A 43825-nucleotide genomic window follows, 5' to 3' on the forward strand; every position below is an offset into this window, starting at 1 on the left:
CCGATGCGATGAACAAAAGATCACCGAACAGGACATCCTTCACGCCGCTGCCGGGGCGCACCGGCGCGATGAAAAGGATCAGCCCGGCGATGATGGCGGCGACGCCGATGGTTCGCTGGCGCGAGGCTTTATCAGTCGTAGCCATGTGCGACAGCAAGAACGAGAAGAACACGATCGAGGCAGGGCAAAGTGCAGCGCCATGCGCGGCGGGCGCATAGGTCAGGCCCCAATTGATGATGATCGGGTAGGGCAGTCCGGCCAGCGCCGCCAGCGTCAAGGCACGTCTCCAGCCCAATGCCTTGATAGTCGCCAGGCCGCTTCTCCAGACGACCGGGAGCATGACCATGCCGGCGCCGATAAAGCGCAAGGTCGCGAGATCGGTCGCCGTCAGATGCTCCCGCAGGCTGAACCGGGCGGCGACGAACTGCAAGGCGTAAATGCCGATCATGGCCAGGCCGGCAAGAATTGCAGGCTTCGTGTTTCGGTCCTCTACCGCGCGCATTCTCATCCCGTTGGATCCTGCCGGCGGAGGTTTCTTCCTCTAGCGGCTCTCGTTTAAAGCGCAGCCTATTGTTGAAAATGGTGCGACAAAATATGCTGTTTTCGCAATCGGGAAGTGAAAATCACACAACAGGGGCACTACGAACGTGAATCATGAATCCGGTCAGCTTGATGCCATCGACCGCAGCCTGCTGCGGTTGCTGCAGGAGGACGGTCGCCGCACCACGCTCGATCTCGCAGCCCGAGTCGGCCTGTCGCCGACTGGCGCCAGCCAGCGGGTGAAGCGCCTGTTTCGTGACGGGTTCATCACTGCCGTCCGGGCCGTGCTCAATCCGCAAAAGATCGGCCGGGGCACGCTCGTCTTCATCGAAGTCAGGCTCGACCAGGCAGCGCCGCATGTGTTCGACCGTTTCGCCGAGGCAGTGGTGAAAGCCCCCGAAGTGCTGGAGTGCCACATGGTCGTCGGCGGCTTCGACTATCTGGTGAAGGCGCGCATTTCCGAGATGGCCGCCTATCAGGATTTTTTGAAGCGCGTGATCCTGCCCCTGCCGGGTGTGCGGGAAACCCACACCTATGCGTCGATATCGGACGTGAAGCCGGACGCGCTGCTGCCGGTGTGAGACGACACTTGGCAGCCCTCAGCCCCGCAGGAAAGCGGCGATGTCGCTGAAAACCTTGACGAACATCGCCTCTGTCAAAACACCGGTGTTGGTGTTGTAGCGCGAGCAGTGATAGCTGGAAAACAGTGTAACAGCGCCGGCCTCGAGCCGGCCGCCATGTTTGAATGGATAGGCGGCGACGCGCTGGCCCAGCGCCCTGACCGTCGACTGGTGAGCGATCGCACCCAGCGCCAGCACTGCACGCAGCCTGGGGAAGCGCGCAATCGTCGGCACCAAAAAACTGCGGCAGGTAGCGATCTCGGCGCCGACCGGCTTGTTCTCTGGCGGCACGCAGCGCACCGCATTGGTGATCGCGGTGCCGACCAGCAGCAAGCCGTCGTCGGGCCGCGCCTTGAACTCGCCGCGCGCGAAGCCGTGCGCAATCAGTGTGGAGTAGAGCAGGTCGCCGGCATAGTCGCCTGTGAACGGCCGCCCCGTGCGGTTGGCGCCGCGCAGGCCGGGCGCCAGTCCGACGATCAGCAGCTCGACGGCGCCGTCGCCCTCTGGCGGCAGGAAGGTCGGCACAGGCGCATTGAACCAGGACGGCTCGCGCTGCCGCCAGTCTGCGATGAAATCATGCAGGCGCGGGCAGAGTGGGCAGTCGCGGTCGGGTTCGGAAGCGGCGTTCAAGGCGACCGCTTCTCAATAGTCTTCCTCGTCGACCTCGGCCGGCTCGGGCCGGCGCACCGGCCGCTCGGATGGATCGCGGCCGACCTCGTTCTTCAGCGATGTCAGGTCGATGAAGTGGTCGGCCTGGCGGCGCAGATCGTCCGAGATCATCGGCGGCTGCGAGGCCATGGTGGAGACGATCGAGACCTTGCGGCCGCGCCGCTGCAGCGCCTCGACCAGTGTGCGGAAATCGCCGTCGCCGGAGAAGATGACATAGTGGTCAACGACATCGGCAAGCTCCAGCGCATCGACGGTCAGCTCGATGTCCATGTTGCCCTTGATCTTGCGGCGGCCGGTCGAGTCGGTGAATTCCTTGGCTGGCTTGGTCACCACCTTGAAGCCATTATAGTCGAGCCAGTCGATCAGCGGCCGTATCGAAGAGTATTCCTGATCCTCGACCAATGCGGTGTAGTAGTAAGCACGCAGCAGATAGCCGCGCTTTTGAAAGCTCGACAGCAGTTTGCGGTAGTCTATGTCGAAGCCGAGTGCCCGCGAGGTGGCGTAAAGATTGGCGCCGTCGATGAAAAGAGCGATTTTTTCACGGGGGTCGAACATGGCAATATTCCTTTTTCGAAATAGGTGGCGGACTAATCGAAATGGGTCTGATATATCGGTCGGCTCGTAAATAAACCGGCTGACCTTTCGTCAACCGAGATAGCGCCAGTTTTACGGCAATCCAAGGGTGCCTGGGCCGACTGCAAGCAATTGTGATCGGGGCCGTATCGTCGCCGGTGGGCAGGCTTCGCCGGCAAGCCATTCATCGGCGCCCGAAACCGGTATTGGTCGGCCCATGAGGTCACAGTGCCATAATGCTTGTATTTTGGCGGCGTTCGGGTTATGGACCGCGCCTGTTTTCCATCAAATCCAGGCATGAAAGGGGCAATCAATGGCCCGCGTAACCGTTGAAGACTGCATCGACAAGGTCGACAACCGCTTCGAGCTCGTGCTGCTCGCCGGCCATCGCGCCCGCCAGATCAGCCAGGGCGCGCCGATCACCGTGCCGCGCGACAACGACAAGAATCCGGTCGTAGCGCTGCGCGAGATCGCCGATGAGACGCTGTCGCCCGACGACCTCAAGGAAGATCTGATCCACTCGCTGCAGAAGCATGTCGAGGTCGACGAGCCCGAAGCCGACGGCGAGGCGATCGCCGATCAGACCGGCGGCGCAGTCGCGGCAACCGATGCTGACGACGCCGAAGAAAACGTCACCTTCGATCGCATGACCGAGGAAGACTTGCTGGCCGGCATCGAAGGCCTGGTACCGCCAGAAAAGAGCGACGATTACTAAGCGGCGCTCTGGACCTGCCGGGAATATGGTTCCGGCACTTCCGTCCCGTCAGTTTCGTGGCTATCTATGAGATGCGCCGTACGCTAGTGCGGCGCATCAATCATTTCAGCACCGCGAGAACCCGCCCATGATGCGTCAGTATGAGCTTGTCGAGCGCGTCGCGCGCTACAAGCCTGACGTCAACGAGGCGTTGCTCAACAAGGCCTATGTCTACGCCATGCAGAAGCATGGCCACCAGAAGCGCGCGTCCGGCGATCCCTATTTCTCCCATCCGCTCGAAGTCGCCGCCATCCTCACCGAAATGCACATGGACGAGGCGACGATCGCCGTCGCTCTGCTGCACGACACGATCGAGGACACCACCGCGACGCGGGCCGAGATTGACGATCTGTTCGGCCCCGAAATGGGCAAACTGGTCGAGGGTCTGACCAAGCTGAAGAAGCTCGATCTCGTCTCCAAGAAGGCCGAGCAGGCGGAGAACCTGCGCAAGCTGCTGCTGGCCATCTCGGAGGATGTGCGCGTCCTTCTGGTCAAGCTCGCCGACCGTTTGCACAACATGCGCACCCTCGACCACATGCCCGAGGCCAAGCGCCTGCGCATCGCCGAGGAGACGATGGATATCTATGCGCCGCTCGCTGGGCGCATGGGCATGCAAGGCATGCGCGAGGAGCTGGAGGAGATCGCCTTCCGCTTCATCAATCCGGAAGCCTACCGCGCCGTCACCGCGCGGCTTGCCGAGATCTTCGAGCGCAACAAAGGGGTGCTGACCGACATTGAGAAGGCGCTGTCGGCGCTGTTCGAGAAGCACGCGATCAACGCGGGCGTGAAGAGCCGGCAGAAGAAGCCGTGGTCGGTGTTTCGCAAGATGGAGGCCAAGGCGCTGTCCTTCGAGCAGCTCTCCGACATTTTCGGTTTCCGCGTCGTCGTCGACAGCGTCGAAGATTGTTACCGCGCGCTCGGCGCCATCCACACGACATGGTCGATGGTGCCCGGCCGCTTCAAGGATTACATCTCGACGCCGAAGCAGAACGATTACCGCTCGATCCACACCACAATCGTCGGCCCCTCGCGCCAGCGCGTCGAACTGCAGATCCGCACCCGCGAGATGAACAAGATCGCCGAATACGGCGTCGCCGCCCATTCGATCTACAAGGACACCGGCGGCAAGACCAACGGTGCGGCCCATACGATCTCGAAAGAGACCAACGCCTATGCCTGGCTGCGGCGCACCATCGAGCAACTGGCCGAAGGCGACAACCCGGAAGATTTCCTCGAAAACACCAAGCTGGAGCTGTTCCAGGACCAGGTGTTCTGCTTCACGCCGAAAGGCATGCTGATCGCGCTGCCACGCGGCGCCACCCCCATCGATTTCGCCTATGCCGTGCACACCGATGTCGGCGACACCTGCGTCGGCGCCAAGGTCAACGGCCGCATCATGCCGCTGATGACCGAGCTCAAGAACGGCGACGAGGTCGAGATCATCCGCTCCAAGGCGCAGGTGCCGCCCGCTGCCTGGGAATCGGTTGTTGTCACCGGCAAGGCGCGCTCGGCCATCCGCCGCGCCACCAAGAACGCCATCCGCAAGCAATATTCCGGTCTCGGCGCCCGCATCCTCGAGCGCGCTTTCGAACGCGCCGGCAAGACCTTCACCAAGGAAAACCTGAAGCCGGTGCTGCACCGGCTGGCGCGCAAGGACATCGAGGATGTGCTGGCCTCCGTCGGGCGCGGCGAGCTTGCCTCGACCGACGTCATGAAGGCGGTCTTTCCCGACTACAAGGACGAGCGCGTCACCGTCAGTGCCCCCAAGCAGCGCGAGGAGGGCTGGTCGAAGATCCGCAACGCCGCCGGCATGCTGTTCCAGATGCCCGGTACGCGAGCCGCGCGCAAGGATAAGGACCAGCCGCGCGATGGCGCTGTGCCGATCCGCGGCGTGCGAGGCGACCTGCCGGTGCGCTTCGCGCCGGAAGGAGCCGTGCCCGGCGACCGCATCGTCGGCATCGTCCAGCCCGGCACCGGCATCACCATCTATCCCATCCAGTCGCCGGCGCTGCAGGCCTTCGACGACCAGCCGGAGCGCTGGATCGACGTGCGCTGGGACATTGACGAGCAGACCAAGGAGCGCTTTCCGGCGCGCGTCTCGGTCACCGCCATCAACGCGCCAGGGTCGTTGGCCGACATCGCCCAGGTGGTTGCCTCGAACGACGCCAACATCCATACGCTGTCGATGGTGCGCACCGCGCCCGACTTCACCGAAATGCTGATCGATCTCGAAGTCTGGGATCTGAAGCACCTCAACCGGCTGCTGTCGCAGCTCAAGGACAATTCGAGCGTCAGCGATGCGCGGCGCGTCAACGGCTAACCACTGATTTCGGGGCAGGGCAGGATGAATACGGACGAAGTGCTGGGCATATTCCGCGAGGCGGGCGCTGTTCTGGAGGGACATTTCATCCTGACATCAGGCCTGCGCAGTCCGGTCTTCCTGCAGAAGGCGCGGGTCTTCATGCATGCCGACAAGACCGAGCGCCTGTGCAAGGCGCTGGCCGAAAAGATCCGCAAGGCGGTGCCGGGCAAGATAGACTATGTCGTCGGCCCGGCGATCGGCGGTCTGATCCCGGCCTACGAGACGTCGCGCCATCTCGGCGTCCCTGCAATCTGGGTCGAGCGCGAAGGCGGCGAGTTCAGGCTGCGCCGCTTCGGGATCGCGCCGGGCTCGCGCGTCGTCATCGTCGAGGACATCGTCACCACCGGCCTCTCGATCCGCGAGACCATCGACTGCCTGCGCGCGCTTGGCGCTGAGGTCGTGGCGGCGGCCTGCATCATCGACCGCTCGGCCGGCAAGACCAATGTCGGCGTGCCGCTGATCGCGCTCGCCGAATATGAAGTGCCGGCCTATCCGGCCGACCGCCTGCCGCCGGAACTGGCCGCCATCCCGGCGATCAAGCCCGGCAGCCGCAACATCTAACCGGGAGGGTCGTCGCGTGATCGCCGGTATCGATCATTTCGTGCTGACGGTCCGCTCGGTGGAGGCCACCTGCGCGTTCTATCAGCGCGTGCTAGGCCTGAAACGTCTCGACGAGCCGAACCGGCCGACGGCGTTGCTGTTCGGGTCGCAGAAGATCAACCTGCATGAAGTCGGTCGCACTTTTGAGCCGAAAGCCAGGACGCCGACCGCCGGGTCCGGCGATTTCTGTCTGGTCGCCGCCAGGCCGCTCGCCGAGATCTGTGGCAGCCTGGAGGTCAATGGCGTGGCAATAGAAGTCGGTCCGGTCGAACGTACCGGCGCTCGCGGCCCAATGATGTCGGTCTATTTTCGCGATCCGGACGGCAATCTGGTCGAAGTCAGCGAATATCGGGAATAGTCTATCCGCCTCGGCATGGTCTTCGCGGCCGGGCCTTATCGTCGTCATCTAACCTCTCACCTGAGGTTGTCCTCAGTTTCGCCCCAATGGCGCTCCTTTACAGGACTGCGGCAGACCAGCGCGGCGGCGTTTCGTTGTTCCGCGGCAAGGCAGTCGCTATATTAAAGTCGTTGTTGCCTTTCTGCGCCCTCGAAGCGCAAGATAGACCTATCGCCTCCGGCCTTGGATGGTTGGGGCGTTGCTGAACGGGAATTGAAACAGAGTGCTTTTTCGACGCCGCAAGCCTGATGGCCTGTTGGAGCGGGTGCGTACCTATCTATGGCCGCGCCGCTCGTTTTCCCGCTCGTTGCAGTATTTCTCCAAGCGCATCCTCAGGCTGAAGGCGACGCCGCACGCAGTGGCGGCCGGCGTCGCGGCCGGCGTGTTCGCCTCCTTCTTTCCACTCGGCTTCCATTTCGCCGTCGCCGCCGTGCTCTGCTGGGTAATTGCCGGCAATCTGGTGGCCGCCGCCCTCGGCGCGGTATTCTTCGGCAATCCGCTGACTTTCCCGCTGCTGTGGGGGGCGTCCTGGGAAGTCGGCAAGCTGATCCTGCATGAACGCCTGCCCAAGAACGGACCGCCTGCGCATCTTGGTGAGATGATGCACACGCTGTCGTTTGCCAAACTGTGGCACCCGGTGCTGGAGCCGATGCTGATCGGCGCGGTGCCGCTTGGGCTGGTCTTCGGGCTCATCTTCTACGGCATCACCCGCTGGGGCATGACCGCCTTTCGCGAGCAGCGCCGCAAGCGCATGGCCGAACGGGTACACAAAGCCGGCCACGGCGGACGAGAAGTTCCGGCGGAATGATCATCGGCATCGGCAGCGACCTGATCGACATCAGACGCATCGAAAAGTCGCTGGAACGGCATGGCCAGCGTTTCATCCAGCGCATCTACACCGAGGTCGAGCAAGCCCGATCCGAGGGCCGGGCCGGGCGTGCCGCCTCCTATGCCAAGCGCTTCGCCGCCAAGGAGGCCTGCGCCAAGGCGCTCGGCACCGGCCTGGCGCAGGGCGTGTTCTGGCGCGACATGGGTGTCGTCAACCTGCCCAGCGGCAAGCCGACCATGGCGCTGACCGGCGGGGCGGCTGCGCGACTGGCCGGAATCCTGCCGCAAGGACACAAAGCGGCGATCCACCTCACAATCACCGATGATTTCCCGCTCGCTCAAGCCTTTGTGATCATCGAGGCGTTGCCCGCCGAACAAGCGCCACATTGATTGCGTCTGACGACCGGCGATTATATCTAACGCCGGCATGACGTTGCCCAGCGCGCGCCGAGACTCTATACCATCCAAGCACAATCGAGGACGACATGAGCGTGGTTGAAAAATCCGAGAAGAAATCCGGCGGGCTTGGCGAAATCGTCAGCGTCATCATCCAGGCTTTGCTGCTGGCCATGGTCATCCGCACGCTCCTGTTCCAGCCCTTCTCGATCCCGTCGGGGTCGATGCGGCCGACCTTGCTCGAAGGCGACTATCTCTTCGTCACCAAATGGTCCTATGGCTTCTCGCGCTATTCGCTGCCGTTCGGCCCCGACATCTTTTCGGGCCGCATCTGGGGTTCCGACCCGAAGCGTGGCGACGTGGTGGTGTTCAAGTTCCCGCCGGATCCGTCGCTCGATTACATCAAGCGCGTCGTCGGCCTCCCCGGCGACCGTATCCAGATGAAGGACGGCCAGCTGTTCATCAATGGCCAGGGTGTTCCGCGCGTGAAGACCGGCCAGATCCAAAATCCTGACATCACCGAAGTGCCTGAGCCGGTCGATGTCTATCGCGAGACCCTGCCCAACGGCGTCAGCTACGACACGCTCGACCTGACACCGAATTCGATCACCGACAACACCCGCGAGTTCGTTGTGCCGCCCGGCAATTACTTCATGATGGGCGACAACCGGGACAATTCTTCCGACAGCCGCCTAAGCGTCGGCTACGTCCCGGCGGAAAATCTGGTCGGCCGCGCCAACATCGTCTTCTTCTCGATTGCCGGGAAGGCGAGTCCGCTCGAGATCTGGAAATGGCCGTCGCTGGTGCGCCTGTCGCGCATGTTCCATTTCGTAAATTGATGGCTTTGAAGCGCCCGACTGGTGGAACCCTGGCCGATTTGGTGAAAGCCAGAACCGGCCATTCCTTCCGGGATGTCCGTTTGCTCGAGACCGCGCTGACCCATTCCAGTGCGGTCAGGGCCAACAGCAACAACCAGCGCCTCGAATTCCTCGGCGACCGCGTGCTCGGCCTGATCGTTGCCGACCTGCTTTTCGAAAAATTTCCCGAAGCGCCGGAAGGTGAAATCGCCCCTCGCTTCAATGCCCTGGTCGATGCGCGGACATGTTCCGAGATCGGCATTGAAATGCAGCTGGAAGATCTGGTGCGGGCCGACGCTGCCTTGAAGGCGCGCTCGCGCGGCTCGGGCGGAAACTATCTGGCGGATGCGGTCGAGGCGCTGATCGCGGCGGTCTATATCGATGGCGGCCTCGATGCGGCCAGGCAATTCGTCCTGCGATACTGGGAGCCGCGCTCGCAAAAGGTCGTGGCAAAGCCGCCCAATCCGAAATCCGACCTGCAGGAATGGATCGCCAAGAGCAGCGATGTCAGGCCCGAATACGCGATCGAAAAACGCGAAGGACCTGAACACCAACCGGTCTTCACGGTGTCCGTGAAGGTCAGTGGTTTTGCCCCGGCAAGCGGCATGGGCGGCTCTCGCCGTGCAGCCGAAGAAGCGGCGGCATCGGCATTTCTGTTACGCGAAGGCATCTGGGCCAACCAAGGGAGTGCGGCATGACCGCCAGCGAAGACCTCCCTCCGGCAGCGGAGACGCCTACAACGCATTCCGGCTTCGTCGCCCTGATCGGCGCGCCCAATGCCGGTAAGTCGACTTTGGTCAACCAGCTGGTCGGCGCCAAAGTGTCGATCGTCACCCACAAGGTGCAGACCACCCGCGCTATCGTGCGCGGCATCGCCACGCACGACAATGCGCAGATTGTCTTCGTCGACACACCCGGCATCTTCAAGCCGAAGCGCCGGCTCGACACCGCGATGGTGACCACCGCCTGGGGCGGCGCCAAGGACGCCGATATCGTGCTGCTCTTGATCGATGCCGAGCGCGGCATCAGGGGTGACGCCGATGCCATCCTCGAGCGGCTGAAAGACGTCCGCCAGCCGATGGTGCTGATCCTCAACAAGGTCGACCGGGTCAAGCACGAGGCGCTGCTGGCCTTGGCCGCGGCAGCAAACGAAAAAGTGCCGTTCAAGCGCACCTTCATGGTCTCGGCGTTGACCGGCTCCGGCTGCAAGGATTTGCTCGATTACCTCGCGCAGGCGCTGCCAGTCGGCCCCTGGTACTATCCGGAGGATCAGATCTCCGACCTACCGATGCGCCAGCTGGCAGCCGAGATCACGCGCGAAAAGCTGTATTTGCGGCTGCATCAGGAGTTGCCCTATTCCTCCCATATCGAGACCGAGAAATGGGAAGAGAAGCCGGACGGCTCGGTGCGTATCGACCAGACCATCTATGTCGAGCGCGACAGCCAGAAGAAGATCGTGCTAGGCCACAAGGGCGAGACGATCCGCGCCATCGGGCAGGCCGCGCGGATGGAGATCGCCGGCATTTTGGAACAGAAGGTGCACCTGTTCCTGTTCGTCAAGGTGCGCGAGAACTGGGGCGACGACCCTGAGCGCTACCGCGAGATGGGGCTTGAGTTTCCCCATTGAGCTTCGTCGTCTAGAACTGCCGCCCCGGCAGTTTGAGATGACGATATGAGTGACACAAAACTGACCATCGATACCGATCTCGTGCGCCGGTTGAAAGCCGGGAGACGTTTCGCGAACATATCGACGTCGATGAAGCGACCTGGACACGCGGCCGCGGCTGGACGCTGTGGAAGGCGCTGATCACCGTTGCCGGACACGACGCTAACCAGGCCGAGGCCGAAAGATCCCGGCGCGTGATCGATGAGGTGCTGGCTGATCATGCGAACTTCACGCGATAGTAGCATTTCGACGGTGTGTCGGCGGTCCAATGTCAGCACAGATCGCACGCGGCGCGCCAAAATCTTGATTTCGCCACGCATCCGGTGACAAGCTCCCGGCATGGAATGGCGCGACGAGGGAATCATTCTCGGCACCCGCAAGCATGGCGAAACCAGCGCCATCCTCGAGGTGATGACGCGCGCGCATGGCCGCCATCTCGGCCTGGTGCGCGGCGGCCGCTCGCGCAAGCAGCAGCCGGTGCTGCAGCCCGGCAATCGCGTCGACCTGTTGTGGCGGGCCCGCCTCGACGAGCATCTCGGCATCTTTCAGGCCGAGGCGATCGAGATGAATGCCGCCCGGCTGATGGACAGCGCGGTGGCCGTCTACGGCCTGCAGACCATGGCCGCGCATCTGAGGCTGCTGCCGGAGCGCGACGCCCATGGCGGCCTCTACGAGACGCTGGCCGTGATGATCGCCCATCTCGACGATCCAGATGCCGCCGGTGAATTGGTGGCGCGCTTCGAACTGCTCATCCTCGACGAGCTCGGCTTCGGCCTCGATCTCAGCCAGTGCGCGGCGACGGGCGCCCGGCAGGATCTGGCCTATGTCTCGCCGAAATCCGGCCGCGCCGTGTCGCGCCAGGCCGGCGCGCCATGGCGCGACAAGATGCTGGTGCTGCCGGCCTTCCTGCAGCGCGGCTCTGGTCTGCGCGCCGATCAGGCGGCACTCGAGGATGCGTTCCGGCTGACCGGTTTCTTCTTCACCCGCCATGTCTATGAGCCGCGCGGCATCGAACAGCCCGACGCGCGTGCCGGCTTCCTCGCCGCCTTGCGCAAGCACCATTCGGGCGGCAAGGCCGCCGCAACAACACACGCTGCCCCAGAAATCCCAACCTGAGCATCATCATATGAGCGAAGTCGAACTTTATCCCGGCCGGGTGTCGCCGCTTGGCCTCGGCACCATTCCGCTTGGCGACCTGCACGAATACAGCGGCCTCGAACTTTTGCAGCGCATCATCGACGGCAAATATCCGGCGCCGCCGATTTCCTTCCGGCTGAATTTTACCCTGACCGAAGTGTCGGAGGGGCGGGCGGTATTTCGCGGCATGCCGAGCGAGCGCCATCTCAACCCGCTGGGCGGCGTGCATGGCGGCTGGGCGGCGACGCTGCTGGATTCGGCGCTGGCCTGCGCAGTGCAGACGCTGCTCGAGAAGGGCGAGGCCTACACGACGGCGGAGTTCAAGGTGAATTTTACGCGGCCGATCACTCCAAAGACCGGCGAAGTGGTCTGCGAGGGCAAGATCGTCCACAAAGGCCGCACGCTGGCGGTGTCGGAAGCAACGCTGAAGGACGCGCAGGGCAAATTGCTCGCCTTCGGCACCGAGACATGCTCGATCTTCCCAGCCGCCAATCTGGCGGCGCGCTGAGGAAGGCGGCTTTGGCTCAGCCGGCTTTGCGCCGTTCCATGAAATCATCGAGGATGGCGCGTTGACCGCTGAGGATTTTGAGGCTGGCTTCAGGCAATGAAAACCAGCCGGCTCTGTCAACTTCGGGGAATTCCTTCATCGAGCCCGACCTTGGCGGCCATTCGAGGGTGAACATGTCGCTTTTGATGGCATCGGTATCGATATCGACTTCGACGCTCCAGGCGATGACGATCTTGCCGCCCGGTTGCCGATAGCTGCCAACGGGCTCGAAATCGCCATCGATGGCGACGCCGAGTTCCTCTCCGGCCTCGCGCCGGGCGGCCGCCAGCTCATCCTCGTTCTCTTCGATGAGACCCTTGGGGATAGACCACGCGCCTTCGTCCTTCCTTGCCCAGAAGGGACCACCGGGATGGACCAGCAGAAACTCGAGAATGCCGGCCCTTGTCCGGTGGATCAGCAGTCCCGCGCTTCTTCTAGGCATTCGATTGTCCTCGTAGCTCATTTGAGGATAGCATGGGTCCCTGGCAAGTAGCGGCAGCGCCATTCCTGACCATCCGGGATGATGGGTGAGGATAACGACTGTAGACCGCTGGAATTTGCCGGCGAAACATGCTCGATGATTTCTCTCCGCTCACCATTGCGGTGGCGTGACTTGAATAGCCGTCTGGGGTGGCCGTGTGGCCGCCGCAATTGTCAGTGAAAACTGGCCTGGTTTGGGGGAACCGCCATGTTTGAAAGCCTGATTGGCGCTGTCGTCGTTGTCGTGCTGTTCGTCCTCGTCTTGCGCCAGCAGGGCCGCATCAGCCTGATCGAGCGCGAACTCGGCGCGCTGCGCAGCCTGGTTCTGTCCGGCGTGAATGTTGCTGCGCCCGCTGCCAAGGCGGTTGAGGCAGCCGTAAATGACAGCGTGCCGGCGGATGCCGCTCAGGCCACCACAGCGATTGCCGACATAGCTTCGCCAACAGTAGCCGAAGTGGCACAAGCAGCGCCCGCGGCGCCCGAAGCGGCCACCAGCGAGCCCATGCCGGAACTGTCAGCAGCGGCCAAGGCGGCGTTGACCGGATCCGCGCCGGCTGCCACCGCGAAAGCGGCCCGGCAGTCCGAAGTCGAAACCGCGCTCGGCACACGATGGGCGGTCTGGGTCGGCGGCATCGCGCTGGCCTTGGGCGGCCTGTTCCTGATCCGCTACACCATCGAGGCCGGCATTTTCGGCCCGGAAGTGCGGCTGGCCCTGGCGGCATTGCTCGGTCTGGTGCTGATCGGCGGCGGCGAGTTCATCCGCCGCACGGGCTTCAAGGTCCCAGTGGAAGGAGTGGCTGGCGCCTACATCCCGGCGATCCTGACGGCCGCCGGCGCCTTCATCCTGTTCGGCACGGTCTATGCCGCCCATGCCGTTTACGGCTTCGTCGGCCCGGCCTTCGCCTTCACCGTGCTCGGCGCCATCGGCGTGGCAACGATTGTCGCCGCTCTCGTCCACGGCCAGGCACTGGCCGGCATCGGCCTTGTCGGTTCAATGGCAACGCCGGCGCTTGTGTCCTCGCAGGCACCCAACCCATGGGCGCTGTTCATCTATCTCGCCATCGTGCTTGCCGCCACCGCGGTGATCGCCCGCATGCGCGACTGGAAATTCCTGATCGCGGCGGCCTTCTTCGGCACCGGCGCCTGGACCATCGCCTACATGATGGCTGCGCCCGGAACTGACCTTGCTGTCATCCTGTTTATCGACGCGGTGACGCTGGCTGTGCTTGCTTTTGTCTGGCTGGGCAGTCGTGGCGGCGAAGCGGAAACGGCAAAGAACGGTTTCGACTGGCCCTCGATCGTGCCTGGCGTCTTCGTTGCGTTTTCGGCGCTCGGCCTGTCCGTCGACACGACACTGGTCGCCGCCGGCGGCGCCTTGCCGGGCGCAACCGTCCTCGTTGCCCTTGTCGCCACCGCACTCTACCGGCCGCGCGCTTTGCCCCTGCTTCATGCCGCCGGTGTGGTGAGCGTGATGATCTATCTCGGCATTATTCCGCCCGCCACCATCGGCTCGGACATATCCCAGGGAAACATAGGCTTTGACGGCATGCCGGTGGCCGCCGGAAACCCGTGGACGCTGCACATCGGCATCGGTCTCGGCTTGGTCTTCATCGGCGCCGGCTTCTGGGCCGCACGCCGCTTCGCCGCCACCGCGCAGGTTCGCGCGGCATGCTGGACGGCATGGGGCGTCGCCGCGCCGCTGGTCATCCTGCTGGCGCTTTGGTTCGCCTACGGCAATCTCGACCGCGATCTTGCTTACACCGCAGTCGCTGCCCTTCTGGTTGTCGCCTTCGCCGCAGGCGGCGAATGGATCGCGCGCGCCGAACAGCCGCCGCTCAAGGGCGACATCGCCGTCTCCTTCGCGCTTTGCGGATCGGCTCTGGCCGGCCTCCTGATGCTGCATATGGCCTTCGGTTCCGGTTGGACCACGCTGCTTGCCGGCGTGGCCGCCGTCGTGCCGGCGCTGGCGACGCGCTGGCGCTCCTATCCGGTGCTCGGCTGGATTTCGGTCGGCGCGGTCGTCGCCGTGCTTGGTCGCGTTGCCTTCGATCCGACCATCATCGGCGCCGGATCGCTGACGACGACGCCGGTGTTCAACTGGCTGCTGCCGGGATACGGCGTGCCGGCGCTGGCCTTCGGCTTCGCCGCCTGGCAACTCGCCCGCACCACCAATGGCCGGCCGCGCCTTGCCATGGAGGCGGGGGCAGCCCTGTTCGCGCTGCTCACCGTCGCCATGCTGGTGCGCCACGCCATGCATGGCGGCATCATCGACACCGGCACCGTCACGCTCGCCGAACAGGCGATCTATACGCTGATCGCCATCGGCGCCGGCGCCATATTGGTCGCCATCGACATGCGCTCGCCAAGCTCGGTGCTCCGCTACGGCTCGATGGTCGCCGGCGTGGTCTCGGTCGCCTTCATCGTCTTCCAGCATTTCCTGGTGCTGAACCCGCTGTTCACAGACGAGTCGACCGGTCAGATCCCGGTGTTCAACCTGTTGTTCCTGGCCTACCTCCTGCCGGCCATCGCCGCCGGCGGGCTGGCGCTCTATGCCAGGTACAAGCGGCCGCCATGGTATGCGCAGATGCTGGCGGTGGTCGCGGCACTGCTTGTCTTCGCCTACGCCACACTGTCGGTCAGGCGCGTGTTCAAGGGCGAGTTCATCGGCCTGTGGAGCGGTCTCGGCCAGCTCGAGACCTACACCTATTCGGCGCTCTGGCTGGTCATCGGCGTCGTGCTGCTGACCGCCGGCGTCTGGCTGAAATCGCAGGTGCTGCGCATTGCCTCGGCGGCGCTGATCGCGATAGCCGTGGTGAAAGTCTTCCTCTTCGACATGTCGGAGCTGGAAGGCGTGCTCAGGGCGCTGTCCTTCATCGGCCTGGGTGCGGTGCTGATCGGCATCGGGCTGTTCTACCAGCGGCTGCTGACGCGGGCGGCGAGGGAGGACATTCCGGAATCTTGATGGAATATCCAGGATGGGATATGTAGATATCCATCGTAGGATATTCCATGCCGCTCTATATACGTGACGACGAAGTGGATGCGCTGGCTACCAGATTACAGCGCGAGACGAACGCTCCAACCAAAACGGAAGCTGTTCGGATTGCGCTCGTCCACGAACTCGAACGCAACCGCGCTGCTGTGCCGCTACGGGACCGGATCGCCAGTCTTCAGGACAAGGCCAAGAAGCTTGGTCTGCCCAATCCCGATTTCGATATGAAGAAATTTAGCGACGAGATGTGGGAAGACTGATGTTTGTCGACGCATCAGTGATCGTCGCAATTCTCAACCAAGAGGCGGGGTGGGAGGAATTGCTGAAGCGGCTTTCCGGTTTTTCCGGGCAGGTCTGTGTTTCTCCGTTGGTGCACTTCGAAGCAACACAGGCGCTGGCACGCGCCGGCGCCGGGTCACGCAAACCCAGCGCTGACGCCCTTCTCCATGCTCGCGATCTGGTCGATGAGTTCATTGTGGAGGTCATGGGAGAGAGTCTGGCCATCGACGACGACATCGGCTCTCGGGCCATTGACGCGAGTGCCCGTTACGGCAAAGCCGTTGGACACAAGGCGGATCTGAATCTCGGGGACTGTTTCGCCTATGCGTGTGCGAAAAGCCGCGATCTTCCGCTGCTCTACAAGGGCAATGATTTCGCACTGACCGATTTGGGATAATTCGGCTTTCTTGTTGATTGCCGGGAATAATTTGGCCGATCACGTCGTTATCTCATTGCTTGGGTGACCGGGGCGGCGGACCGCTTCGCGCTGGACGCTTGCGCCGCGCCGGGAAGGCGCGTTCAATCGGGTTAAACAAGGGCGACCTAAGAACCAGCGGTCATGGACGAAAAGAAGGCAGCAATCCTTGGTGAAATACCGCGCCTGCGCCGCTACGCACGCTCGCTTCTGCGCGACCGCGATTCCGCCGACGATCTCGTCCAGGATTGCCTCGAACGGGCGCTCTTGCGGCTCGAGAGCTGGCAGACAGGAGAAAGCCCCCGGAGGTGGCTGTTTACGATCATGCATCATTTGTTCATCGATCAGATGCGCAAGGTGAACCGGCGCGGTGAGGCGGCGATCCTGCCGCTCGACGCAAACGAGGCACAGGCAGTTCCCGCCGAGCAGGCGGAGAATGCCGCCTCGCGCGAGATCATCGACGCTCTGCAGGCGATCAGCCCCGACCGCCGCGCCGCTCTCGTCATGGTTGCCATCGAAGGATTTTCCTATGCCGAGGCTGCCAACATTCTCGGCGTGCCCGCCGGCACGCTGATGTCGCGCATAGCGCGCGGGCGAGAGGAGCTGCGCAGCCTGCTCGACGACACGGTGCGCCGCCGCTCGATAAGGATCGTCGAGAAATGACCCGCCGCGATTTTTCCGAACGCGATATCCACATGGCCCTCGACGGCGAACTGCCGGGCGACGAGCGCGCCGCCTATGACGCCTGGATCGACGCCAATCCCGAAATGAAGGCGAAAAGCGCCCGCTACACCGCCGACCGCGCCGCACTGCGCGCCGCCTTTGCCGGCGTGCTCGACGAGCCCGTGCCGGTGCTGTTGAAGCAGATCGTGCGCGGTGAAGGCGCGACCAAAGTGGCGGCGCGGCAGTCGCGCTGGTGGCTTGCGGCCGCGGCGGCCGCGGTGCTCGTCGTCGGCGGTCTTGGCGGCTATTTTGCCGGCATCGACGGTATCGGCAGGGATGACGGGGCAGACGACCAGCTGGCCGAGGAGGCTATCGCCGCCCATGTCATCTATGCCGCCGAACAACGCCATGCGGTGGAAGTGCCGGCCAGCGACAAGGATCATCTGCAGACCTGGCTGTCCAACCGTGTCGGCCTGAAGCTGGTGGCGCCCGATCTGGTGGCGGAGGGCTTCCAGCTGGTTGGCGGCCGGCTGCTGCCCGCCGGCCAGGGCAAGGCCGCCATGCTGCTTTACGAGGACGCCAAGGGCCAGCGCATCTCCCTATTCGTTACCGCTGATTCCTCAGCCAAGTCCAAGGGTACCTACATGGCCGACGCCGATGGTCCCGAGGCGGTCTACTGGCTGGACAAGGGCTATGCCTGTGCAGTCGTCGGTTCGCTGCCGCGCGAGCAGCTGGCGGCAGTGGCCAAGCGCGCCTATGGCCAGCTAGTGGCCGGCCTCGCCAGTTGAGCGCATTCCGTTTTCGCAGCCGTGCAAAGGGGGCGGCGGCGCACTTCGCGGTGCCGCTCCCATCGCCCGCCGCTCGCGGCGGAACTGTCACAATTCGGCCCTATTCAAGGTGCGATAGCGCTTGGCTGTACATCGGCGTTTCGGCCGATGTTTGCGACGTGTTCGACCGGGGCTTTCCTCCCACTCAATCGAGGTTTTCTGAACCCGCATGCCTGCCGAGATTCGCAAGGCCCGCGCGTCCGACGTCGATGACCTCGCCGCCATCGAGAAGGCGGTTTTTTCCAGTGACCGCATTTCCCGGCGCTCCTTTCGCCTGTTGATCGAACGCGAGACCGCCGAGATGCTGGTCGCCGAAAGCGATGGCCGCGTCGCCGGCTACGCCGTGGTGCTGTTTCGCAAGGGCAGCGGCGTCGCCCGGCTCTATTCGCTTGCCACCGGCCCGTTTTTCGGCGGCCGCGGCGTTGGCCGCATGCTGCTTGCAGCGGCCGAAGAGGCCGCCTTCGAGCATGACCGCATGATGCTGCGCCTCGAAGTGCGCGAGGACAATCTTCGCGCCATCGGCATCTATGAGCAGAGCGGCTACCGCAAGATCGGCCGCGAACCTGGCTATTACGAGGATGGCGCCACCGCGCTGCGTTACGAAAAGACCTTGCGCGGCGATATTCCGGTCGCCACCAAAGTGCCGTTCTACCAGCAGACCTGTGAGTTCACCTGCGGCCCGTGCTGCCTGATGATGGCGATGGCCAATTTCGATTCCGGCTTCGTGCCCGATCCGGTCATGGAAATCCGCCTCTGGCGCGAGGCGACGACGGTGTTCATGATGTCCGGCCCGGGCGGCTGCGAGCCGTTCGGCCTTGCGGTGGCCGGCCACGAAAACGGGCTGGCGGCGGAAATCTTTGTGTCCTTCTACGGTGCGCTGTTCCTGCAGTCGGTGCGCAGCGAGGACAAGCGCCGGGTGATGGAACTTGCCCAGGTCGACTTTCGCCGCCGCGCGGAACAATACGGCATCCCGGTGAATTACCGTCCATTCGCCATCGACGACATCCGTGGCGCCCTGGCTCAGGGAAAACTGGTGCTGGTGCTGATCAGCGGCTTCCTGATGTTCGGCAAGAAGGTGCCGCATTGGGTGCTGGCCATCGGCGACGACGGCGATCATATCCTGATCCATGATCCCTGGGTCGAGGACGAAAGACAGGAGACCATCCTCGATGCCGCCAACATTCCCGTCCCCCACGGCATCTTCATGAACATGGCGCAATTCGGCCGCGACGGACTGCGTGCCGCCATCACTCTTGGGAAACGCTGATAACAATGACCTGGGTCATCCTCACCGGCCGGCAGAACGATCTCGACCAGGCCGCGACGCCGCACAAGATCATCACCAACCGTGATTATCTTGCGCATCCGGCGCTGTTTCGCGGCCAGCAGCCGAAGGTCATCAACCTGTCGAACAATTACGCCTACCAGAGCCGCGGCTACTATGCCTCCCTGCTCGCCGGTTCGCGCGGCCACAAGGTCATCCCGACGGTCGAGACGATGATCGACCTGTCGGAGCGCAAGCTTTACGAGCATGCGCTGCCGGAACTGGAACTGGCGCTCAACAAATGCCGCAAGGATCTCGGCGGCGTCTTTCCGCAAAAAGTCTGCATCTTCTTCGGCATCGGCCCGTCTAAGATCTGGGATCGCTTCGCCAAGCTTTTGTTCGACTGGTTCCGCGCCCCGGCGCTTGAGGTCCACATCAAGGACAGCGCCGAATGGGCTTCGATCCGCAAGATCGGCTTCCTGCCGCTGGCCAGGATGACCGAGGAGGAAGAAGCCTTATTCGTGCAGGCGCTCGAGACCTACACCAACCGCGAGTGGCGTGACACCAAGGGCCGCACGCCGGCGCGCTACACTTTCGCCACGCTGGTCGATCCGCATGAGGAGCTGCCGCCGTCGGAGATTTCCTCGCTGCGCTACTGGGCCAAGATCGCCGAAAAGATGGGCGTCGAAATCGAGCCGATCACCAGGAAGGATCTGGCCAAGCTCGCCAATTACGACGCGCTGTTCATCCGCGAGACCACCTCGATCTCCAACCATACCTACCGCTTCGCGCGCCGCGCCCAGCAGGAAGGCATGCCGGTGATCGACGATCCGCTGTCGATGATCCGCTGCACCAACAAGGTCTATCTCAACGAACTGATGGCCTACAACAAGGTGCCGGTGCCGCCGACAGTGATGATTGCCGGCACCACGGACCTCGAACTGGCGGCACAGACGCTGGGCTTTCCGCTGGTGCTGAAGATCCCGGATTCATCGTTCTCGCGCGGTGTCAAGAAATGCGGCAACTTCGAGGAACTGAAGACACTCGCCACCGAGTGGCTGGAGGATTCCGATCTTCTGATCGCGCAGAAATTCATTCCGACCGAATATGACTGGCGCGTCGGCGTGCTCGGCGGCCAGCCTCTGTTTGCCGTGCACTATCTGATGGCCAAAAAGCACTGGCAGATCGTCAACCACAAGGCCAGCGGCAAGCCCGACCAGGGCGGTATCAAGACCTTCACGCTGAAGGAGACGCCGCCGCATGTCGTCGAGACGGCGGTGAAGGCGGCGCGCTGCATCGGCGACGGGCTTTACGGCGTCGACCTCAAGGAAACCAAGGATGGCGTCTTCGTCATCGAGGTCAACGACAACCCCAATCTCGACCATGGCTGGGAGGATTCCGGCGAAAAGGACGAGGTCTGGGTGCGGCTGACGCAATGGTTCCTGGAGCGGCTCGACCGTCCCGGGCGGTAGTTCAAGGCGAGGGGGACGTATGCAGTTCATCGTCATCGAGGATTTTTCCGGCTGCGATCGCAAGGAGATTTATCGCCGCTTCGGCGAGCGCGGCCGCCTGAAACCGGATGAGCTTGTCGTGCACCACTCCTGGATCGCGGCGGATATGAGCCGCTGCTTCCTTCTGGTCGAGGCCGATGATGTAACCCTGCTGCAGCGCTGGGTCATCGAATGGGCTGACCTGGTGGAGTTCGAGATCATCCCCGTGGCGACGAGCAAGGACATGGTGGCGGCGCTGGCCAGCCATCTCTAAGCGTCGCAGCCCATCATCGGAGCGCCGGCGAACCCACGGAACGCCGGCATTCCCCGATCAGCCAATTGCGAAACGCCGCAACCACGTCGCGCCTTGCGCTGCGCTCGGGGATCGTCAGGCAATAGGGTTGGCGCAGGGCGATCGATAGGGCATTCGGCCGGACCAGCCGGCCGTCTTCCAGCGCCTTAGCGCAATAGATGCCTTGTGCCAGCGTCACCCCCAGCCCTGAAATGGCCAGGTCGAGCGCTGCCCGCGACGAGTTCGCCGACAGACCGCGCTGGACTGCCCGGCCGGGCTCGATACCCGCCGCCTCAAACCAGTTGCGCCACGACGGAAACGACGCTCCGGTCGGTCCCCAATCGGTGTGGATCAGCGGCAGGCCGGCCAGGTTTTCCGATCTGGCGGCAAGTCCAGGCGCGCAGACGGGATAGACGGCGTCCCTGACAACGTCCTCGGTCGGGTGTTCGCGATAATGCGGTCCAAAGGACAGTCTGAGGTCGATCAGTTCACGGTCGAACGGCACCGGGTCGTCATCGCCGCGCAGCGAGATGTCGACGGCGCCATGGCTGGCGACGAAGCCGGCGAGACGTTCCGAAAGCCAGCCCATCGCCATGGACGGCGGCACCGATATGACAAGCCGCGGGCGGAAGGCATCGCTGCCGCGCGCGATGCTGCCGATCTCCTGGAAGGCCAAGGTCAGCCTCGGCAGCATCTCGACGCCGGCTTCGGTCAGCACCGCGCGACGGTTGACGCGATGGAACAGCTTGCGGCCCATCTGCTCCTCGACGGTGCGGATAAGCTGGCTGACGGCCGCCGCCGAGATCGACAGCTCTTCCGCCGCCGCGGCAAAGCTCCCCGAGCGTGCAGCCGCCTCGAAGGCTTGCAGTCCTTTCAGGGATGGAAGCGCGGCCATTTGGTGATCCGATAGATAAGCTTAGCTTATCTATTTTGCAGAAATCCTCGTTTTTAGAAAGGTTTCTTATTGGGGTAGGGTGGCGCAATGAACATATCGGCTCAGACTGAACCCAGAGACCATCGCGATGTCATCGCGTCGCTGACCAATGAGCAGCGCAGCCGCCTGACCGGCAAATCGAACGGGCCGGGACTGGTCCAGCTCGCATTTCATCTCGGCGGGATCATCGTTCTCGGCGCGCTGATCGCGGCCAAGGTGCCGTACTGGCCGCTGCTGATGCTGCCGCAAGGCATCCTCATCGTCTTCCTGTTCACGCTGATGCATGAGACGGTGCACAGGACGGCTTTCGAGACACAGTGGCTCAACGATGCCGTGGCAAGGGTCTGCAGCCTGGCGATCGCGCTGCCGGCCGACTGGTTCCGCTACTTCCATTTCGCTCATCATCGCTTCACCCAGGATCCCGAAAACGATCCCGAACTCGCCTTTCCGAAACCGGAGACGGTGCGGCAATACATCGTCCACGTCTCGGGCCTGCCGGTGTGGTGGGGGAATCTGCAGACGCTCTACACCAACGCGACCGGCGGTTGCCGCGACAGCTACGTACCGCCAAAGGGTCTGCCCAAGGTGCGTTCTGAGGCCCGCGCCATGATTGCCTTCTATATCGTGGTTGCGGCACTTGGCGTGCGGTTCCAGGCGACGGTGCTGCTCTATGTCTGGATCGTGCCGGCGCTGCTCGGACAGCCATTCCTCAGGCTCTATCTGCTGGCCGAACATGGCCGCTGCCCGCTCGTCGCCAGCATGCTGGAAAACACCCGTACCACGCTGACCAATTGGCTGGTGCGCAAGGTTGCCTGGAACATGCCCTACCACGCCGAGCATCACGCTTATCCCGGCGTGCCGTTCCATCAGCTGCCGGCGTTCCACCAGCTGATAGAGCGGCATCTTAAAGTGGTCGAGCCCGGCTATGTCAGCTTCCACGAAAAATACATCGAGACGCTGCGCTGAATAGCGGCATTCAATCTGCTGTATTGGCCGCCGCCGTCTGCTCGACGAGGGTGACGAAATAACTCAGCACGGTCGGAACGATTGCGTCGTTGAAGACGTAGCGATCGCCATGCAGTCCTTCGCCCGGTCCGACTGAGCCGGCGCCGATCCACGCATAGCAGCCGCCGGCTTCGCGGATCATGTAGGCGAAATCCTCGCAACCGAGGCTCGGGTTGAATGCGGTCTCGACCCGCTCGCGGCCGACGACAGCGGCGGCGGCCTGGACGGCTTGGGCCGTCGCGGCTGATGTATTGACCAGCGGTGGGTAACCCTTTTTGTAGACGAGCTTGGCGATCAGGCTGTGCGCCGCAGCGATACCCTTCGCGATCTCCCCGACCAGTCTTTCGCAATGGTCCGACAGAGCGGGCTCGAAGAAACGGCAGGTCCCCTGCAGCCAGACCTTGCCCGGCACGATGTTGCCGACATTGCCGCCGTGGATCTGGGTGATCGAGACGACCAGCGCCGTCTGCGGATCGACCGAGCGGCTGACGATCCGCTGCACGGCCTGAACGAAAGCGCTGGCTGCAAGCACCGGGTCGTCGCCAAGCTGCGGCATGGCGGCATGTGCGCCGGTTCCCTCGAAACTCAACTCGAAAGTGTCGACAGCCGCCATCATCGCGCCGGCTCGGGCCGCGATCGTGCCGAGCGGCAGTCCCGGCCAGTTATGGACGGCGTAGACGGCTTCCACCGGGAAGCGCTCGAAAAGCCCGTCCTCGATCATGCGCATGCTGCCGCCTTCATTCTCCTCCGCCGGTTGGAAGATGAAATAGACGGTCCCGTCGAAGGCTCTGCTATCGGCGAGCAGCCTGGCGGCGCCGAGCAGCATTGCGGTGTGGCCGTCATGGCCGCAGGCATGCATCACGCCGTCCTTTTTCGAGGCATATGGCAATCCGGTCTTCTCCAGGACAGGCAAGGCATCCAGCTCGGCCCTGAGCCCGATGGCGCGTGTCCCCGGCCGTCCCCTGAGGACGCCGACCACGCCGGTGCCGCCCATGCCTTCATGGATTTCATCGAGCCCGAAGGCGCGCAGCTTGTCGGCAACAAAGCGCGCTGTCTCATACTCGCTGAAACCAAGCTCGGGATTGGCGTGGATGTGATGCCGCCATTCCACCACCTGCGGGGTGAGGGCGGCGACGGGGTCGTTGTGCAGCATTGCGCTCTCCTTGCCGGCCGTCGTAAATTCGGTCTTGTCGATGCCAGCATCTAAAGGGTTTGCGCCGGCAGCGTCTTGAACAGGATTGACCGTGCCGGGAATTCAAGAGTCGCAGGAGACAACGCAGTTCTGGCGTCATCCGCGCTTTCGCGATCTTGGCATGCTGAGGGCGCGTTTCACTCGGCATCGCTACCAGTTGCACACGCACCCGACCTATGTCGTCGCGCTGATCACGCATGGCTGCGAGCGTGTCCGCATCGGCAACGAGACCGTCGTCGCGCCGGTGGGCACGGTCCTCCTCGTCAATCCGGAGGTGTGGCACGACGGCGAGGCAGGTGCCGAGCAGGGCTGGGCCTACCGCACCTTCTATCCCTCGGTTTCCCTCATGGGCGCGATTGCTGCAGAACTCGGGCAGGATCGCGCGCCACTGTTTTCGCAATCGATCGTCGATGATGCCGATCTCGTCCAGGCGGTGGCCACCGCACACCAGGCCTCGACATCAGGCGATGCCACAAGTGCCGAGACATCCATGCTGATCGCCTTGCGCAAGCTCGTCCTGCGCCATGGCGATTGGGGCGGCCGGAGGCGCGAGGCGGTCGAAAGCTTCGGCTCGAAAAGCCGGCTCCAGGTCTATGAACAAGTCATCGAGGATCATCTGGCTTCGGACCTCGATCTGAGGCGGCTCGCCGAAGCCGCAGGCGTGACGCGCTTTCAGGTCATCCGGGATTTCAGGAAGGTGCTGAGTCTTACCCCTGCGGCCTTCATCCGCGACCGCCGGCTGCGCCGCGCCGATCTCCTGATCCGCCAAGGTTCAAATCTCGCCGACGCCGCCTTTGCGGCCGGCTTCTCCGACCAGAGCCATCTCTCGCGCACCTTCCGCGCGGCGCATGGAATGACACCGGGGATGTTCAGGCGGGCCGGGACGCTGCCTTCGACTTGAGCAGTCGTGCCATGTCAGCCGCCTTTGACGGCACGCCGATCAGAAAGCCCTGCGCCTCGACACAGCCAGCCTTGCGCAATATGTCGAGCTGCGCTTCGGTCTCGACGCCTTCGGCGGTGACGGTGATGCCAAGCTCGGCACCAAGCCCGATGATCGAGCGCACGATCGCCGCCGTGTCCCGGTTGTCGATATCATGGATGAACGATCGATCGATCTTGATCTTGTCGACGGGAAAGCGCCTGAGATAGCCGAGCGACGAATAGCCGGTGCCGAAATCGTCGAGCGCGATGCGGATGCCGAGTTCGCGCAACTGCCTCAGCGTCCGCAGCACCGTCTTGCTCTCATCCATCAGCACGGTTTCGGTGATCTCCAGCTCAAGCCGCCTGGCCGGCACGCCGGAAACGGCCAGCGCCGAAATCACGCTGCGGGCGAAGTCGGCGCTTCTGATCTGCACGGCCGAGACGTTGACGGCAATTCGCATTCCAGGTGGCCAGCCGGCGGCCACGCTGCAGGCCTGTTTGAGCGCCCATTCGCCCAGCGGAACGATCAGTCCGCTGTCTTCGGCGGCCGCGATGAAATCGTCGGGCGCCACCAGGCCGCGCGTCGGCGAATTCCACCGCATCAAAGCCTCGGCGCCGACGATTTCGCCCGACGCGATGTTGGTGATCGGCTGGAAGTCCAGGACGAATTCCTGGCGCTTCAGTGCCGTCTCGAGATCGGTTTCGAGCGTCCGGCGCGCCCGCGCCAGGGCATCCATGCCGGGTTCGAAAAAGCGGTAGACGTTGCGGCCTTCGCTCTTGCCGCTGTAGAGCGCCATGTCGGCATTCTTCAACAGTGTGTCGGCGTCCTTGCCGTCACCGGGATACAGCGCGATGCCAAGGCTGATGCCGACATGCATGTCGCGGCCCTTGTCGCGAAACGGCTGGCTGACGACAGCGACGATGCGCTTTGCCAGTTGTTCCGCATCGGTGGCACCTTTGGGATTGAACTGCAGGATGGCGAACTCGTCGCCGCCGAGGCGGGCGACCACATCCGTCTCGCTGCGCAGGCTGTGCCGCAACCGGTCGGCCACGCACTTCAGCAGCCAGTCGCCGGCCGGGTGCCCCCAGGTGTCATTGATGGCCTTGAAGCGATCGAGGTCGAGCGAGAAGATCGCCAACGGCGTAGCAGCGGTTTCGCCAAGCGCTTGGTCGAGCCGTTCGCGGAACATCGAGCGGTTAGGCAGGTCGGTCAGCGTGTCGTAATGGGCGAGGTGGCTCATGCGCTCTTCGGCGCGCCGGCGCTCGGTGATGTCTTCGAACGTCGCCACCCAGCCGCCGCCGGCAAGCGGCCGGCGCGCAATCAGCAATGTTCGGCCATCGGCAAGGATGCGATTTGTCGAGCGCGTTTCGCCGGCCTGCAGGCTGGCCCTGGTCTTGGATATCTCGCCGTCTATGTCGATCGACGGATAGATGCGCAGGCGCACCATCTGCTCGAGCAGGGCGCGCTGGCTCATGCCGAGCGGGAAGTCTCTGGGCTCGACGTTGTAGAGGTCGAAGAAGCGCTGGTTGCGCACGATCAGCGTACCGTCAGCGTCATACATCAGCAGGCCTTGCGACATGTTGGCCAAGGCCGCATCGAAGCGACGGTGCTGCTCCTTCAATTCCTGCTCGGCCCGCCTTTGCTCGGTGATGTCCTCATAGATCGACACCCAGCCGCCCGAGGCCAGTGGCCGGTGCGTGATGGAGATGATACGGCCGTCCGACAGTATTTCCTCGTAGGTCGAGGCTTGCGCGCGCTCGATATAGGGCTTGCGGATGGCATAGAGGTCCGCGGCGCTCTGCGAGGCGACGCCGATGTCGACGCTGTGTTGGAGAATATCCAGGAACGCGATGCCGGGCCGCACGATCTTCGCATCGAGGGAGAAGATGCTGAGATAATTGCCGTTGCAGATGATCATCCGCTCGTCTGCATCGAACATGCACAGGCCATGCGACATGTTCTCGACGGCCGCCGAAAAGCGCTCGTTCTGCTCGCGCAATTCGTCAGCGATCTGCCGTGGCGCGGCGACGCCTCCGGCTCCCCGTCTGCGGACGGGCGAACCACCCTTGACGTGCGCAACGGACATGAGGCGTGCCTGCTGACCGTGATCGAAACCCGGTACTGTGGTTACCGCTGGTTAATTTAGCGTATGTTCACTGTGCCTAATGCACAGCAACCGTTGCCTGGCGCTGCTTTTCAAGCGTCGCATAACGCTCGAGGAACGCCGCCTGCGCCGAGGTCACCGAGCGCGGCATGAAATCGAAGCGGTCGGCATTGAAGCCGCGCGGCCGGCCGAAGAACTCGGTTGCCTCCGCGGTCGAAAAGCCGGCGAGCAGTGTCGCCTCATAGTAGGCAGCGATCTGGTCGGCGCGCTTGATCTCCTTGCGCAGGCCGGCGCCGAGTTCAGGCGGCAGCGAAAAGCGCTGGTGGATGGCGCGCTGCAGGCGCAACTCGCAGTCCTTGTAGGAGCCGCCCATCACCGATTTGAACGGCGAGATCATGTCGCCGATGACATATTCCGGCGCGTCGTGCAGCAGCGCCGCCAGCCGCGCATTGGCCGAGGCATCCGGCTGCAATTCGCCAAAAAGCGCCTCGACCAGCAGCGAATGCTGGGCGACCGAAAAGGCGTGATCGCCGCGCGTCTGGCCATTCCAGCGGGCGACGCGGGCAAGCCCATGGGCGATGTCGGAAATCTCGATGTCGAGCGGCGAGGGATCGAGCAGGTCGAGCCGCCGTCCCGACAGCATGCGCTGCCAGGCGCGCGGCGGCGCCCCGACACGGTCGGCGGCCATCAGGCGTCCTCCGCGCCGACCGCTTCCCTGGGAAAGCCGAACTTTGCCCAGGAGGGAATAGCGAGCGAAACAGCGACGTCACCCGCCAGGATCGGCTGGCCGGCATCGAGCGCCGCCTTGACCCGGTCGATGCGGGCAATGGCGAGGCCGGCCGTGCCTGCGGTCGAGCCGAGCGTGCCGACCGGCCGCCCCGCCACCGTCAGCTCCGTGCCCGGCGCGGGCAAAGCATGGTCGGCCGAAACGATCAGCACGCGCCGTCTGGCGGTGCTGCGATGCTGCATGCGCGAGACCACTTCCTGGCCGACATAGCAGCCCTTCTTGAAGCCGACCCCGCCGGTCTCGTCGAGCAGCACGTCATGCGGGAAGGTGTCGCCGAGGTGATAGTCCGGCCCGCTTTCGGCAATGCCGTGGGCGATGCGCAGGGTTTGCCACGCAGCCTGATCGCCGCCTTCGGATGCGCCTCCATAGGAGCGGCTGACGGCTACGTCACGGAAGCGGGTATCGGCAAGTGCCGTTGAATCAGAATGTGAAGCGGTTGAATCATCGCCCCATGCAACCGTCACAAGCAATTGATCCTGCTTGGCAATCTCGGCCTTGGCGCGCAGCTTGTAAAGCATCAGCCGGCGCAGGAAATCGTCTGCGACGTCGGCCCGGCATTCCAGCTGGAAGCTGCTTTCGCCGGGGCGCGAGATCAGAAAATCGAACAGGATCTTGCCCTGCGGCGAAAGCAGTGCGCCGGGCTTTGCCTCGCCGGCGGCCAGCGTGTCGAGGTCGGTGGTGAGAATGTTCTGCAAAAAATGCTCGGCATCCGGGCCTGACACGGAAATGAGGGCGCGGTTGTCGAGAAGGGCAAAGGGCATGGGCGGCAAAGAACCTGATCTTGCAAAACAGACGGTCATTACGTAAGCCCCTGATACTTCCCCCGCAAGAGACCGAACGCCCATGGCCAGCACCTACGACCTCATCCTGACAGGCGGCGCGGTGGTCAACCATGACGGCGAGGGCGCGCGCGATGTCGGCGTCAAAGACGGTCGCATCGCGGCTATAGGCGATCTGGGTCAAGCCTCGGCCGGCGAGACGATCGATTGTCGCGGCCTGCACATACTGCCGGGCGTCGTCGACAGTCAGGTGCATTTCCGCGAGCCGGGGCTGGAGCATAAGGAAGATCTGGAGACGGGCTCGCGCGCGGCTGTGTTGGGCGGCGTCACCGCCGTCTTCGAGATGCCCAACACCAACCCGCTGACCACCAGCGAGGCGGCGCTTGCCGACAAGGTGCGGCGCGGCACCGGCCGCATGCATTGCGACTTCGCCTTCTGGGTCGGCGGCACGCGCGAGAACGCCGGCGATGTCGGCGAACTCGAGCGGCTCCCCGGTGCGGCCGGCATCAAGGTGTTCATGGGTTCCTCCACCGGCGACTTGCTGGTCGAGGATGACGAGGGTGTCGCATCGATCCTGAGAAACACCCGCCGCCGCGCCGCCTTTCATTCGGAGGATGAGTTCCGACTGCGCGAACGCCTTGGCCTGCGCGTCGAGGGTGACCCGTCCTCGCACCCCGTCTGGCGCGACGAGATCGCCGCCTTGCGCTGTACCGAGCGGCTGGTGCGTATTGCGCGAAACACCCGCGCCCGCATCCATGTCCTGCACATCTCGACCGCGGAAGAAATCCTGTTCCTCGAACAGCACAAGGATGTTGCCACCTGCGAGGCGACGCCGCATCATTTGACGCTCGCGGCCGACGACTATGCGCGGCTGGGCACGTTGATCCAGATGAACCCGCCGGTGCGGGCGGCACGCCATCGCGACGGCGTCTGGCACGGCATTGCGCAAGGCATCGTCGACGTGCTGGGCTCCGACCACGCCCCGCACAAGCTGGCCGAGAAGGCAAAGCCCTATCCGGCCTCGCCGTCGGGGATGACCGGGGTGCAGACGCTGGTGCCGATCATGCTCGACCACGTCAATTCAGGCCGGCTGACCCTGCAGCGCTTCGTCGACCTGTCCAGCTACGGCCCGCAGCGCATCTTCGGCATGGCCCGGAAAGGCCGCATCGCCGCCGGCTACGACGCCGATTTCACCATCGTCGACATGAAGCGCCGCGAGACCATCACCAATGCGCAAGCCGGCTCCAAAGCCGGCTGGACGCCCTATGATGGCAAGCAAGTCACCGGCTGGCCGGTTGGCACCGTCGTGCGCGGCCGCCGTGTAATGTGGGATGGCGAGATCGCCACGCCCGGGCAGGGCAAGGCTGTGGAGTTTTCCGAGGCCCTGCCGAAATAGCCTGACGGCAAGAACTCAATCGCCGGCGACGAAGAATGTCCACTGCCCGGCGGGCGTGATGCCGACGCGATAGAAGATGTAGGCGCCGAACTGCTTCATGTCGTCATAGTCGCCGGCGGTGACGATCTTGAACAGTTCGACCCGCTGTTTGGCGTCGAGCTTGTCCAGCGGCATGGCGAAGAAGTACGGCCAGACATAGAGCTCCTGCGGCGTGCCGACATCGACATGGACATAGCCGGCATTGAGCACCTCTTCCATGATGGCGAGGATTTCCTGGCCTTCCTTGTCGCCTGAAAGCCCCTTCAGGAAGGCGATCGGGTCGCCCTCGATCTCGCCCAGCGACAATTGGGTCATGGTCTCGCCTGTGCCGATCAGGGGCCGCAGCTTCTCGATGTCGCCGCTGACGCAGGCTTCGACCATCAGGTCGTGCATGCGCCTGACCGGTTCCGGCAATTTGGAAAGGTCGTAGACGACTTCAGGCACCGGCGCGTCGGGATCGGCACGCGGGTTGGCCACGCCGCCATCGTCGGTCGGCCCTTCCGGCTCGCTTTGTTCGGGCTCTGCGGGTGATTTCGGCTGGCTGGCCGCTGGCGGCGTCGTGCCGGGCAGATCGGGCATCGGCACGGAATTTTCGGATGGCGCCGTCTCACCATTGGCTGGCGGCGCAGCCGGCGCCGGAAGCTCCTCGCGCTTGATCTCGCTCAGCGCGTAGGCAGGGCTGCTTGTCAGGACAAGTGCCGGCGGAACCGCGGCGCAGGAAGCGGCAAGCCAGATGCTGAGGACCAGTCCGCGAGGCTGGCCTGACATCGAAAAATTCACCGCTTGCCTCTCCTTGGGCCTGGGCTCCTTCAGGTGCCAGGCATGTTGCCCAAACGGCGCGCCGTCGTCAAAGAACCGATCAAGGCGCCGGAGCGCCGGTTTGCGCCCAGAGGGACGCGCGCCGCTCTAGTGCCGCAGCCGCTCCGGCTCGAAAGCGCCGGCGATCACCTTTTCACGCATGCGGTCGAGCAGGGCAAGAGCTGAAGTCTCGCCATTGGCGCGCAGCATCTCGCCGAACGCCGTTTCAAGTGCTGCCTCGGCAATGATTTCCGGCTCGATGCCGGCCGACAGACCTTCCGCCCAGGCCTCGCTATGGCTTTCCACCGCGGTCAGGCGCTTTTCTTCCCTGACCAGCGCGTCGATGTCGTTGACGCCATGTTCCATTGCGATGTCCACCCTTTTTCAAGCGGCGATCCAACGTGTCGGATCCGGCTTGGGCTGTCCCTATCTCCACGCAGGCTAAGTAAGCATTTGTAAATACGACATTTTTTTGATCGTGTTTGACAAACTTCATCGCCAGCGTTCGGTCCGATTCAAACTTAGCCGATTAGACCGGTGAGCGGGATGAAAACCTTCAGTTTGAGTTAATTCCACATCCGCGCGCTAACGTTTCGTTAATACTGTTGCGAAAGTGCAACACCAACATTGCATCAACGTGCCGTGGATACAAGGCGGGGTGCTCGAAAAGGCGTTGGCTGCGACGCGGTCTGGCGCTCGTCAGTTGCCGTAGCGCGAAGCGATGTCGCGGGTCAGTGTCTCGCCTTCCTTCATGTAGCGGCTGATGGCCGCGGTCGCCGATGGCGTGCACTGCGTGTAGGTGCCGCCGAAGGAACGGTAGCCGCGATTGAAGCTGGCGATGAAGCGGGCGCGCCGCTCGGGATCTGGATTTTCCGAATCGATCAGCTTCTCCATCTCGGTGCGCCACTGGTCGCCCTTTTCGCCGCACAGATTGCGCAGGAAATGCAGCGATCCCAGAACCTCGGCCAGCCGCATCAGCCCGGGCTCGAACGGTGACTCGGCGGCCAGCGCCGGCTGCACGGCGGTGCTGGCGGCGAGGCATGCGGCGAGGAAGAGCGCGGCGCGGGTCATAAGTCTATCTGGCGAAACAATTTGTCGCCTGCAAGGCGATTCTCTGTGTTCAGATACCGGGACCGCTTGAGCCCAGAAGCTCCTCAGCGACCTCAAACACATCGCCTGCGAGCGGCATGTCAGTCATTTCGTTCAGCGTATAGAAGGCGGCGGTCTCGGCGTCGTCACTGGCTGTCGCCTCGCCCCCGGCATAGACGGCGCCGAACACCGTCAGGAGATAGTCGACCGGGTGATTCTCGCCGCTGCCGTCGATGTGGATGTCGCGAAGCGGACGATAGTCTTTCGCCCGCAACCCGGTCTCCTCCAGCAATTCGCGCACTGCCGCTTGCTCAAGAGCTTCGCCGGGCTCGACCTTGCCGCCGGGAAAGGCATAGACCCCTTGCGACGGCGGCCGCGCCCGCTTGACCAGCAGCACTGTCGTGCCGCGCACCACGGCGACGGAGACGGCGGGAAGTGTCTTGCGCTGCTCGTTCATCAATCGCGATCCGCCTACCTGAGGCCAGACCCTTGTGGACCGGCTGGCGGCATTGAGCTTTAGCGGTTGCGCAACGCCGGTTCCATCGCCACTTTCGCGATCGGATCATTTCATCGAGCTTGCTTTATGTGCGGACGCTTTGCCCTGACGGCCACGCCGGACCAGACCGCTGCCTTGCTCGGCCTGGCGGAGTTGGAGGAGTTTCCAGCCCGCTACAACATCGCGCCGACGCAGCCGGTGCTGATGGCGCTCTCCGGACCGCCGCGCATGCGGGGCTCGAATTTTCCGGATCGCCAGGCGATGCTGGTGCGCTGGGGTCTGATCCCGGCCTGGGTCAAGGACACCAGGGAATTTCCGCTGCTGTTCAATGCGCGCTCGGAGGGGGCGGCGGGGAAGGCCTCGTTCAAAGCCGCCATGCGCCATCGCCGCGCATTGGTTCCGGCCTCCGGCTTTTATGAGTGGCAGCAATCGGGCAACGGCAAGAAGGGCCAGCCCTACTGGATACGGCCGAGGAATGGCGGGCTCGTCGCCTTTGCCGGGCTGGTCGAAACCTATGCCGAGCCGGGTGGTTCGGAGATGGATACCGGCGCCATTCTCACCGTCAACGCCAATGCCGGCATCGCCCATATCCATGACCGCATGCCGGTGGTCATCGCGCCTGAGGATTTTGCCCGCTGGCTGGACTGCCGCACGCTCGAGCCGCGCGACGTGGCCGACCTGCTCAGACCTGCGCAGCCCGATTTCTTCGAGGCTGTGCCGGTCTCCGACCTCGTCAACAAGGTCGCCAACACCGGGCCCGAGATACAGGACAGGGGCATCGTCGGGCCTGAGCCCGAGAAGGTCAGGCGCCAGAAGCCCGGCGCGGACGACAGTCAAATGACATTGTTTTAGAGCACGACCCCAAGAAACCAGTCTTCGGGAAGAACCTGCTCAATCGGGAAGAGCTGCTGTTTTCAGGCGCGCTCAGGCGCCTCAGCCTTCCGTGCCGGCGTACGCCTTGGCGGCGGCCGGTGCCCGAGCTTTGATCAGGCAGCGCGGGGCGAAGTGATTTTCGGTGCCGGCTTCTTCTTCTTGGCAGTGTGGAGAAGGGCGGCGACGATAGCGGCCGGGCCGATCGCGCGGTAGTGGTTGGCGAGCGCCGGTTGCTTGGCGCGGCTCGATTCCTGCTTGGTTCGTGACATCGATCTCTTCCCTGGTAACATTTCCGTGTCTGCGTTTGCCGGCCGAATCTGACCGAATCGTGACCCATGGTGAACTAGCCGGCGAATGTTTCATGACTGTGCCGACATGTTTAATAAAATGTTTCAGTGCCTCATGACCTGTGATCCAGCGGCGCTTTTGCCGGAAGTTGCGACTTGACGGCAACACCGGCCAAGGCGATAAAGCCGCCCATGAAAACGTTTTTCGCCATTTGTGGCATTTGCATTATTGGCTAGCCTCGCGCTGGTCCGGACGTTTTCGCCTCATCTTTCCCCAGAGTGGACAAACGCCCCGGCCAGCAGGCTGGAGCCCGATTTGTGCCTCGGCGCAAGGACGGCTCTGCCCAGAGCATGATCCCGAAAAGTGGGTACCGGTTTTCGGATAAGATCATGCTCAACCAAAGAGTAACGGACCGGAAGGGCACGCATGTCTGACGCATCGAAGGGTCTCAGTCTCTACAACACGCTAACGCGGATGAAGGACGTGTTCGTCCCGATCGACGCTGGGAATGTGCGCATGTATGTCTGCGGCCCGACCGTCTACGACTTTGCCCATATCGGCAATGCGCGGCCGGCGATCGTCTTCGACGTGCTGTTCCGTTTGCTGCGTCATGTCTACGGCGAGGCGCACGTTACGTATGTGCGCAACATCACAGATGTCGACGACAAGATTAACGCCCGCGCGCTGCGCGATTTCGGCGCCGAGATTGCATCGGGAAAACTGACGCTCAACGAGGCGATCCGCCGCGTCACCGAAAAGACCGCCGACCAGTACCATAGGGATGTCGCCGCACTCGGCTGCTTGCCGCCGACGGTCGAGCCGCGCGCCACCGAGTTCGTCGCGCGCCGCGCCGACGGCAAGGCCGACATGATCACCCTCATCGAGCGCCTGATCGAGCGCGGCCATGCCTATGTCGCCGCCGGCGAGGTGTTGTTCGACACCGCCTCGATGCCCGATTACGGCGAGCTGTCGAAGCGCAATCTCGACGAGCAGCAGGCGGGCGCCCGCATCGCCGTCGACGCGCACAAGAAGAACCCCGGCGATTTCGTTTTGTGGAAATTGTCGTCACCGGAAGAGCCCGGCTGGGACAGCCCGTGGGGCAGGGGCCGTCCGGGCTGGCACATCGAGTGCTCGGCCATGTCGGCCGCCTATCTCGGCGACGTCTTCGACATCCATGGTGGCGGCCTCGACCTGATCTTCCCCCACCATGAGAACGAGATTGCCCAGTCGCGCTGCGCGCATGGCACCGACGTCATGGCCAATGTCTGGATGCACAATGGCTTCCTGCAGGTCGAGGGCCAGAAGATGTCGAAGAGCCTCGGCAATTTCTACGCCATCGCCGAACTGCTAGAGACCGACACATTCGGCGGCCGCAAATGGCCGGGCGAGGTGCTGCGGCTGGCGATGCTGATGACGCATTATCGCGAGCCGATCGATTTTTCGGTCCGCAAGCTGGAGGAGGCCGAGAACACGCTGCGCAAATGGAAACGCGCAGCCGATCTCGCACCGGCCGCAGGGCAAGTGCCGCCGGAAGTCGTGGCAGCGCTGTCGGACGACCTCGCCACCTACGCCGCCTTCCAGCAGCTGACGCAGCTTGCCGGCGAGGCCGCGGACGGCGACGAAGCTGCCGCTTCGCTGAAGGCCTCGCTGCTGTTCCTCGGCTTCGATGTCGTTGCGGCCAAGGTCGATGAGGCTGCGGTCGCCAAAGCCATCGCCAAGCGCCTGGAACTGATCGCCGCGAAAAACTGGGCCGAAGCCGACCGCGTGCGTGATGAGCTGCTGGCGCAAGGCGTGCAGCTTAAGGACGGCAAGGATCCGGTCACGGGCGAAAGAATCACCACCTGGGAGGTAAAAAGATGATCGACCATCTCGGCATCAACGTCGCCGATTTCGACGCTTCGAAGGCCTTTTACGATCAGGCGATGGCGCCGCTAGGCGCCTCGCTGATCTACATGGTGCCGTTGGAATATACCGGCGGCACCAAGGTCGGTGGCTATGGCCGCGACCGGCCGGTGTTCTGGTTGCAGGCCAGCAACGATGAGCCGAGGACCCATCAGCATGTCGCCTTCACCGCGCGCAGCCGCGCTGAGGTCGATGCGTTCCATGCGGCCGCCCTTGCCGCCGGCGGCAAGGACAATGGCGGGCCGGGCCTGCGGCCGCATTATCACCCGCACTATTACGGCGCCTTCGTCTTCGATCCCGACGGCAACAATGTCGAGGCCGTCTGCCATGCCCCGGAATGAATATGAAACGGAGCGAGATGCGATGAGCCTCGACAATCGGCCGATCTACACCGGCGGCTGCCAATGCGGCGCGGTGCGCTTCCGCGTCGAGGGCGCGCTGGGCGATGCCTCGATCTGCCATTGCCGCATGTGCCAGAAAGCGTTCGGCGCCTTCTACGCGCCGCTGGTTTCGGTGCGTGGCGCCAAGCTCGACTGGACGCGTGGCGAGCCGAAATATTTCGCCTCGTCCAGTCACGTCGACCGCGGCTTCTGCGCCAATTGCGGCACGCCGCTGACCTTTACCGCGCCTGATGGCGTCGGCCTCGCCATTGGGGCGTTCGACAATCCGGCCGAAATCGTGCCGCTGATCCAGTGGGGCACAGAGGCAAAGCTGCCCTATGTCGACACCATCCCGCAACTGCCCGGCGAGGACACGATGGCCGACATGTCATCGGCGCCTTATCTCGCCGAACTCGTCTCCTACCAGCATCCCGACCACGACACCGAACAATGGCCGCCAGAGGAAAGACCATGACCGATGATATCAGAACCGGGGGCTGCCAGTGTGGCGCCGTGCGCTTCCGCATCAGGGGCAAGCTCGGCCGCCCCTCCATCTGCCATTGCCGCATGTGCCAGAAACAGTTCGGCTCATTCTTCGGCGCGCTGGTGACGGTGCCCAAGGATGGTGTCGAATGGGTGCGCGATGAGCCGAGCTACTTCCAGTCGTCGGTCAACATCGATCGCGGCTTTTGCGCCCGTTGCGGCACGCCGCTGACCTACCGTGCGCCCGACGGACTTGACATCGCCATCGGCGCCTTTGACGACCGCTCGGATCTGGCGCCGCAAATCCAGGTCAACTACGCCGAGCGGCTGCCCTGGGTGGAGACGATCTTCGACCAACCCGTGCATCAGGATCCGGACTACTACACCCGCCAGGAACAGATCATTTCCTTCCAGCATCCCGACCACGAAACCACGGACTGGCCGGCGCACGGCCTGCAGATATGAGCAATGAAATGAGCAGTGAACTTCGTACACTTTATCCCGAGATCGAGGCCTTCGCGTCCGGCATGCTCGATGTCGGCGACGGCCATCAGATCTATTGGGAGCGCTCCGGCACCAAAGGCGCCAAGCCGGCGGTGTTCCTGCATGGCGGTCCCGGCGGCGGCTTCTCGCCAAAACATCGGCAGCTGTTCGACCCAAAACTCTACGACGTCATTCTGTTCGACCAGCGCGGCTGCGGAAAATCGACGCCCAACGCTTCGCTCGACGCCAACACCACCTGGCATCTGGTCGCCGACATCGAACGCCTGCGCGAAATGTGCGGCTTCGACAAATGGCTGGTGTTCGGCGGCTCCTGGGGCTCGACGTTGGCGCTCGCCTATGCCGAGACGCACCCAGATCGCGTCAGCGAGCTTGTCGTGCGCGGCATCTACACGCTCACCCGCGCCGAACTCGAATGGTATTATCAGTTCGGCGTCTCGGAAATGTTCCCCGAGAAGTGGGAGCGTTTTCAGGCGCCGATCCCTGAAGCCGAGCGCGGCGACATGATGGCCGCCTACCGCAAGCGGCTGGTCGGCTCCGACCGCAAGGCGCAGCTCGAAGCCGCCCTTGCGTGGAGTCTGTGGGAAGGCGAGACGATCACGCTGCTGCCGGAACCGGAAACCAGCGACAAGTTCGGCGAGGACGAATTCGCCATCGCCTTTGCCCGCATTGAGAACCACTATTTCGTTCATGCCGGCTGGCTCGAGGAGGGACAGCTGCTGCGCGACGCGCACAGACTGAAGGACATTCCCGGCACCATCGTCCATGGCCGCTACGACATGCCGTGCCCGGCACGCTACGCCTGGGTGCTGCACAAAGCCTGGCCGAAGGCGGATTTCCATTTGATCGAAGGCGCCGGCCATGCCTATTCGGAACCGGGGATCCTCGATCAGCTGATCAGGGCAACGGACAAGTTCGCAGGAAAGAAATGACATCGGCCTTCGGGCCAGAGGAGGGTGCGTACGCACCCGCGCAGCCATGACAAAGCAACGCCTCTATCTCTTCGACACCACATTGCGCGACGGCCAGCAGACGCCGGGCGTCGACTTTTCCGTCGAGGACAAGATCGCGATTGCAAAACTGCTTGATGACTTTGGCCTCGACTATGTCGAAGGCGGCTATCCCGGCGCCAACCCTACCGACACCGCCTTCTTCCAGCAGAAGCGAACGGCTAAGGCAAAATTCGTCGCCTTCGGCATGACCAAGCGGGCAGGGGTGTCGGCCTCCAACGATCCGGGCCTGGCGGCGCTGGTGCAGTCGAAATCCGACGCCATTTGCTTCGTGGCCAAGAGCTGGGACTATCACGTCCGCGTCGCGCTTGGCTGCACCAATGAGGAGAACCTCGACTCCATCAAGGCTTCGGTCGAAGCGGCTGTTGCTGCCGGCAAGGAACCGATGGTCGATTGCGAGCATTTCTTCGACGGCTTCAAGGCCAATGCCGCCTATGCACTGGCTTGCGCCAGGATCGCCTACGATGCCGGCGCGCGCTGGGTGGTGTTGTGCGACACCAATGGCGGCACGCAGCCCTCGGAAGTCCGCGCCATCGTCGACAAGGCCATCGCGTCAGGCATTCCCGGCGATCATCTCGGCATCCATGCCCATGACGACACCGGCCAGGCGGTGGCCAATTCGCTCGCCGCCGTCGAGGCCGGCGTGCGCCAGATCCAGGGTACGCTGAATGGCATCGGCGAGCGTTGCGGCAACGCCAATCTGGTCTCGATCGTGCCGACGCTGGCGCTGAAGCCGGCCTTCGCCGATCGTTTTGAAACGGGCATCTCGGCCGAGGCGCTGACCGGCATTTCGCGGCTTTCCCGCGCCTTCGACGAACTCTTGAACCGCGCGCCGGAAGCGCAGGCACCCTATGTCGGCGCCTCCGCCTTCGCCACCAAGGCCGGCATCCATGCCTCCGCGCTGGCCAAGGAGCCGGCGACCTACGAACATGTGCCGCCCGAGGCTATCGGCAACCGTCGCCGCGTCATGGTTTCGGACCAGGGCGGCAAGGCCAATTTCCTCGCCGAATTGAAGCGGCGCGGCATCGATGTGCCGAAGGACGATCATCGGCTCGACGCGCTGATTTCGGTGGTCAAGGAACGCGAGGCCGAGGGCTATGCCTATGAGGGTGCCGATGCCTCCTTCGAGCTTCTGGCCCGCAAGATGCTGCACGGTCTGCCGGAGTTCTTCAACGTCACCTCGTTCCGCTGCATGGTCGAGCGCCGCTTCGATGCCAATGGCCAGCTAAAGACGGTCTCCGAAGCGATCGTGAAAGTGTTGGTCGACGGCGAGGAGAAGATGTCGGTGGCCGAAGGCCACGGCCCGGTCAACGCGCTCGACATTGCGCTACGCAAGGATCTCGGCAAGTTCCAGGGCGAGATCGCCGACATGGAGCTGGCCGACTTCAAGGTGCGTATCCTCAATGGCGGCACCGAGGCGATCACCCGTGTCCTGATCGAGTCGTATGACGGCACCGGCGCCCGCTGGTGGACGGTCGGCGTGTCGGAAAACATCATCGACGCCTCGTTCCAGGCGCTGATGGATTCCATCGTCTACAAGCTGATGAAAAACCGCGAGATGGCTGGGCTGGTGGCGGCGGAGTAGGCTTACAGGACTTGGGTTCCTCGCCCCCGCGGAAGCGGGGAGAGGTGGCCCGGCGAAGCCGGGACGGAGAGGGGGACGACCTCCGCGAAGCCAGAATCGGTGAAGGCAGGGCGCGGAAACTGCCCCTGTCATCAACCTTAGCATCAGCTCGCAGCCGCCGGGCTGCCCCTCTCCGTCCCGGCTTCGCCGGGCCACCTCTCCCCACTTCGTGGGGCGAGGAACTTGCGCCTCACCCTCCACCCATCAGAAAAAATCCATTGATCCATCAGCAATTTGGGATGGTTTTGAGCACCGCGCTGGGCCATAGCCTTGGCCCATGGCCAGCGAAACAACCCAGCCCGATGCCGATGCCAAAGCCCGCCGCGGCTTCCTTCTGGCGCTGGGCGCCTATCTCCTGTGGGGGCTGCTGCCCTTCTACATGAAGGCGGTCGCGCATCTGCCGCTGATCGAGGTGATCGCTCACCGCATCGTCTGGTCGGTTCCGATTGCCGCTGCCGTGCTGGTCTGGGCCGGCCGCACGGCCGACTTCAAGGCGGCGATCCGCTCGCCGCGCACCATCGCCATGGCGGCGCTGACGGCGACGCTGATTTCGGTCAACTGGGGCATCTATGTCTGGGCGATCTCGGTCGACCGCACCGTCGAGACGGCGCTCGGCTATTACATCAACCCGCTGGTCAGCATCGTCGTTGGCGCGGCTCTGCTCGGCGAACGGCTCGACAAGCTGCAGATCACGGCCGTGGTACTGGCGGCGATCGCCGTTGCGGTGCTGACCGTCGATGCCGGCAAATTGCCCTGGGTGTCGCTGGCGCTGGCGTTTTCCTTCGCCGCCTACGGCTTCTTCCGCAAGACGCTGCCGATCGGTCCGAGCCAGGGCTTTCTGCTCGAAATCCTTCTGCTGTCGGTGCCGGCGCTTGGCTACATCGTCTTCCTGATCGCCAACGGCCAGGACCATTTCATCTCCAGCAACGGCGCCGACACGGCATTGCTCATCGGCTGTGGACCGGTCACCGCGGTGCCGCTGCTTCTGTTCGCCTTCGGCGCCAAGCTTCTGCGCCTCTCCACCATCGGCATCATGCAGTATATCGCGCCGACCATGGTCTTCCTGATCGCCGTGCTGATTTTCGACGAGCCCTTCGGCACCACGCAGGCGATTGCCTTCGCGCTGATCTGGGCGGCATTGGCGATGTATTCCTGGTCGATGTTCCGTGGCCGTGAAATCCGCCCGGTGGCGCTTGCCGCGAAATAGGATCCCCTTCGATGTACGTGCTGCACATTGCCAACAAAAACTACTCATCGTGGTCGCTGCGGCCATGGGTGCTGATGCGCACTCTCGACATCCCGTTCGAGGAGCGATTGACGCCGTTCCCGACGGGATCGAGCTGGGACCTCTACCGGCCGTTCTCGCCCAGCGGCCGCGTGCCTTGCCTGGTCGATGACGGCTGGGCTGTCTGGGATTCGCTCGCCATCGCCGAGTATCTGGCCGAGCGTCACCACGGTGTGTGGCCGGCCGAAGCCAAGGCGCGGGCCTGGGCGCGTTCGGCCGCAGCCGAAATGCATTCGGGTTTTACCGCCTTGCGCGGCGCGTGCCCGATGAATTGCGGCTTGCGCGTAGAACCGTTCCCGATGTCGGGCGCGCTGAAGCAGGATCTCTTCCGCCTCGGCGATCTCTGGAACGATGGCCTCGCCCGGTTCGGCGGGCCGTTTCTGGCCGGTGGCCATTTCACCGCCATCGACGCCTTCTTTGCCCCGGTGGCGTTTCGCGTGCAGTCCTATGGGCTCACTTTCGAGGGCGCGGCGGCCGCCTATCCCGCGCAATTGCTTGGCCTGCCGGCGATGCAGGAATGGTATGCGGCGGGCCTCGCAGAGACCTGGCGTGAACCGGATCATGAAGCGGAAGTCGCTGCCGCCGGCACCATCACCGAGGATCTTCGCGCAACGGCGTGAAATCAGCTTGATGGGCGCTACATCCGCCCGAGCCGCCTGACGAACAGATAGGTCGCCGCCGCGATCACGATCGAAACCGCTGACACCACCCAGAATCCCATCGGCGTGTTGACCAGCGGCAGGCCGCCGACATTCATGCCGAACAGGCCCGAAATGATCGTCATCGGCAACAGCACCGCCGTCATCACCGACAGCACATAGAGCAGCTGGTTGGACTGCATCGTCAGCTTGGCCATCAACTCGTCCTGCAGCAGCCTTGTGCGCGCCTGCAACTGCTCGCCGTCGTGATAGAGCGTGTGCGCCCGGTGCGACAGCCTTGTCGCCATGTCGTTGATCGGGTCAGGCAGTTCGTTGCGATGCGAATGGTCGAGATGGCGGAACAGGTTTGTGAGCGTCGCCATCTGCCGATGGATGACCACGAGCTGACGGCGCGCCTCGACCAGCGACTGCCGCTCGCTGTGCCAGGCATCGCGCACGATACGGTCCTCGATGCCGTCCAGCGTATCGCCAAGGCCATGAAGCTCGGCCGCCATGCCGTCGAGCGACTGGCCCATGACCGCCTCGATCAGGTCGGCCGGGGAGCGGAATTTGCGCGAGCCGCTCTCCACCGCCTTGCGGATGAGATCGACCGATTCCAGTGGCTGCTTGCGCGCGCCGATCAGCATTTTTTCGTTGAGGGCGAAGCGGAAATGGCCGAGCCCGCGTGCCTCCGCCGAATAATCGTGCCGCAGGTCCGGCAGGTCGCCATAGAGCCAGTCGTCCTCGAGATCGATATGGCAGCCTTGGCTGGCGCCGAGGAAGGCTTCGCGCACTGGCGCCGGCAGCGCGGCCTCGGCGGCGATCTCGCGGCGGGCGCGCAGGTCGGACAGCTGGTAGCTGCGCCACGTCCACACAGCCTCGGCCGGATCCTTGGTGCGCAGGCCGTCAGCGGTGAAATGATAGATGAAGAACAGCCCGTGCTCGTCGGGCAGGTAAGGCGACAGGGGAGTGCCTTCCGCGTTGAGAGCGATGTTCACGGCTCGCCTCGCCAGATACAGATTTCGACCACGCCGTGCGCGGATGCCGGCACGCCATTCGTAGCATGGGCTAACCGGGTTCTGTGTGACAGTTTCTTGACAGGGCGATCACAGTCCGTCGATCAGCGACGCGCGGCGGCGCTACAGATCCTAGCGGAACAGATGCAGGCGATGCAGCGGCCTGGCCCTGCAGAAATTGGCCGGCGGCAGGGATCGCCGCCGGCGGCGTATTCGCGGCGTGCTCAGCGCTTGGGCCCAAACCCGGGATAGGGCGCGAGCGGCACCACTGCGGCAATGTCCATCATGCCGGCCTTGACCAGCGGCAGAGTGGCGAGATGGCCGCGCACGTCGGCATCGCTGCCGGCTTCGAACATCATGCCGCTGCCCGGAATATCGCCGCGGTTCCAGACCTGGCGCACGGCGCCTTCGGCATAGAGCGTGCGGCGCTGTTCGGCCTCGCTGGGCAGCAGCGGCGCGAAATCGGCATCGCTGAACTTTTCGGTGTTGCGGGTGAGAAGGGCAAAGAACTGCATTTCTGTCTCCTGTGGTTGCGATGCCCCAAACTATCGCCGCCGCTGGTCAGACTGTCCAAGACTGATTAGGCTAAAGTTGAGACCCTATAGGACTACACGAGGTGGAGGAAAAAAATGTTCGACCTGCGCCAGCTCCGCTATTTCGTCACTGTCGCCGAAGCCGGCACTGTCGGCCGTGCCGCCGAACTGCTGCACATCTCGCAGTCGCCATTGAGCCGCCAGATCATGCAGCTCGAAGCGCAGCTAGGCGTCACCCTGTTCGAGCGGGCAAAGCAGCGCGTCCACCTCAATGCCGAAGGCAAAGCCTTCCTTGTCGAGGCGCAGGCGCTGCTTGCCAGTGCACGGCGCCTGGAGGAACTCGGACGCAACCTCGCCAGCGGTGGGGTCGGGCGGCTCGCCATCGGTTATGTCGAGGGCGCGGTGCATGCCGGTCTCGTCAGCCGGATGTTGCGGCAGTTTCGCCGCGACCGGCCGGATTTTCACCTGCAGCTGAAGAACCAGCGCTCCGCAGTGCAACTCGAGGGGTTGCGCCAGCGTTCGCTTGACCTCGGCTTCGTCTATGGCCCGCCGTCCGCCGACGATCCCGATCTTGCCGGCATGCTGGTTCGGCGCGAACCGCTGGTGCTGGCAATGCCGGAGAATGATCCGCTCACCGATGTCGCCGACATCCGGCCCGACCATCTCGACGGCCGCGTCTGGATCACCGTGGTGCGCCAGCCTGACGACACCAACCGCTCCCAGTTCCTGGCGGCCTGCGCCAAGGCCGGCTTCCTGCCCGACATTGCCTATGAGACGGCCGATCCGCTGACGTCGCTCGGCCTGGTCAGCGCCGGACTCGGCCTGGCGACGGTACAGGCAAGCCTCCGGAGTGCAGCACCGTCAGGGATCGCGTTTCGTGACCTGCCCTGGTTCGAGCGCACCGTCTCGATCCATCTCGCCTGGCGGCGCCAGGACAAGCGAGCGGTGATTGCGGAGTTGAGGGAGGCAGTAGGGCAGTAGGGCAGTAGGGCAGTAGGGCAGTAGGGCAGTAGGGCAGTAGGGCAGTAGGGCAGTAGGGCAGTAGGGCAGTAGGGCAGTAGGGCAGTAGGGCAGTAGGGCAGTAGGGCAGTAGGGCAGTAGGG

The 43825-nt window shown here is 63.6% G+C and carries 49 protein-coding genes (1 of these 49 only partly in view); 33 read left to right on the top strand and 16 right to left on the bottom strand.

Features of this window, described 5'->3' with window-relative positions; translation table 11 throughout:
- Positions 1-508 carry the 5' portion of a DMT family transporter gene (locus tag AC1D1L_RS15960; protein WP_477342524.1) on the bottom strand. It extends 404 nt beyond the left edge of the window, so 508 of the gene's 912 nt are visible here — the first part of the coding sequence; its start codon is at positions 506-508; its stop codon lies beyond the left edge, outside the window.
- Positions 509-647: 139 nt separating this feature from the next.
- Between AC1D1L_RS15960 and AC1D1L_RS15965 the strand changes: the two genes are divergently transcribed.
- Positions 648-1121 carry an Lrp/AsnC family transcriptional regulator gene (locus tag AC1D1L_RS15965; RefSeq protein ID WP_477342525.1) on the top strand — a complete coding sequence of 158 codons (474 nt, stop codon included), beginning with the start codon at positions 648-650 and terminating at the stop codon, positions 1119-1121.
- A gap of 18 nt (positions 1122-1139) precedes the next feature.
- On the opposite strand, the gene AC1D1L_RS15970 is transcribed toward AC1D1L_RS15965, so the two are convergent.
- A complete protein-coding gene (locus AC1D1L_RS15970) occupies positions 1140-1790 on the bottom strand; it encodes a uracil-DNA glycosylase (protein ID WP_477342526.1) in 651 nt (216 codons plus the stop codon).
- Positions 1791-1802: 12 nt separating this feature from the next.
- A complete protein-coding gene (locus AC1D1L_RS15975) occupies positions 1803-2384 on the bottom strand; it encodes a LabA-like NYN domain-containing protein (RefSeq protein ID WP_112560724.1) in 582 nt (193 codons plus the stop codon).
- A gap of 331 nt (positions 2385-2715) precedes the next feature.
- Here AC1D1L_RS15975 and rpoZ point away from each other — a divergent pair, with 331 nt between their 5' ends.
- The 11 genes from rpoZ to AC1D1L_RS16030 all read left to right on the top strand — a co-directional run bounded on the left by rpoZ (position 2716) and on the right by AC1D1L_RS16030 (position 11907).
- Complete coding sequence (gene rpoZ, locus AC1D1L_RS15980) at positions 2716-3117, top strand: DNA-directed RNA polymerase subunit omega (protein ID WP_027045279.1); 402 nt, start codon at positions 2716-2718, stop codon at positions 3115-3117.
- Positions 3118-3244: 127 nt separating this feature from the next.
- Positions 3245-5476 (top strand): RelA/SpoT family protein, encoded by a 2232-nt coding sequence (locus AC1D1L_RS15985; RefSeq protein WP_142867696.1) that lies wholly within the window; start codon positions 3245-3247, stop codon positions 5474-5476.
- Positions 5477-5500: 24 nt separating this feature from the next.
- The gene (gene pyrE, locus AC1D1L_RS15990; RefSeq protein ID WP_477342527.1) at positions 5501-6079 is read left to right on the top strand and encodes an orotate phosphoribosyltransferase; all 579 of its coding nucleotides are present in this window, start codon (positions 5501-5503) and stop codon (positions 6077-6079) included.
- Between the two features lie 16 nt (positions 6080-6095).
- Complete coding sequence (locus AC1D1L_RS15995) at positions 6096-6476, top strand: VOC family protein (protein WP_477342528.1); 381 nt, start codon at positions 6096-6098, stop codon at positions 6474-6476.
- A gap of 262 nt (positions 6477-6738) precedes the next feature.
- The gene (locus tag AC1D1L_RS16000) at positions 6739-7323 is read left to right on the top strand and encodes a DUF2062 domain-containing protein (protein WP_477342529.1); all 585 of its coding nucleotides are present in this window, start codon (positions 6739-6741) and stop codon (positions 7321-7323) included.
- Positions 7320-7733: a holo-ACP synthase gene (gene acpS / locus AC1D1L_RS16005; protein WP_352584957.1), complete on the top strand. Its 414-nt coding sequence runs from the start codon at positions 7320-7322 to the stop codon at positions 7731-7733. The genes AC1D1L_RS16000 and acpS overlap by 4 nt, the downstream gene beginning before the upstream one ends.
- Positions 7734-7828: 95 nt before the next feature.
- On the top strand, positions 7829-8578 hold the full coding sequence (gene lepB / locus AC1D1L_RS16010) for a signal peptidase I (protein WP_352584959.1): 750 nt from the start codon (positions 7829-7831) through the stop codon (positions 8576-8578).
- On the top strand, positions 8578-9294 hold the full coding sequence (rnc, locus tag AC1D1L_RS16015) for a ribonuclease III (RefSeq protein ID WP_477342530.1): 717 nt from the start codon (positions 8578-8580) through the stop codon (positions 9292-9294). The genes lepB and rnc overlap by 1 nt, the downstream gene beginning before the upstream one ends.
- Complete coding sequence (gene era / locus AC1D1L_RS16020; protein WP_477342531.1) at positions 9291-10223, top strand: GTPase Era; 933 nt, start codon at positions 9291-9293, stop codon at positions 10221-10223. The genes rnc and era overlap by 4 nt, the downstream gene beginning before the upstream one ends.
- A 378-nt stretch (positions 10224-10601) precedes the next feature.
- A complete protein-coding gene (gene recO / locus AC1D1L_RS16025) occupies positions 10602-11378 on the top strand; it encodes a DNA repair protein RecO (protein ID WP_477342532.1) in 777 nt (258 codons plus the stop codon).
- 10 nt (positions 11379-11388) lie between these two features.
- A complete protein-coding gene (locus tag AC1D1L_RS16030; RefSeq protein ID WP_477342533.1) occupies positions 11389-11907 on the top strand; it encodes a PaaI family thioesterase in 519 nt (172 codons plus the stop codon).
- Positions 11908-11923: 16 nt separating this feature from the next.
- Here AC1D1L_RS16030 and AC1D1L_RS16035 read toward each other — a convergent pair whose 3' ends face one another.
- Positions 11924-12388 carry an NUDIX hydrolase gene (locus AC1D1L_RS16035; protein WP_477342534.1) on the bottom strand — a complete coding sequence of 155 codons (465 nt, stop codon included), beginning with the start codon at positions 12386-12388 and terminating at the stop codon, positions 11924-11926.
- Positions 12389-12634: 246 nt separating this feature from the next.
- Between AC1D1L_RS16035 and AC1D1L_RS16040 the strand changes: the two genes are divergently transcribed.
- The 8 genes from AC1D1L_RS16040 to AC1D1L_RS16075 all read left to right on the top strand — a co-directional run bounded on the left by AC1D1L_RS16040 (position 12635) and on the right by AC1D1L_RS16075 (position 20630).
- Positions 12635-15388 (top strand): DUF2339 domain-containing protein, encoded by a 2754-nt coding sequence (locus AC1D1L_RS16040; protein WP_477342535.1) that lies wholly within the window; start codon positions 12635-12637, stop codon positions 15386-15388.
- A 47-nt stretch (positions 15389-15435) separates the two neighbouring features.
- On the top strand, positions 15436-15678 hold the full coding sequence (locus AC1D1L_RS16045) for a type II toxin-antitoxin system VapB family antitoxin (protein WP_477342536.1): 243 nt from the start codon (positions 15436-15438) through the stop codon (positions 15676-15678).
- Positions 15675-16094 (top strand): type II toxin-antitoxin system VapC family toxin, encoded by a 420-nt coding sequence (locus AC1D1L_RS16050; protein ID WP_477342568.1) that lies wholly within the window; start codon positions 15675-15677, stop codon positions 16092-16094. Before AC1D1L_RS16045 ends, AC1D1L_RS16050 begins: the two co-directional genes overlap by 4 nt.
- 162 nt (positions 16095-16256) lie before the next feature.
- Positions 16257-16775, top strand: coding sequence for a sigma-70 family RNA polymerase sigma factor (locus tag AC1D1L_RS16055; protein ID WP_477342537.1), 519 nt, complete (start codon positions 16257-16259; stop codon positions 16773-16775).
- The gene (locus AC1D1L_RS16060) at positions 16772-17563 is read left to right on the top strand and encodes an anti-sigma factor family protein (RefSeq protein WP_477342538.1); all 792 of its coding nucleotides are present in this window, start codon (positions 16772-16774) and stop codon (positions 17561-17563) included. The genes AC1D1L_RS16055 and AC1D1L_RS16060 overlap by 4 nt, the downstream gene beginning before the upstream one ends.
- Positions 17564-17771: 208 nt before the next feature.
- Entirely contained in the window at positions 17772-18869 is a 1098-nt protein-coding gene (locus tag AC1D1L_RS16065) for a peptidase C39 family protein (RefSeq protein ID WP_477342539.1), read from the top strand.
- 5 nt (positions 18870-18874) lie between these two features.
- Positions 18875-20338, top strand: a complete 1464-nt coding sequence (locus AC1D1L_RS16070; protein WP_192256718.1) for a RimK family protein — start codon at positions 18875-18877, stop codon at positions 20336-20338.
- A 19-nt stretch (positions 20339-20357) separates the two neighbouring features.
- Positions 20358-20630, top strand: a complete 273-nt coding sequence (locus tag AC1D1L_RS16075; protein WP_477342540.1) for a DUF3303 domain-containing protein — start codon at positions 20358-20360, stop codon at positions 20628-20630.
- A 13-nt stretch (positions 20631-20643) separates the two neighbouring features.
- Here the strand turns inward: AC1D1L_RS16075 and AC1D1L_RS16080 are convergent, their stop codons facing one another.
- A complete protein-coding gene (locus AC1D1L_RS16080; RefSeq protein ID WP_477342541.1) occupies positions 20644-21543 on the bottom strand; it encodes a LysR substrate-binding domain-containing protein in 900 nt (299 codons plus the stop codon).
- A gap of 87 nt (positions 21544-21630) precedes the next feature.
- Between AC1D1L_RS16080 and AC1D1L_RS16085 the strand changes: the two genes are divergently transcribed.
- Positions 21631-22548, top strand: a complete 918-nt coding sequence (locus tag AC1D1L_RS16085; protein ID WP_477342542.1) for a fatty acid desaturase family protein — start codon at positions 21631-21633, stop codon at positions 22546-22548.
- A 10-nt stretch (positions 22549-22558) separates the two neighbouring features.
- On the opposite strand, the gene AC1D1L_RS16090 is transcribed toward AC1D1L_RS16085, so the two are convergent.
- A complete protein-coding gene (locus AC1D1L_RS16090; RefSeq protein WP_477342543.1) occupies positions 22559-23740 on the bottom strand; it encodes an amidohydrolase in 1182 nt (393 codons plus the stop codon).
- A gap of 91 nt (positions 23741-23831) precedes the next feature.
- Here AC1D1L_RS16090 and AC1D1L_RS16095 point away from each other — a divergent pair, with 91 nt between their 5' ends.
- Positions 23832-24680, top strand: coding sequence for an AraC family transcriptional regulator (locus tag AC1D1L_RS16095; protein WP_477342544.1), 849 nt, complete (start codon positions 23832-23834; stop codon positions 24678-24680).
- On the opposite strand, the gene AC1D1L_RS16100 is transcribed toward AC1D1L_RS16095, so the two are convergent.
- The 3 genes from AC1D1L_RS16100 to ygfZ all read right to left on the bottom strand — a co-directional run bounded on the left by AC1D1L_RS16100 (position 24649) and on the right by ygfZ (position 28353).
- Positions 24649-26787 carry a putative bifunctional diguanylate cyclase/phosphodiesterase gene (locus tag AC1D1L_RS16100; RefSeq protein WP_477342545.1) on the bottom strand — a complete coding sequence of 713 codons (2139 nt, stop codon included), beginning with the start codon at positions 26785-26787 and terminating at the stop codon, positions 24649-24651. The two genes, AC1D1L_RS16095 and AC1D1L_RS16100, sit on opposite strands and share 32 nt — an antisense overlap.
- A gap of 76 nt (positions 26788-26863) precedes the next feature.
- Positions 26864-27493: an HD domain-containing protein gene (locus AC1D1L_RS16105; RefSeq protein WP_477342546.1), complete on the bottom strand. Its 630-nt coding sequence runs from the start codon at positions 27491-27493 to the stop codon at positions 26864-26866.
- A complete protein-coding gene (gene ygfZ, locus AC1D1L_RS16110; RefSeq protein WP_477342547.1) occupies positions 27493-28353 on the bottom strand; it encodes a CAF17-like 4Fe-4S cluster assembly/insertion protein YgfZ in 861 nt (286 codons plus the stop codon). Before ygfZ ends, AC1D1L_RS16105 begins: the two co-directional genes overlap by 1 nt.
- A gap of 82 nt (positions 28354-28435) precedes the next feature.
- On the opposite strand from ygfZ, the gene AC1D1L_RS16115 reads away from it, so the two are divergent.
- The gene (locus tag AC1D1L_RS16115) at positions 28436-29767 is read left to right on the top strand and encodes a dihydroorotase (protein WP_477342548.1); all 1332 of its coding nucleotides are present in this window, start codon (positions 28436-28438) and stop codon (positions 29765-29767) included.
- Positions 29768-29782: 15 nt separating this feature from the next.
- Here AC1D1L_RS16115 and AC1D1L_RS16120 read toward each other — a convergent pair whose 3' ends face one another.
- The 4 genes from AC1D1L_RS16120 to AC1D1L_RS16135 form a co-directional block, all read right to left on the bottom strand.
- On the bottom strand, positions 29783-30586 hold the full coding sequence (locus tag AC1D1L_RS16120) for a hypothetical protein (protein WP_477234346.1): 804 nt from the start codon (positions 30584-30586) through the stop codon (positions 29783-29785).
- A gap of 126 nt (positions 30587-30712) precedes the next feature.
- Positions 30713-30970 carry a hypothetical protein gene (locus tag AC1D1L_RS16125; protein WP_008874920.1) on the bottom strand — a complete coding sequence of 86 codons (258 nt, stop codon included), beginning with the start codon at positions 30968-30970 and terminating at the stop codon, positions 30713-30715.
- Positions 30971-31303: 333 nt separating this feature from the next.
- Positions 31304-31675, bottom strand: a complete 372-nt coding sequence (locus AC1D1L_RS16130) for a TIGR02301 family protein (RefSeq protein ID WP_477342549.1) — start codon at positions 31673-31675, stop codon at positions 31304-31306.
- A 49-nt stretch (positions 31676-31724) separates the two neighbouring features.
- Entirely contained in the window at positions 31725-32150 is a 426-nt protein-coding gene (locus tag AC1D1L_RS16135; protein ID WP_477342550.1) for an NUDIX hydrolase, read from the bottom strand.
- Between the two features lie 126 nt (positions 32151-32276).
- Here AC1D1L_RS16135 and AC1D1L_RS16140 point away from each other — a divergent pair, with 126 nt between their 5' ends.
- Complete coding sequence (locus AC1D1L_RS16140; RefSeq protein ID WP_477342551.1) at positions 32277-33041, top strand: SOS response-associated peptidase; 765 nt, start codon at positions 32277-32279, stop codon at positions 33039-33041.
- Between the two features lie 134 nt (positions 33042-33175).
- On the opposite strand, the gene AC1D1L_RS16145 is transcribed toward AC1D1L_RS16140, so the two are convergent.
- The gene (locus AC1D1L_RS16145) at positions 33176-33331 is read right to left on the bottom strand and encodes a hypothetical protein (RefSeq protein ID WP_112560752.1); all 156 of its coding nucleotides are present in this window, start codon (positions 33329-33331) and stop codon (positions 33176-33178) included.
- A 445-nt stretch (positions 33332-33776) separates the two neighbouring features.
- On the opposite strand from AC1D1L_RS16145, the gene cysS reads away from it, so the two are divergent.
- From cysS to AC1D1L_RS16185, 8 genes are all read left to right on the top strand, one after another.
- Positions 33777-35210: a cysteine--tRNA ligase gene (gene cysS / locus AC1D1L_RS16150; protein ID WP_477342552.1), complete on the top strand. Its 1434-nt coding sequence runs from the start codon at positions 33777-33779 to the stop codon at positions 35208-35210.
- Positions 35207-35593, top strand: a complete 387-nt coding sequence (locus AC1D1L_RS16155; RefSeq protein WP_142867727.1) for a VOC family protein — start codon at positions 35207-35209, stop codon at positions 35591-35593. The genes cysS and AC1D1L_RS16155 overlap by 4 nt, the downstream gene beginning before the upstream one ends.
- Before the next feature lie 22 nt (positions 35594-35615).
- Positions 35616-36107, top strand: a complete 492-nt coding sequence (locus AC1D1L_RS16160) for a GFA family protein (protein ID WP_112560756.1) — start codon at positions 35616-35618, stop codon at positions 36105-36107.
- On the top strand, positions 36104-36580 hold the full coding sequence (locus AC1D1L_RS16165) for a GFA family protein (RefSeq protein WP_477342553.1): 477 nt from the start codon (positions 36104-36106) through the stop codon (positions 36578-36580). The genes AC1D1L_RS16160 and AC1D1L_RS16165 overlap by 4 nt, the downstream gene beginning before the upstream one ends.
- Before the next feature lie 8 nt (positions 36581-36588).
- Positions 36589-37548, top strand: coding sequence for a prolyl aminopeptidase (pip, locus tag AC1D1L_RS16170; RefSeq protein ID WP_477342554.1), 960 nt, complete (start codon positions 36589-36591; stop codon positions 37546-37548).
- A 46-nt stretch (positions 37549-37594) separates the two neighbouring features.
- A complete protein-coding gene (gene cimA, locus AC1D1L_RS16175) occupies positions 37595-39211 on the top strand; it encodes a citramalate synthase (protein WP_477342555.1) in 1617 nt (538 codons plus the stop codon).
- 316 nt (positions 39212-39527) lie between these two features.
- Positions 39528-40457, top strand: a complete 930-nt coding sequence (gene rarD, locus AC1D1L_RS16180; RefSeq protein ID WP_477342556.1) for an EamA family transporter RarD — start codon at positions 39528-39530, stop codon at positions 40455-40457.
- An 11-nt stretch (positions 40458-40468) separates the two neighbouring features.
- Complete coding sequence (locus AC1D1L_RS16185) at positions 40469-41155, top strand: glutathione S-transferase family protein (protein WP_477342557.1); 687 nt, start codon at positions 40469-40471, stop codon at positions 41153-41155.
- A 17-nt stretch (positions 41156-41172) separates the two neighbouring features.
- Here AC1D1L_RS16185 and AC1D1L_RS16190 read toward each other — a convergent pair whose 3' ends face one another.
- Together AC1D1L_RS16190 and AC1D1L_RS16195 are read right to left on the bottom strand one after the other, a co-directional pair.
- Positions 41173-42171: a transporter gene (locus tag AC1D1L_RS16190; protein ID WP_477342558.1), complete on the bottom strand. Its 999-nt coding sequence runs from the start codon at positions 42169-42171 to the stop codon at positions 41173-41175.
- Between the two features lie 242 nt (positions 42172-42413).
- Complete coding sequence (locus tag AC1D1L_RS16195; RefSeq protein ID WP_203278078.1) at positions 42414-42704, bottom strand: muconolactone Delta-isomerase family protein; 291 nt, start codon at positions 42702-42704, stop codon at positions 42414-42416.
- A gap of 114 nt (positions 42705-42818) precedes the next feature.
- On the opposite strand from AC1D1L_RS16195, the gene AC1D1L_RS16200 reads away from it, so the two are divergent.
- Complete coding sequence (locus AC1D1L_RS16200) at positions 42819-43703, top strand: LysR family transcriptional regulator (RefSeq protein WP_477342559.1); 885 nt, start codon at positions 42819-42821, stop codon at positions 43701-43703.
- Positions 43704-43825: the final 122 nt, after the last annotated feature.

It is taken from the genome of Mesorhizobium sp. P2_D6 (assembly GCF_056404315.1).

Coding starts and splice junctions, on each gene's coding strand:
- AC1D1L_RS15975 (WP_112560724.1), bottom strand. CDS start 2,384: ATGTTCGACCCCCGTGAAAAAATCGCTCTTTTCATCGACGGCGCCAAT.
- rpoZ (WP_027045279.1), top strand. CDS start 2,716: ATGGCCCGCGTAACCGTTGAAGACTGCATCGACAAGGTCGACAACCGC.
- AC1D1L_RS15985 (WP_142867696.1), top strand. CDS start 3,245: ATGATGCGTCAGTATGAGCTTGTCGAGCGCGTCGCGCGCTACAAGCCT.
- pyrE (WP_477342527.1), top strand. CDS start 5,501: ATGAATACGGACGAAGTGCTGGGCATATTCCGCGAGGCGGGCGCTGTT.
- acpS (WP_352584957.1), top strand. CDS start 7,320: ATGATCATCGGCATCGGCAGCGACCTGATCGACATCAGACGCATCGAA.
- lepB (WP_352584959.1), top strand. CDS start 7,829: ATGAGCGTGGTTGAAAAATCCGAGAAGAAATCCGGCGGGCTTGGCGAA.
- rnc (WP_477342530.1), top strand. CDS start 8,578: ATGGCTTTGAAGCGCCCGACTGGTGGAACCCTGGCCGATTTGGTGAAA.
- era (WP_477342531.1), top strand. CDS start 9,291: ATGACCGCCAGCGAAGACCTCCCTCCGGCAGCGGAGACGCCTACAACG.
- recO (WP_477342532.1), top strand. CDS start 10,602: ATGGAATGGCGCGACGAGGGAATCATTCTCGGCACCCGCAAGCATGGC.
- AC1D1L_RS16030 (WP_477342533.1), top strand. CDS start 11,389: ATGAGCGAAGTCGAACTTTATCCCGGCCGGGTGTCGCCGCTTGGCCTC.
- AC1D1L_RS16035 (WP_477342534.1), bottom strand. CDS start 12,388: ATGCCTAGAAGAAGCGCGGGACTGCTGATCCACCGGACAAGGGCCGGC.
- AC1D1L_RS16040 (WP_477342535.1), top strand. CDS start 12,635: ATGTTTGAAAGCCTGATTGGCGCTGTCGTCGTTGTCGTGCTGTTCGTC.
- AC1D1L_RS16045 (WP_477342536.1), top strand. CDS start 15,436: ATGCCGCTCTATATACGTGACGACGAAGTGGATGCGCTGGCTACCAGA.
- AC1D1L_RS16055 (WP_477342537.1), top strand. CDS start 16,257: ATGGACGAAAAGAAGGCAGCAATCCTTGGTGAAATACCGCGCCTGCGC.
- AC1D1L_RS16060 (WP_477342538.1), top strand. CDS start 16,772: ATGACCCGCCGCGATTTTTCCGAACGCGATATCCACATGGCCCTCGAC.
- AC1D1L_RS16065 (WP_477342539.1), top strand. CDS start 17,772: ATGCCTGCCGAGATTCGCAAGGCCCGCGCGTCCGACGTCGATGACCTC.
- AC1D1L_RS16070 (WP_192256718.1), top strand. CDS start 18,875: ATGACCTGGGTCATCCTCACCGGCCGGCAGAACGATCTCGACCAGGCC.
- AC1D1L_RS16075 (WP_477342540.1), top strand. CDS start 20,358: ATGCAGTTCATCGTCATCGAGGATTTTTCCGGCTGCGATCGCAAGGAG.
- AC1D1L_RS16080 (WP_477342541.1), bottom strand. CDS start 21,543: ATGGCCGCGCTTCCATCCCTGAAAGGACTGCAAGCCTTCGAGGCGGCT.
- AC1D1L_RS16085 (WP_477342542.1), top strand. CDS start 21,631: ATGAACATATCGGCTCAGACTGAACCCAGAGACCATCGCGATGTCATC.
- AC1D1L_RS16090 (WP_477342543.1), bottom strand. CDS start 23,740: ATGCTGCACAACGACCCCGTCGCCGCCCTCACCCCGCAGGTGGTGGAA.
- AC1D1L_RS16100 (WP_477342545.1), bottom strand. CDS start 26,787: ATGTCCGTTGCGCACGTCAAGGGTGGTTCGCCCGTCCGCAGACGGGGA.
- AC1D1L_RS16105 (WP_477342546.1), bottom strand. CDS start 27,493: ATGGCCGCCGACCGTGTCGGGGCGCCGCCGCGCGCCTGGCAGCGCATG.
- ygfZ (WP_477342547.1), bottom strand. CDS start 28,353: ATGCCCTTTGCCCTTCTCGACAACCGCGCCCTCATTTCCGTGTCAGGC.
- AC1D1L_RS16115 (WP_477342548.1), top strand. CDS start 28,436: ATGGCCAGCACCTACGACCTCATCCTGACAGGCGGCGCGGTGGTCAAC.
- AC1D1L_RS16125 (WP_008874920.1), bottom strand. CDS start 30,970: ATGGAACATGGCGTCAACGACATCGACGCGCTGGTCAGGGAAGAAAAG.
- AC1D1L_RS16130 (WP_477342549.1), bottom strand. CDS start 31,675: ATGACCCGCGCCGCGCTCTTCCTCGCCGCATGCCTCGCCGCCAGCACC.
- AC1D1L_RS16135 (WP_477342550.1), bottom strand. CDS start 32,150: ATGAACGAGCAGCGCAAGACACTTCCCGCCGTCTCCGTCGCCGTGGTG.
- AC1D1L_RS16140 (WP_477342551.1), top strand. CDS start 32,277: ATGTGCGGACGCTTTGCCCTGACGGCCACGCCGGACCAGACCGCTGCC.
- AC1D1L_RS16145 (WP_112560752.1), bottom strand. CDS start 33,331: ATGTCACGAACCAAGCAGGAATCGAGCCGCGCCAAGCAACCGGCGCTC.
- cysS (WP_477342552.1), top strand. CDS start 33,777: ATGTCTGACGCATCGAAGGGTCTCAGTCTCTACAACACGCTAACGCGG.
- AC1D1L_RS16155 (WP_142867727.1), top strand. CDS start 35,207: ATGATCGACCATCTCGGCATCAACGTCGCCGATTTCGACGCTTCGAAG.
- AC1D1L_RS16160 (WP_112560756.1), top strand. CDS start 35,616: ATGAGCCTCGACAATCGGCCGATCTACACCGGCGGCTGCCAATGCGGC.
- AC1D1L_RS16165 (WP_477342553.1), top strand. CDS start 36,104: ATGACCGATGATATCAGAACCGGGGGCTGCCAGTGTGGCGCCGTGCGC.
- pip (WP_477342554.1), top strand. CDS start 36,589: ATGAGCAGTGAACTTCGTACACTTTATCCCGAGATCGAGGCCTTCGCG.
- cimA (WP_477342555.1), top strand. CDS start 37,595: ATGACAAAGCAACGCCTCTATCTCTTCGACACCACATTGCGCGACGGC.
- rarD (WP_477342556.1), top strand. CDS start 39,528: ATGGCCAGCGAAACAACCCAGCCCGATGCCGATGCCAAAGCCCGCCGC.
- AC1D1L_RS16185 (WP_477342557.1), top strand. CDS start 40,469: ATGTACGTGCTGCACATTGCCAACAAAAACTACTCATCGTGGTCGCTG.
- AC1D1L_RS16195 (WP_203278078.1), bottom strand. CDS start 42,704: ATGCAGTTCTTTGCCCTTCTCACCCGCAACACCGAAAAGTTCAGCGAT.
- AC1D1L_RS16200 (WP_477342559.1), top strand. CDS start 42,819: ATGTTCGACCTGCGCCAGCTCCGCTATTTCGTCACTGTCGCCGAAGCC.